Origin of the sequence: Arthrobacter sp. Leaf141 (genome assembly GCF_001424565.1) — a bacterium.
Lineage (GTDB): Bacteria > Actinomycetota > Actinomycetes > Actinomycetales > Micrococcaceae > Arthrobacter.
Map to the genome: position 1 here is coordinate 702 of NZ_LMOL01000018.1, position 56,222 is coordinate 56,923.

Below are 56,222 nucleotides of genomic sequence, written 5' to 3' on the forward strand. Positions count from 1 at the left end.
ATCCTTTCTGCCAGCGAAAGCAGCACCTGCCCGTTCGTTGGGTGTTGGGCTGCCGGACGGGTCAATGGGTGCGGGAGCCGCAACATCGGTCCACTGGTTCTCAGTCATGATCGCTCTCTTTCGGAAGTTGCAGCGGGTGCAGAACACACTGCCCACCGCGTTTAGTAAGCATGGTTACTAATCAGATACTAAGCACACTTGCTATCAAGTCCGCAAGACTTTTCTTTAGGGACGTCGTGGGGTGGAGAGGTTCGGAGCGGCGGCGCTGGAAGCGCAGAATGTGCTGCCTGCCGCACCTACCCGGCCGCCCTGATCCGCGTTCGCTGATCTCCTGGGCGGCACGTCCTGCGAGGTTGTGGATCAGTTGTGGAGATTCACGTTTGGGTGCCGTAGATGAATCTCTTTGCGTGGTCGACTGCTTTGCGGAATGCGTCGTTGCGGAGGGTGATCTGTTCTTCGGAGTTTGTTGCGCCGGCCTCGGTGTAGGCAGTGTGTCCGGGGCGCAAGACCCAGATGTCGCCGGTGGGAGGCAGGTAGAAGACGCCGAAGGATCGGTGCTGGGGGTTCTCGGTCCAGACAGGGACGACCGCGACTGCCGCGCCGGTGTCGGGGTTAATCCACTGGGCGCGGGGGAGCGGTTCTTCGTGGACTTCCGGGTCCAGGAACGGGGCTGTTCCCTTACCCCAGCGTTGTTCAAAGCGTTCGTAGAAGGCTGGGAGCAGGTTCTCGTTATAGGGATGCCAGGCGCTCATTGGTGCCCTTTCGCCTTGTTGCAGACCAGGCCGGCATTAATCCAGCATCGTGCCACCCGGTTCAGTAAGAGGAGTGATGATCCCCGGTGTTTGGCGCCGGGGATCATCACGGGGAGTTGGCCTCGGGACCGCGCATGCAGCGCATTCCGTGGTCCCCTCACGGTGGGGTTAAGCGCTGATTTCCTGGCGCTGATTGGACTCGGAGGCGATTTCGATGCGGCGGGGCTTGGCTTTCTCGGCCACGGGGATCCGCAACGTAAGTACCCCGGCGTCATAGGCTGCTTTTACGGCATCGGTGTCCAGCGCCTCACCGAGGATCAGTTGGCGGCTGAACACGCCGCGGGGACGTTCGGCCGCTATCAGCTCGGTTTTCGCATCGGCAGGGTCTGTCCGCTCCGCCCGGACTGTCAGGACGTTGCGTTCGATGTCGATGTCCACCGAATCGACGGCTACTCCAGGAAGGTCGAAGGCGACGACGAATTCTTCCCCGTCCTGCCAGGCGTCCATCGGCATCGGTGTGGGCCGGGCAGTGGTACCTAGGACCTGCTGGGCAAGCCGGTCGAGCTCGCGGAACGGGTCGGTACGCATCAGCATTGTTTTCTCACTCCTTGCAATCGTTTTTTGATCTCAGCTACCAGTCCAACTATCTGTCGTGGCTGGTATAGATTTTTTATACCACTGGGTGAGAAACTGGATCAAGGTCATTTTGGGATTTTTTGGAGGTTTTTGGTGGCAGTGGGTCCAGCGAAGAGCGCCCCGGTCTATGCGATCTCAGTTGCGGCTGAGTTGGTGGGAACGGGGCAGCAGAACCTTCGGTTGTATGAGCGCAAGGGCCTGCTCGAGCCGGGCCGCACCCGCGGTGGTACGCGCCGTTACAGCGAGAATGACCTTGAGACCCTGCGCCGGATCGGCGTACTACTCGAAGAGGGGCTCAACCTGGCCGGCATCCGACTGGTCCTTGAACTCGAGGCCATGAACAGGCATCTGGAGCATAAGTTGGCCGCCGCACGGTCCGCCGGGTACCGCCGCGACTGACCGGGTGAAGTAGCTCTTTTGGCCCCTTCAGTTGCCACGTTTATCCAGAGGTGTCGGAGTACTACAGTTAGTGCATGGCTACCAGCCGCAATCCGCTTGAAGACCTGCGTGGGACCATCGGCCACCTGGCCGATCAGCTCAGGCTGTCCGGTTCAGAGCGCGTCGACGACTTGGTCGGCGACTTAATGGGTTCGAGGCCTGGCCCGGCCCGGCCACTGGCCGAGGTGCAGGCCGAGCTCGATTTACTCGTGGGCCTGGAGACCGTCAAGGAACAAGTTCGCGCCCTCGTCGCGCTGCTCCGGGTCCAGGCCCGCCGCAAAGCACATGGCCTCCCGGAGGTGGCCACATCACAGCATCTGGTTTTTCTGGGAAATCCGGGCACGGGCAAAACCACCGTGGCGCGGCTCCTTGCCGAGATGTACCGCGCGGTCGGTCTGCTGCAGAAAGGCCACCTGGTCGAAGTCGACCGTTCGGGCCTGGTGGGGCAATACGTTGGCGAAACCGCTGTGAAGACCGATCGGGTGATCCGGCGTGCGTTAGATGGAGTGCTGTTCATTGACGAGGCCTATGCGCTGGCCCCGGAGGACGGCAGGATGGACTTCGGCCCCGAAGCGATCGAGGTCCTGCTCAAGCGGATGGAGGACCACCGGCACCGACTGGTGGTCATCGTGGCCGGGTACCCGCGGCTCATGGAGTCTTTCCTGCTCTCGAACCCCGGACTACGCTCCCGGTTCGCCCGCGAGATCACATTCCCCGACTACTCGGTGGAAGCACTCCAGACGATCTTCCACCAGATGCTGGCCCAGCACGAGTACATGCTGGAGCCCGGTGCCGAGCAGATGCTGCGCCGCATCCTCACCGGGCTTCACGCGGGCGAAGACTCCGGTAACGCACGGTTTGCCCGCACGCTGTTCGAGCAGGCGCTTAACCGCCAGGCGCTCCGGCTCTCGCTCGACGAGGAACGAAGTCTCGACGCGCTCGATCGTGAGGCCGTCATGACGCTGACCGCGGACGACATCGTGGGCGCCGCGGTGGCGTTGGGCGAAGTGCCGGAGCCGGAAACGCCGCCGGAACCGGAGCCGGAGCAGTCGCGCTGGTGGCGCTGGCTGGTCTGAGGTTGAACCGGATATCCGGCTGACATTTTTCGGGCAGCACGTCGCGTCTGGACCCGCCGGCTGGCCGACTCTCCTTCCGCCAACCAGGGAGAACATACGTTTGAGCATCAGGACAGGCGCACATGACCGGCCTGGCGCAACAGTTTGCAAGGGAACTTACTCTTCCTTTCCGGCCGAAAGCTTCTGTCCCGGGAGCCCGGTCGCGCGGGCAAGGTGCCCCACGACAAAGGCAGCATCGCGGTCAACTCCGCCGATGAGTCCCGAGGTCAGTGCGTACTGGAACGGCATGCCCGCGAAGTACAGTCCGGGTAGTTCCGGCACGACGCCGCGGCGCGTGACCGGCCAGCCCCCCTCCGTCACCGGGAGTCCCTCGATCCAACCCAGCGACGCCCGGTAACCAGTGGCCCAGATAAGGGTTCTCACGCCCACCGTTTCGGCGCTGGCCGATGTGTCGCCGTCGAACGTGGGCTGCCCGTCCATGGTGCCCGAGAGGCGCGGCAGCCGCACTACGCCAGCGCGGTCCAGGTCTTTAACGGAGATCCGGATGAGGGGTGCCCCGCGCTTGTGGAAGTTGGCGGCCACCTTGCGGCCGGCGGGAGACCCGGTGGTGAGCGCCGAATGGATGAACCGCCAGTAAGCGTCTCCGGCGTATCGCAGCACGGGGTCAGGAATATGCGGGGTGGGCCGGCCGGCGATGAAAGTCCGGTGGGTGGCTGCCAACTCCCTGGCAATTTCAGCTCCCGAAGTTCCGGCACCCACGACCAGGACGTCGCCTTCGGGCAGATCGGTTGGGCGGCGGTACTGCGAACTGTGCAACTGGCTGATGCCGGGGTTGATGTCTTTAGACGCAGCAGGGATCCGGGGGAGGGTGTTGGCGCCGGCAGCGACAATAATGTTACGTGCCCGCAGTGTGCCCGAGTCGGTGGCAACGTCGAAACCGTCGTCCATCCGACGGACAGTGGTGACGTGAGTGTCTGTCCGCACGGGCAGGTTGAAGTGTTCGGCGTAGCCTTCGAGATAGGCGGCGACTTCCTCTTTGGCCGGGAAGGTGTTCCTGCCGGCGGGGAAGGGAAGCCCTGGCAAACCGTCATGCTGTGCTGGCGTGAAAAGCCGCAGCGAGTCCCACCGGCTCCGCCACTGGTCGCCCACCCGGCCCGCGCTTTCCAGAATGGCGAAGCGGAGTTTCCTGCCAGTCAGGTGGTATCCGGCCGCAAGCCCGGCTTGACCGGCTCCGATGACTAATGCATCGAACACATGATCTTCCTCGCTCATGAGAACTTCCTCAACCCTGATCACGGATCATCCTTATTAGACTAGAGTACCGTTCCAATGAGTAGAGCGATAGTCTAATGAGATGTCGAATGCAGCAAAAGCAACAGCGTCCGGGGCGCCCGCTCCCAAAGCTTCAACCGTGCGTTCTGCGCAGCCCAAACCGACCCGGCGGGCGACCCAGGCTGCCGAGACCCGCGCCCATATCGTTGCCACGGCCGGTTGGCTCTTCGATGCAAACGGCTATGTCCGCACCACCATAGAATCCGTTGCCATTGAAGCTGGCGTTGCGCTGCAGACGGTCTACAACTCGGTGGGAAACAAGGCGGCCCTGCTCTCTGCGGTGTTGGATGCAGCAGCTGCGGGGCCCGGCACCAGGCAAGTGCTGGAGCTGATGCAGGAACGCACACAGAGCGCACCCGACTTGGAGTCGTTGACAGGCGTGCTGGCGGACTGGTTCGTCGAAGTGAACCAGCGCACTGGCCGCATAGTGGATGTGATCTCCCAGGCGGCCGCCGTCGACCCGGAAGTTGCCAATCTGGAGGAACGCCGCGCCCTTCAGCGGTTGGAGCGGTACAACATGGCGGCCGCCGCTGCCCGCGAGCGGGGCGGCCTCACCTCCGGCATGACCAACGGCGAGGCAGCTGCCGCCATCTGGTCATTGGGACATCCACGCACGTTCCAGGCACTGGTGGAATCCTCGGGGTGGACCGTTGGGGCCTATCGCAGCTGGATTCTGCGGGCGTTGTCCGCTGCCCTCGCCTAGCTGGGCGGGCTTCACCCGTCATGCGATTCATCTGATTGCTCGCAGCAGTCCTTGCCCGTCCTTCCACCCGAACACGTCGGCGTTTAACCAGTCCACTGGTCCGGGATGGCACCCAAGGCGTATATTCCGTCCATGGCAGAAGATCCTGTGGAGACGAATCCGGGGAACTACCGGGTGGCCTTTGAAAACGAACGCGTCCGTGTGCTTGAGTACACCGACGCTCCCGGGCATGTGACGACTGAGCATGGCCACCCCGACAGCGTGATGATTACAGCCAGCGCCTTCAACCGCCGCATCTCCGCCAACGGAAACTCCGTTGATGTGGAGCTGCCCGCCGGCGTGGCGCGCTGGTTACCGGCGCAGCACCATTACGGGGAAAACATCGGAGGATCAGACACTCATGTGTTCTTTGTTGAGCTAAAGGACGCCGCGCCGCCGTCGACCGACGAAGTTGCGGATCAATTGGGACCAGCCCACTCCTAGCTGCGGCGCTTCCGCGCAGGCCCCTCGACGCCGGGACAGGAATCCGTCTGTAAGGATGGACCCATGAAACAAACCGTTCGGCAGCACCAGGAGTCCGTCATGGTCCAGGCGTCAACGGTGACGCTCTACGACCTGGTCTCAGACATCACCCGCACCGGCCAGTGGAGCCCGGTCTGCACGTCGTGTTGGTGGGATGATGACGTCAGCGCCGCCACGGTCGGTGCCTGGTTCACTGGGCGTAACGAGCTCCCGCACCGAACCTGGGAGACCCGCTCGCAGGTGGTGGCCGCCGATCGCGGCCACGAATTTGCCTGGATTGTGGGTGGCAAGTTTGTCCGCTGGGGGTTCACCCTGACACCAACGGGAACCGGGACAACCCTGACCGAGTCGTGGGAGTTCCTGCCAGCCGGGATCGCCATGTTTGAAGAGAAGTTCGGTGCCGGGGCGCCGGCCCAAATTGCTGACCGCACGAAGCAGGCCCTCGACGGCATTCCGATAACACTCAGAGAGATCAAGCGGATCGCCGAGTCCATCCGGCGATAGTCCGGATGACCGGCATAGCCGGAGGTTACCCGAGGCTTACCGTCCTGGCAGGAGTGAAAGCCGGTATGTACACGCTGGAGCCAATGTACTTGGCCTGCAGGACGTGCTTGCCGTCTTTCAGGGATGCATATGTGTAGGCCGCCTGGCCGTTGACCGACTTCACCGGCGAGCCCACCTTGGTGTTCCAGTCATAAAATTGCACCCACCCCGCCGGGGTGGCCCCGCCAACAGCACATGATTCGATCACAGCCTGGACCGCAACAGCAGTACCGGCCGGGATGTCACCGTGACGCGAAGAATGGAACTCAGCCTTCACCGCCCTTGGAACCGGCAACACACCGTAGGCCACTGGGGCGGATGTTGAGGAATGGTAGTTGGCGTAAGTGTCAACGAACTCGGCGGTGATGACGTGATTGCCTACGGCGAGGTCGCTGACGGTGAAGACCTGTTGCCAATTCGTCGTGATTGCCGGCGCGTCAACCTCAACGCCGTCGATCAGCAGACGGAAGCCAGCGGCTGAGTCGCCTGTTAGCGGTCCTGACGTCAGCGCCGTCGCCTTCGCTGTCACGAGGATTGGCTGGCCAAATACGGATGTTCCCGCTGATGCGTGGCGCTCACTGTGGAACTGGTGGACTTTACAGGGGCGCAGTCGCACAGGTGCCGCTCATGGCGCGGGCCCATGGCTTGTCGATGGCCGCGAGGCCCAGGGTTGTGACGACGTTTTGGAGCATCCCCGCACCAAACCACTGACGGATTGCCTCGTCGTTGTTGTCCAGGAGGTGCCCGACAAGTTCCACCTGCTTTGCATGGCAGCGACGAACCGCGTCGCCGACGAGTCGTTCGTCAGCGGCGCAGTTCGCGTGCATGAGGAAGAGGTCAGCGAGCGGCAGCGCCCGCATCCGACCGAAGCCCGGCGCCGACGCCGTCGAGGGCGTGCTGTTCGACGAGGTCTGGGAAAGGAAGGGGGACAGAAGCCTGATCAGGGCGGCCGGGGGATTCCGACGGCCAGTGGCCTACTACGCTGCAAACGCTCTCTATCGACAGACTGATACATCAGTAATATACTAGTCCGGGATCTTACGTGGACCCGTGTCCAGCTCGACGAGGAGTGAAACAGCACATGCAGAAACTCGCCCAACGGCTTGAACGCCTTGGCACCGAAACCGCCTTCAGCGTCGCGCAGGCGGCCGCCGCCTGGAAGGCGAAGGGAAACCTGGTGTACCCCTTCCACCTCGGCGACATCAACATCCCGACCGCCCCGAACATTGTCGAAGCCATGAACCGGGCGATCGCCGATGGGTACACGGGATACTGCCCCGGTCCGGGCATCCCGCAGCTCCGCCAGGCCCTCGCCGAGGACCTGGGAGCGCGGCGCGGGATGGAGTTCTCCCCCGAAAATGTGGTGGTGATGACCGGCGGCAAGCCTGTCATCACCAAGTTCCTGCAGGCGGTCATGAACCCCGGCCAGGAAGTGCTGTACCCGAACCCCGGTTTCCCGATCTACGAATCGCAGATCGAATACCTCGGTGGCACGGCCGTGCCCTACCGCTATGTGCCCACCAGCGACGGGTTTGCGATTGACCTCGACCAGGTCCGCGCTTCGATCACGCCCAACACTGCCGCGATCATCTACAACGACCTGCAGAACCCCATCTCAGCCGAGTCGACCGTAGCCGAACGCGAGGCCATCGCGCAGATCGCCCAGGAGCACGATCTGTGGGTCCTCTCCGATGAGGCCTACTTCGAGACGCGCTACGAGGGCGTCTCCGGCTCCATCGCATCGCTGCCCGGCATGGCGGAGCGTACGGTCATCCTCTACACGTTCAGCAAGAAGTTCGCGATGACCGGCTCACGCCTGGGTTGCGCCGTCGCCCCGCTCGAGATCGCCAAGGTATTGAGCACCCTGAACACCAACGACGAATCGTGCACCACGCATTACGTGCAGTGGGCCGGCATCGAAGCCCTTCGTGGCCCCCAGGACTCGGTCCAGGAAATGCTGGACATCCTGCGGGACCGGCGGGACGCCGCGTGCGGGATCGTCAACGCCATCCCCGGCATGCACGTTGCCGTGCCGCAGTCGACGTTCTACCTGTTCCCCGACGTCACCGAGGCCATGCAGCGCATGGGGTACACGGCTGTGGGCGACTTCGCCGCCGACGCCCTGTACAAGACCGGCGTGTCCTTCTGTACACGTGAACACTTCGGCCGGCGCCTGCCCGGCGAGGAGCGCCAGTACATCCGGCTTGCCTACTCGGGCATTGACGTCGCAGACATTCGAGACGGCCTTGGCCGCCTGCACCAGTGGATCGAGACAGCATGAGCCGGGTCGTCGTCACGGGGCGTATCCCCGAACCTGCGCTTGAGAAACTGCGCGCCGAACACGACGTCGACGCCTGGGCGGGTCCGGAATCGATCGGTCGCGAGGAGCTCCTCCGCCGTGTCGCAGGGGCCGAAGCCATCGTCAGCCTGCTCACCGAGCGCATCGACGGCGAACTGCTCGACGCCGCCGGACCGCAGCTCAAGGTGGTCGCCAACGTTGCCGTTGGCTATGACAACATCGATGTCCCGGCCTGCGCGGCGCGCGGTATCGTCGCCACCAATACCCCCGGCGTGCTCACTGACGCCACTGCCGACATCGCGTTTGGACTGATCCTCATGGCGACCCGCCGGCTCGGCGAAGGGGAACGGCTCATCCGTTCCGGCCAGCCCTGGAAATGGGGAATGTTCTTCCTCCTCGGCAGCAGCCTGCAGGGCAAGACCCTCGGCATTGTTGGTATGGGCGGCATCGGCCAAGCTACAGCCCGCCGGGCCAAGGCCTTCGGCATGGAGATCGTTTACCAGTCGCGCAGCGAAATCGATTCCACGATCGCCGCCGAGTTGGGCGCCCGCCGCATGGACCTTGAGGAGTTGCTGGCCGTTTCAGATATCGTTTCCGTGCACTGCCCCTATGGGCCTGCAACGCATCATCTGATCGGTCCCCGGCAACTCGCCACGATGAAGAGCTCCGCGTTCCTGATCAACACCGCCCGCGGACCGATCGTCGACGAGGCAGCACTTGCACTTGCGCTTCGCGAGGGGCAGATCGCCGGTGCCGGCCTGGACGTCTTCGAAGAGGAGCCCAAGGTCCATCCCGAGTTGCTTGGGCTCGAAAACGTGGCACTCGTGCCGCACCTCGGCTCCGCCACTGTTGAGACACGGACCGCAATGGCCGTACTCGCCGCCAATAACGCACTCGCCGTGCTCCAGGGCGCGGAGCCGCCCACGCCAATCGGCTAGGGGAGGCAGGGACATCCGGGTACTGGCCCCCAAACGGGGGCCAGTACCCGGTTTTTTGAGTCCCGGGCCGGGTCAGTCCAGGTCGAACCGGTCCAGCTCCATAACCTTTACCCACGCTGCCACGAAGTCGTGAACGAACTTCTCCTTGGCATCGTCGCTCGCGTAGACCTCGGCCAGCGCCCGAAGCTGTGAATTCGAGCCGAAGACCAGATCCACCGGCGTGGCAGTCCATTTCACCTCGCCGGTGGCGACGTCGCTGATCTCGTAAATGTTCTCCCCGGCCTCGGAAGCCTTCCACCGTGTCCCCGCTGCGAGCAGGTTAACGAAGAAGTCGTTGGTCAGCACCTGCGGCCTGTCAGTGAGGACGCCGTGGGGCGTGCCGCCCACGTTTGTGCCTAAAGCACGCATGCCTCCGAGCAGTGCGGTCATCTCCGGTGCGGAGAGGCCCAGCAGGTACGCTTTGTCCAGCAGGAGAGTCTCTGGCTGGAGCTTCACTCCGGGGCGTACATAGTTGCGGAACCCGTCCGCCCGCGGCTGCAGGTACTGGAATGACTCGACGTCGGTCTGGTCCTGGGCTGCGTCGGTGCGCCCCGGCCGGAACGGTACGGTGACAGGGAAGCCGGCATCCTGGGCAGCTTTCTCCACGGCCGCACAGCCGCCAAGGATGATCAGGTCTGCGAGGGAGACCTTCCTGCCCCCGGTCTGCCCCGAGTCGAACTTTTCTTTTACAGCTTCGAGGGCCTGCAGTGCCGCTGCCAGCTCGCCGGGTTCGTTGGCCTCCCAGCCGCGCTGGGGTTCCAGCCGGATCCGTGCGCCGTTGGCGCCGCCGCGTTTGTCGGTTTTGCGGAAGGTGGCAGCCGCTGACCAGGCCGTGCCGGCGAGCTGCGCAACGGACAGCCCGGCGTCCAGAAGCTGGGCCTTAAGGGCGCCGATCTCCGGTTCGCCGATCAGCTCATGGTCAACCGCCGGCACCGGGTCCTGCCAGAGCTGCGCTTCCGGAACCCAGGGCCCGAGCAGCCGCGGGCTGACGGGCCCCATGTCACGGTGCAGCAGCTTGTACCAGGCCTTGGCGAATGCGAGTGCGAACTCGTCAGGGTTCGCGAGGAACCGGCGGGAGATCTTCTCGTAGGTCGGGTCGACGCGCAGGGACAGGTCGGTGGTGAGCATTGTTGGCAGGTGCTTCTTCTGCGGGTCGTGGGCATCCGGGATGATTTGTTCCGCATCTTTGGCCACCCATTGGTTGGCTCCGGCGGGACTCTTGACGAGTTCCCACTCGTGGCCGAACAGGATCTCGAAAAACCGGTTGCTCCACTGGGTGGGTTTGTCCGTCCAGGTAACTTCCAGGCCCGAGGTGATCGTGTCGGAGCCCTTGCCTGACCCGTAGGTGCTGAGCCAGCCCAGGCCCTGGGCTTCGAGGTTGGCAGCCTCGGGTTCGGCGCCAACGTTGGCGTCCGCGTCCCCGGCCCCATGGGTCTTTCCGAACGTGTGGCCGCCAGCGATCAAGGCGACAGTCTCCTCGTCGTTCATCGCCATCCGCTTGAATGTCTCGCGGATAAACGCCGCGGCCGCAGCCGGGTCCGGGTTACCCTTGGGCCCTTCAGGGTTGACGTAGATCAGGCCCATTTCCGTGGCTCCCACATCGTCGGCCATCCGGCTTTCGTCGATGTAGCGTTCGTCGCCCAGCCAGGCGTCTTCCGGTCCCCAGAAAATCTCCTCCGGTTCCCAGACGTCCTGCCGCCCGAACGCGAAACCGAACGTCTTGAAGCCCATCGACTCAAGGGCAACGTTGCCTGCCAGGACCAGCAGGTCGGCCCACGAGATCTTTTGGCCGTACTTCTGCTTCACCGGCCACAGAAGCCGCCGGGCTTTGTCGAGATTCGCGTTGTCAGGCCAGCTGTTGAGGGGCGCGAACCGTTGACTGCCATCGCCTGCGCCGCCGCGGCCGTCCTGGATGCGGTATGTGCCCGCGGCGTGCCAGCTCAGCCGGATCATCAGGCCACCGTAGTGGCCGAAGTCGGCAGGCCACCACTCCTGGGAAGTGGTCAGAACCTGGATGATGTCTGTTTTGAGGGCTTCGACGTCGAGTTTTTGGAACTCCTCACGGTAGCTGAAAGACGGGCCGAGCGGGTTGCTGACAGGGGAGTGGGCGTGGAGCACTGTGAGGTCCAGCTGGTTGGGCCACCAGTCTGCAACCGTCCGCGGCCGGTGCGCTTTGGGCTGCGGCGCATCGATCGCAGGGTTCTCGCTCTCGCTGCCGGACGACGTTGCGTTGCCATGGATAACGGGGCACCCACCCTCGGCCTTGGGGTCCATGCCCGGGGCGCTTTCCGGGGTGGGGGCCTGGGGCTGGTCCTGATGATCCGTCATGTGCTTCCTTCCATATGGCCGAGGCCAAGGTCGGACTCGGGCAGCCGGTCTAACCTTCCTATTGGACCACAGCAGGGCGTTCCGGGAGACCGCTATTTTTGGCGCCGTGCTGTCTCAGGCAGGGTAGACGGTCACGGCGGCGGCTTTGATGACGAAGTAGACGGTGCTTCCCGGCGTGAGGCCAAGGTCGGCCGAAGCAGCGGGGGTGACGTCGGCGGAGAGGTTCCCGGCCCGGGCCCGGATCAGGTCGCCGTGGGGTTCGAGGTCCGTAATGGTCACTTGGAAGGCGTTCCGGGGGCTGCCGTGTTCCGCCGTCGGATAGATGGAGACCGCAGCGGGCGGGAAAGCCGCAACCCCCGGGCTGCCGGGGGTGCTGTTGCCGTCCAGGTGCCCGGCGATGTGGCGGCCGTCGTCGCTGGCGAGGCCGTCATCGGTGATGGTCCCCGTCAGGAGGTTCAGGCCGGCCAGGCCCGCGGCGAACCGGCTGCGGGGTTTTGCCAGGACGTCCCGGGTGGGCCCCTGTTCGGTGATGTGGCCGTTTTCGATGACAATGACGCGGTCGGCGAGCATCAGGGCGTCCAGTACATCGTGGGTGATGATGATGGCTTTCCGGCCGGCAAGTACGCGTTTGAGGAGTCGGCGCAGCAGCGGGGCGGCGTGGATGTCGAGTGCGGACATGGGCTCGTCGAGGAGCAGCAGGTCCGGGTTGGTGGCCAGGGCGCGGGCCACGGCGATCCGCTGTGCCTGGCCGCCGGAGAGTTGCCCGGGTCGCCGCTGACCGAACTCCGTGGCGTCGACTTCGGCCAGCCAGTGGTCTGCGGTGTGGTGGGCTTCCCTGCGGGACGCGCCTGTTGCCCGCGGGCCAAAGGCCACATTCTCCAGGACGCTCAGATGCGGGAAGAGCAGCGGCTCCTGGGCCAGGAGGGCGGTGCCGCGCTGGTGCGGAGGGGTGAACACGCCGGCATCGGTGTCGAACAGTGTTGTGTCGCCGAGTGCGGATCTGCCCGTGTCTGGGCGGAGCAGCCCGGCGATGATCCCCAGGAGCGTTGACTTCCCGGCGCCGTTGGGCCCAAGGATCGCGACGGTCTCAGTCGCTCCAAGGGCGAGGGAGACATCGAAATTGCGGGCAGGCAGCGTCGCGTTCAGCTCGAAGGTCATGGGCTGGTTGCCTCCTTGGCCGGTAGCGGACGGGAACGCCGATAGGAAAGCCCGACGACGGCCACCGCCACGGCGACCAGGACAAGGGAGAGCGCAACGGCGGCGTCGGCGTCGGTTTCGCGTTGCAGGTAAATTTCGAGCGGGAGGGTCCTGGTGACCCCCTGCAGGCTTCCCGCGAAGGTCAGGGTTGCGCCGAATTCGCCGAGGCAGCGGGCGAAGGACAGTACGGCACCTGACGCGAGTCCTGGCAGAACGAGGGGGATACTGACCCGGCGCAGGACCGTGGTGGGCCGGGCGCCGAGGGTGGCGGCGACCGCTTCGTATCTGGTCCCGGCAGTACGAAGGGCTCCTTCGAGGCTGACCACCAGGAAGGGGAGGGCCACAAAGGTCTGGGCCAGGACAACGGCCGTGGTGGAGAAGGCAATCTGGATGCCGGCCACTTCGAGGGATTTTCCCAGGAGCCCTTGGCGGCCGAAGGTGTAGAGCAGGGCGATGCCGCCCACAACAGGTGGCAGCACCAGCGGCAGCAGCACAAAAGCGCGCAGCAGGCGTTGCCCCGGGAAGGTTCCGCGGGCCAGCACAAGCGCGAGTGGAACGCCGAGGACAACGCACAGCGCGGTGCTGGTTGCCGAGGTGCGCAGGCTCAGGCCCAAGGCCGTGAGCGAGGACTGGGACGTAATGAGTGGGATGAACTGGTTCCAGTTGACCTTTGCAACCATGGCTGCCAGCGGCAGCAGGACAAAGAGCGCGCCTGCTGCCGCGATGGCGTAAATCCACGGCGGGACCCCTGTGTAGCCGTTCCGGCTGCGTGATGGCATCCGCTGGGTTACGGCGTTCCGAAACCGGCGTCGGTGAGGACCTTTTTGCCTTCAGCGCCGATCACTGCGTCGATGAACGCCTGGGCCAGTTGCTTGTTTTTGCTCCCCCCGACGGTGGCGATCGGGTAGGTGTTGACGGCCTTGTCCGATTCTGTGAACGGGATGCCCTTAACCTTGTCGCCCGCGGTTTTGACGTCCGTGACGTAGACCAGTCCGGCGTCGGCTTCCTGGGAAGTGACCTTCCCGAGGACATCGGTGACGGAGGATTCCTCGCTGACCGGGGCCAGGCTGGTGCCGGTCGCCTTTTCGATGGTTTCGGTGGCGGAGCCACAGGGTACCTGCGGGGCGCAGACAACAACCTTGATGTCTGGCTTGGCCAGGTCTGCGAAGGAGGTGATGTTGGCTGGGTTTGATGGCGGGACGGCAATTTCGAGGACGTTGGTGGCGAAGTTGGCCGCTGCGCCGTCGATGAGCTTCGCGTCGGACAACTTGGACATGTTTTTGGTGTCCGCCGAAGCGAAGACGTCAGCCGGGGCGCCCTGGGTGATCTGGGTGACCAGGTCCGAGGAGCCCGCGAAGTTCAGGGTGACTTTGGTGCCGGGGTTCGCTGCTTCGAATCCGGCGGCGATTTTGGTGAAGGTTGCCTTCAGAGACGCTGCTGCGAACACGGTGACGGTGCCCGAAAGCTTGGCCGTTTCGGTGGTGCCGGGAGTGCTGGTGGTTGACGGTGGGGCGTTGCCGCCACCGCACGCCGCCAGGCCGGCGGCGAGGGTCCCGGCAGCCAGGAGGGCCGGGATGGTCCCGCGGGTGATCCTCATATGATGCTCTTTCCTTGGGGTGTTTCGACGATGACTGTGGTGGCCTTGACCACGGCCGTTGCCACTGAACCAAGTTCCAGCCCGAGTTCACGGACGGCTTCGCTGCTCATCAGGGATACAACCCGGAAGGGCCCGCACTGCAGTTCCACCTGCGCCATGACCTTGTCGGCCGTGATTCCGGTGACCAACCCAACGAACCGGTTGCGGGCGGAACGGCCGATGTTGGTGGGGTCATCCGGAAGCTGGGCCTGCTCCCGGGCCAGCTGGGCGAGTTCGAGTCCGTCCACGGCCAGGCGGCCGGAATCGTCCTTGTGGGGCGAAAGGGTTCCGTTGTCCGTCCAACGCCGCACGGTGTCGTCGCTGACACCCAGGAACCGTGCTGCTTCAGCGATGCGTATTCTGGTCACAAGGCCACAGTAGTACCTCATCTGCGGATCAAAGCAACGCAGCGGGACGCATATTCAATTGTGACTACTGCACCGGCGCCTGGATACGCGGCCTCGGTGCAGTGCCGGCCGGTACACCCGTTCCTGCGCGCGCCTACGCGGGGACGGACTGGTGCAGCGGAACGCTGAAGGTGCGCTGGCCGGCTCCGATGTCCAGGACGGCGCCGTCCGGCAGTTCAATGCGCGCACGGGTGCCGGGAGGTATCTCGATGTCGAGGATGAAGGTGCTGTCAACGATGCGCCAGGCAGATGACAACGGGCCACGCGTTGTGGCCAGGGAGGCCCGGGCCCAGCCGAGCCCGCCGCCTGGTACCGGCGCGATGGTGACGTGGCGGTACGCTGCCTCGGCCTCGGTGGGCTGCTCCCCAAGCCGGATTCCGGCCACATGGGTGTAGAGGAAGGACAGGACGGCGGCCTTGCTGTAGTGGTTAAGGGAGCCACGGACGTCGCCGTCGCTGACGCCGTTCCACCACTCCCACACAGTGGTTGCGCCATTTTCCAGCATGCCCAGCCAGGAGGGGAATCCCGTGGACTGCAGGAGGGAGTATGCCTGCTCCGCCCTGCCATGGTCGGCAAGGGCGGGCAGCAGTTGCCCGGTGCTGAGGAACCCGGTGCCCAAGCGGCCGTTGTTCTGCGAGACCAGCTCACCGAGGCGCGCCGCAGCGTTGTCACGGAGAGGAACGGGAAAAAGCCCGAATGCCAGGCCCCGGGCATAGTTTGCCTGTGATTCCAGCGAGAGCAGGCCGATGTCCGTGAGGAACTCGCGCCGCCAGGCCGTCAGGGCCCCTGCTGCAATGGCCGCGTATTTGGCTTCGATCTCCGGTTCGCCCAGTACTTTTGCCGAGGCGGCAAGGAGGAAGGCAGAGCGGTGCAGAAAGGCCGTGGCGACGATGCTGTGGTCCGCGCTGGGGTCCGGCGCGGGGCGGATGCCAGGTTCCAACCATTCGCCGAAGTGGAATCCGGTGTCCCAGAGGAAGGCCTCCCAGGACTCAGGGGTAGGCCGGAGCTCAGCCCGGGCGGGATGCCGGGAGGCCGCTGCGGCGCGGGACGCGTAGTCCACCCAGGCCTGCATCGATGGCAATTGGCGGCGCAGGATGCCCTTGTCGCCGTAGGCCCGCCAGAGTTCCCAAGGGACCAGGACTGCGGCGTCACCCCAGCCGGCTGACCCGGCTGACAGATCCTCAAAGACCACGCCGGAAGGCTGGTCGCCGGCCGGGTTGGGTGTGATGGTGGGAACCCGTCCGTCCGCCCACTGATCGGCGGCGAGGTCTGCGAGCCATTTGTCCGAGAAGGCCCGGACGTCGTAGAGGAGGGCTGCAGTGCTGACGAATACCTGCCAGTCGCCGGTGAAACCGGAGCGTTCCCGTTGTGGGCAGTCAGTGGGTATTTCGCAGGCGTTTCCCCTGAAGCTCCACACCCCGGCCGTGTGCAGTGCGTTAAGGGACCTGTCGCTGCAGGAGAAGGAGCCAGCGGGAGCCAGATCAGAATGGACAACAACGGCGCAGATGTCACCGGGGGAGAGGAGGCCCGGCAGGCCTTCGACCTGGACGTAGCGGAATCCGTGGGTGGTGTGCCGCGGCTCGAAGACGTCACCGGGCCGGCCGGCGGAAATGACCTCGTCAACCTGGCCTGCCGGCAGGAGGTCGCCGGTGGCGAAATTGAAGGCCCGGAGGTTTTCGGTGCTGACCATGCCCTCGCCGTCGAGGGCTTCCCCATGCGTCAGAACCAGGCGGGTGTCCTTGGGGCCAAGGGCGGACAGCCGCACCCAGCCGTTGAGGTTCTGGCCGAAGTCGACGACGGCGGTACCCGGCTTCGGCGAGGTAACCGCCACAGCGGCAAGCGTCTCGATCCGGCGTACCGGTTGCGCAGCCGCCGGAATTAACCGCGACCGGTCGTCGTAGAGGCCGCCGGTTGCCGGAAGCGCCGGTGACCAGGGTCCGGCGAAGCAGCCCCCGTCGTCGAGCCGGCGGAAGTCAACGCTTTGGCCGTCCATGAGGTCGGCACGAACAATGTGGCTCGGGGCCGAACGCCAAGCGGCGTCTGAGACGACTCGGATCGGCGTTCCTGTCCGGGACATTCCATGCAGTCCGAGCAGGAGGGCCGTTTCGGCGCCAAATCCGTTGGCGCGGCGTTCAAAGCCGTGCCGGCCACGGAACCAGCCGTCGCTCAGGAGCACCTCTATGCTGTTGGTTCCGCCGTGAAGGTAGCCGGCAACGTCCCACTCAAAAACCTGCAGCCGCTTGCGGTAGGCCGTGAAGCCAGGGACCAGCTCTTCGTCCCCAATCCTGTGACCGTTCAGGAAAACCTCGATGATGCCGTGGGCCGTTGCGGCGAGGGTTGCCGTGTCCACGTCGTCGGGCAGCTCAACATCGAGCCGGAGGACGTAGGCGGGGCGGGCGCCCGGGCCGGGGTCGGCGGGGTCGTTGGGGCGGATCCACCCCGCGCCTTCCAGCACCGCGGCGAAGGGCACTTCCGCCCCCATCAGGTTAGTCACAGGAACTCCTTTGTCTGTGTGCTGCCCGCCCGGATGCTTCGCACACAAGGCCTGTGGGAGTGATGAGCGGGTGTTGTACCGACATTATGGCATAAAAAAGTGGAACCACTGTTTTTTCTCTTTGGCCCGTGGGTTAGCGTAAAGAGCATGGGACTGAAGGCCAGTGGCGGCAGCTATCCAACCGGACTCCGGCGCCGCGAGAAGATCATCGACACCGCAATGCGGCTGTTCGGTGCGGGCGGCTATCACGCCACGCCGATGTCAGCGGTCGCCGAGGCCGTGGGCATCAGCGAGGGCGGCCTGGCGCACCACTTTCCCAGTAAGAAGGTGCTGCTCCAGGCCGTCGCTGAGCGGCGCCTCATCGAAACGGCGTCCTGGTGGGAGGCGCAACCGGGCTCGGAATCAGGACTGGCCGTGCTGGACCAGATGGTGGAGGCAACGCGGCGTTTCACCGACCAGCCGGGCCTGATCGAGCTTTTTGTGCTGTCCATCTCTGAGGCGGCGGACGCGAGCAGCCCCGCACACGCGCGCCTTGCCGGGCAATACAACGGCGTGGTGGAGTCGCTGGTTGCCCGCTGGCAGGCGGCCGTGGACAAAGGGGAAATCCGGCCGGATGTTGACCTGGAATTGGTTGCCCGCGAATGCATAGCTGTCAGCGACGGCCTGCAGATCCAGTGGGTGCTGTCCAACGGGACAGTCGACATTGTGGCCGGAGTTGCGGAATTTTCAGAAAGCCTGAAGGCGCGTCTCCGGGTTCCCTGATTACGGGGACAGGAGGTCCGCGCTGCTGGGAATCGCTTTGGACGCTGCCAACTACCCAAATCACTGATCTCGGCCGCCGTCGTCACCGCTGTTCTTTGGGCAGGTTTCGTCGTCCTGGTGTTGATGGGCAGGCCGGTGGTTCCGGTTTTGCCCATCGTCACTACGGTTTGGTTGGTGTACCAACGGCGGCGCCTGCGGGCACGAATGCAGGAGATGGGTGCCGGTCAGGAGTAGTCCGCGCGTAGTCCACTCTGCGGTCCCGGCATGGTGCGCGGGATCAGTCAGGCGATTCCGGTGGTGCCCAGCAACAGCCCGACGCAGTACGTGAAGGCCATGGCGACGGCGCCTCCCACCACAAGCCGCAGGGTTGCGCGGCGTTTTGAGCTGCCACCGATCCGGGCGCTGACGGATCCGGTGATCGCCAGGGCGACAACGACGGCGAAGAACGTCAGGGGTACGCGCACCCCTGCCGGGGTAAGGAGGATCGCCAACAATGGAAGAATGGCCCCGGCCGTAAAGGCGACTGCAGAGGCGAGGGCCGCGTTCCAGGCACTGGCAACCTCACCTTCCTCAATCCGAAGCTCCACCTCCAGGTGGGCACGCAAAGCGTCATGGTCGGTCAGTTCCCGCGCCACGGTCTGCGCGGTGGCATCGGACAGGCCTTTGGCCCTGTACATCGCGGCGAGCTCAGCCAGTTCCCCTTGCGGGTCGTCGCGGAGTTCCTTGCGTTCTTTTTCAATAAGTGAGCGTTGGCTGTCGCTCTGGCTGCTGACGGAGACGTACTCTCCGAGTGCCATGGAAACGGCGCCGCCCACCACGGCAGCCGCGCCGGCCACAAGGATGGGGGTTGCCTCGTTGGTCACCCCGGCCACGCCCACCACCGTTGCCGCAACGGACACGATGCCGTCATTGGCGCCCAGGACACCTGCCCTGAGCCAGTTCAGCCGGGCGGCAAAGGTCTGCTCGTGCGGTTCGTTGGGGTGCTGTTCCACCATCTCAGCCATTGTCGAAGTAAATCACCGTGCGGCGGCAGAATCCACGCAGGCCTGCATCGCCTAAGTGGAAAAGCAGGCGGAGCCCGCACGGCCTGTCAGGCCTGGTTTGCTGCGGCCGCCGTCGTTGCTTGCTCGAAAGGGTAGCGGAGACCAATCGCAGCGCGCCAGCAGTCCATGGCCTCGACTGTTCCGAGGGAGTCCGCCCAGTTCATCTGGGGTGCCTGGCCGGTGCCGTGGAAGGCAGCGACGGCGTCGGCCTGCAGGGCGTACTGCTTGGCAGCGGGAATGGCGATGTGGTTTGTTGCGGAGTCTGTCCGGTGCACCTCGATGATGGTGTCGGCGTCCGGATTGGGGAGCCACGGCTGGGCCAGGACGATCCGGCCGGCTGAACCAGAGACCACCACGCGGTTGTCGTCCTGGACTCGGATGCCGGCGGTCAGGTGAGCGGTGATGCCGGAGGCGAAGGTGAGCGACGCGGTGGCCCATTCGTCGACGCCGGTGGGCCCGATGGTTCCCGCTGCCGTGATGTGGGTGGGCTCGGCGAAGGGCTCGCCGTTGGCGGCGCCGGCGATGAGCCGGGCCATGGAGACGGTGTAGCCGCCAACGTCCAGAATGCCGCCGCCGGCGAGATCGGGGTTCATGAGCCGGTGTTCGGGCGGGGCGTCGGCGGCAAAGGCGAAGGAAGCCTCGATGTGCTGGACCTGGCCGATTGCGCCAGTGCGGACAAGATCGACCAGCCGCTCGGTCTGCGGGTGGAACCGGTACATGTACGCCTCCGCCAGGTAAACGCCGCCGCGTTGTGCGGCGTCGATGGCAGTGAGGGCTCCGGCTTTGTCGACGGACAGGGGCTTCTCGCAAACGATGTGCTTGCCCGCCTCAGCGGCCTCGACAACGAGCCTTACGTGCTCGGTGTGGGGGACTGCGATGTAGACAGCGTCAATGCCCGGGTCCGCGAAAAGTTCGGTGTAGGAGCCGAACGTCCGAACCGGCGCCTGGCCGGTGCTGAACCGGTCGGCAAACGACCGGGCGCGCTCAAGGCTACGGCTTGCGACGGCGGACAGGGTCCCCGTGGCGCTGGCTGCCAGTTGCTCCGCGAACCGCGCTGCAATGTTTCCCGGGCCAATAATGCCCCAAGTGATGCGTTGCATAAGAAGATTCCCTAACGGCTGATGCTGGGTGGGTACGCGGCGGTCCGTGCCGCTGTGCAGTGGGTTGTCCGCCACCTTACGGCAAGGCCTTTCCCGCCGGCAGGGAGGACCATGTGGTGAACAAACCTGCAGGTGTCGCCGGCTGCGGCTGCTTGATTCGGGGATGATAAAGCATGACCTTAACCGATGTGGATGCGTGGTTCGAGGCCTTGGACCATCCGATGAAGGCCGGGGCTCAGCAGCTGCGGCGGGTCCTCGCCTCGCTGTCGCCGGAAGTTCAGGAATCCGTGAAGTGGAAGGCCCCGAACTTCGCCCTCAAGGATGATTTTGCGACGATGAACCTCCGCCGGGCCGCCGTTGTCCAGGTCATTTTCCATACCGGCGCGAAGCCCAAACCGGGGCATCCGGAGATCATGATCGAAGATCCATCAGGATTGCTCCGGCGCGCGGACCGGAACCGGTTTGTGGTAACTTTTTCCGATGAGCCGGCGCTCCTGGCTGCGCTTCCAGCGTTCACCGCCATCGCCACGGCCTGGGTGGGGCAGTTGCAGTAGGGATGGTCAGTCTCCGCACGTTTGGTGTGGCCAACCGTCACGGGATAAATTTCCGTCGGTACGGATGCAACGGAGGCGGCAGTGCCGGTTCAGGCCGGTGATGGAAGCCCGTGTGCCACGGCCTGGGACAACAGCGCCGCGGCGGTCCACCGCATCGAGGCGATGGCCTGTTCCCGGCTCAAACCCGCGACGTCAGTAAGCCAGACCAGTGACTCGATGCCGGTGGCGCTTCGAATTGCCATGACCAGTCGATGGATGTCCTGGTCCGGCATTGTCCCTTGGAGCGGTGCAAGCGCCTCGGTGATCCAGGCAATCGCCCGGCCCTTCCTCAGCGGCAGGTCACGTGGTGCAGCATCCGCCGGCTCAAGCGAAAGCCGAAGCATGGTGCGTTGCTGGGATTCAGTTTCAACAATCAGCCTGGTGAACTCAGCTATCACCGCGTCCAGCCGTTCTGCGACGGACTCGGGTGGAGACGCAGGCAACAGCGTTGTCCGTCCGGTTTCCGGATGAGCTGCCGCAAGCAACTCCCGCTGGCCGGTGAAATACCGATAGGCGGTGCTCCTTGAGATCCCGGCAGCGGACGCGGCATCGTCGACGGTCGGCGATGTGCCGGCCGCAACCAGTTCGCGTGCGGCCGCGACCAGGGCTTCCCTGGTACGGCGCTTCTGGCCCGTCCTGCCGGCCTCGGCATAAGGTCTTGACATAGCCTTTATGGTACACGAGTCTTGTTATGGGATATCAGTCCCATAAGTCTTCCAACCACGTATCGAGGCGACCACCATGGAGACGACAAAAGCTGCACCAGCGATCATCCGGCAGCCGGGAGAAGGGCCCCGGCGATGGTTCTTCGGTGGCGGGGTGCACACATGGAAGGCGACGGCGGAAGAAACAGCGGGAGCGTTCCTCCTGTTTGAAGACGAAATGACGGCAGGCAAGGCCACGCCCCTGCACACGCACCCGGAGTCAGACGAGACCATGTACATCCTGGCCGGCGAGATTCTGATGAACGTGGACGGGGCAGAACACCGGGTTGCCGCCGGTGGGGTGACAATCGCGCCCCGCGGCGTCCCGCATGCCTTCAAAGTCCTCCAGGACGGGACCCGTGTTTTGTGTCTCCACACCCCCGGCAGCGCCCAGGCGTTCTACGACGGTGCCAGCGAACCTCTCGACTCCGCGAGCGGGTCTGGCGTGGTTGACTTTGACCGCATCCGCGAATCCGGGCGCCTGAACGGCGGCATCGAAATTCTTGGGCCACCCCCATTCCCCCAGGACTGACGCCGCCGGTGGCAGAAACAGCCCGGGCGACGGGGACGATCCTTCGGACTGCTCCGGGATCCGGGCGGGCGCCTCAACACTGGCGACGAGCAACAGCGGCAGGACCAGCAGAGCATCGCCGGTGGGACATACGGAAAGCCCACTCTCGCTGAGCGTGGGCTTTCCGTATGTCCAGGCAGTTCCGGGCTAGTCCGTTCTAGTCGCCGCTGCTGAACGCGGCGTCGAAGGAGGTCTGTGAGGCGGGGAAGTCGAACTTCTTGAGCGCGGCGAGGGCTTCGGGGGCGCCGTGGAGGCGGTCCATGCCGGCGTCTTCCCATTCAACGCTGATGGGGCCGGTGTAGCCGATGGCGGTGAGGGCGCGGAAGGAGGATTCCCAGGGCACGTCGCCGCGTCCGGCGGAGACGAAGTCCCAGCCTCGGCGGGGGTCGCCCCAGGGGAGGTGGGAGCCCATGACGGTGTTCCGGCCGGTGGGGCGGAGCTTGGTGTCCTTGCAGTCCACGTGGTAGATCCGGTCTTTGAAGTCCCAGATGAAGGAGACGGGGTCGATGCCCTGCCACATGAAGTGGGACGGGTCCCAGTTCAGGCCGAAGGCTTCACGGTGTCCGATCGCCTCGAGGGTGCGCACGGTGGTCCAGTAGTCGTAGGCGATCTCGGACGGGTGGACTTCGTGGGCGAAGCGGACACCGCACTCATCAAACACGTCCAGGATGGGGTTCCACCGGTCGGCGAAGTCCTGGTAACCGGCGTCGATGACCTTTTCCGGGACGGGCGGGAACATTGCGACGTACTGCCAGATGGAGGATCCGGTGAAGCCGACGACGGTGTCCACGCCCAGTGCCTTGGCGAGCCGGGCGGTGTGCTTCATTTCCTCGGCGGCGCGCTGGCGGACGCCTTCGGGGTCGCCGTCGCCCCAGACCTTTGACCCAACGATCGCCTCGTGGCGGAAGTCGATGGGGTCATCACACACGGCCTGGCCCTTGAGGTGGTTGGAGATGGCCCAGACCTTCAGGTTGTACTTCGCCAGGATGGCAAGTTTTGACTCGACGTAGCCCGGTTCGTCCCAGCGCCAGGCGTCCAGGTGGTCTCCGGAGACGGCGATTTCCAGGCCGTCGTAGCCCCAGCCTGATGCCAGGCGGGCCACTTCCTCGAAGGGCAGGTCGGCCCACTGGCCGGTGAACAGGGTATAGGGGCGGGGCATGGTCAGGCTCCTTCGGGGACGGTATCGGCGACGCTGGTGCTGCGGCCGTCGATGTGGATGCTGGTGCTGTTTGCCGCGGCGGATTCCGCCACTGCGTCAAGGATGTACTGGACGTTGAGCCCGTCCTGGAACGACGGGGACGGTGCGTGCCCGCCCTGGACCGCCAGGAGGAAATCGCGGATCTGGTGGGTGAAGGTGTGCTCCCAGCCGATGATGTGGCCCTGCGGCCACCACGCGGCCAGGTAGGGGTGTTCCGGTTCGTTGACCAGGATCCGGCGGAAACCCTGCTCCCGGGCAGGGGCTGTGGCATCGAGGAATTCGAGTTCGTTCAGGTTCTCAAGGTCAAAGCGGAGCGCGCCCTTGTCTCCATAGATTTCCACCGTCAGGGCGTTCTTCCTTCCGGTGGCAACCCGGGAGACCTCCACCGACGCGATGGCGCCGGAGGCGAGGGTGAGGGTGGCCCACGCGGCGTCGTCGACAGTGACGGGTTCCAGTCCGTCCGGGCCGGGCCTCTGGTCCACGAACGTGTGGAGGCGGCCCGAAACCCCGGTGACCGAATCGCCCAGCAGGAACAGCACCTGGTCGATGGCGTGCGAGGCGATGTCCCCCAGTGCCCCTGATCCGGCGGTTTCCTTGCGCAGCCGCCAGGTCATGGGCGCCTGGACATCAGCCAGCCAGTCCTGCAGGTAGGCTGCCCGGACCTGCCGCACGCTCCCTACCCTTCCTTCCGCAATGAGCTCCCGGGCCAGTGCCAGGGCAGGCACCCGGCGGTAGTTGAACCCCACCATCGACTGCACGTTCCGTGCCCGGGCGGCCGCCGCGGCGGTGGTCATGGTTTCCGCCTCGGCGAGGGTGTTGGCCAGGGGCTTCTCCAGCAGGACATGCTTGTTGGCTGCGAGCGCCGCGATGGCGATTTCGGCATGCATCCACCCGGGCGCGCAGATGTCCACGATGTCGATATCGTCCCGCGCGATGACCTCACGCCAGTCGGTGGCTGACTCCGCCCACCCGTACCGGGCTGCGGCCTCGGCCACCGCACCAGCGTCCCGGCCCACCAGCACCTTCTGCTCGATGGCGGGTACGTCGAAGAAGCTGGCCACATTCCGCCACGCGTTCGAATGGGCCTTGCCCATAAAGGCGTAGCCGATCATGGCCACGCCCAATGGCCGGTCCGCTGCTGCGGGTGGCTGTGCGGTAGGGGTTTCGGGAGTGCGCATAAAGGTGTGCCTGCTTCGCTTCGGTTAGAGGGTTGCGGTTTCCGGCGCCCAGTCCTCGGGGAGGGCGGGTGCGGTGCCGGCCGTGCTGGCTACGTCCACGAACGTGCCGGTTTCCACGGATTCCGCGATGGAGACCATGCTGTCCAGCACGTGGTAGGCCAGTTCGCCGGTGGCGCGGTGCTGGACCCCGGCGCGGAGGGACCTGGCCATGTCCAGGACCCCCATGCCGCGGCCGTTGGCCGGACCGGTCGCGGGGATAACGGTCCACTCGTCGTCTCCCGCGCGCCAGAGCCGGATGTCGCCGTCGAAATTATTGGGGTCCGGGAGGGAAATGGTTGCTTCGGTGCCGGTGATTTCCACAAAGCCCATCCGGACGCGGGGGGATTCGAAGGAGAAGACGCTGTGCGAGGATGCGCCGGAGTCGAAGAGCGCCATCGCGGAGACGTGGGTGGGGACCTCGACGGTGAATTCCTCGCCTGCCTTGGGACCGGAACCGATCACGCGCACCTCCTTGGCCTTCGAGCCGACGGCGGCCACCTTGTTGATGGACCCGAAGGCCTGGACCAGTGTGGTGAGGTAGTACGGCCCCATGTCGAACAGGGGACCGGCGCCGTACTGGAAAAGGAAGGCCGGGTTGGGGTGCCACGATTCCGGGCCAGGAGTCTGGAACGTGGTCATTGCGGTCAGCGGCGTGCCGATATCCCCGCGCTGGATCAGCCGCAGGGCGGTCTGCAGGCCTGCGCCCAGGAACGTGTCCGGAGCACAACCGAGCCGGATGCCGGCGGCGTCCGCAACCTTCAGCAGACCCAGGCCCGATTCCCGATCCAGGCTGAACGGCTTTTCGGTCCAGACATGTTTTCCGGCTTTGACCGCCGCGGTGGCAACCTCCACGTGGGCGGCGGGGATGGTCAGGTTAACGATGATTTCGACGTCGGGATGGTTCAGGGCGGCGTCCGGGCCGCCCCATTCGGGGACGCCGTATTCCTTGGCGCGGGCCTCGGCTGCCTCAACGAAGAGGTCTGCGATGACCAGGACTTTCAGGTCGGGGAAGGTAGTGAGGTTGTCCAGGTAGGCCTTGGAGATGTTGCCGGCGCCGATGACGGCGACGCCCACGGGTCCGCGGCGGGTTGTTGCTGAAGGGGTGCTCATGCGCTGGCTCCTGCGGGGGTGTTGGCGGTGAGGAAGGCCAGGGAAGCGGCGATGCCCGCAAAAATGTCGCCGTCATAGTCGTCGAATTCCACCACGCCTACCTCCAGGGACTTCACGGCGGCAATGACGTCAAGGACCGGGACCAGGCCCTGGCCGGCCGGCTGCTGGGCTTTGGTGTCGGTGGTGAGCGGACCGTCCTTGATGTGGATCAGCTTCACCCGGTCGCCAAGCCTTTCAAGCACCGCCACCGGATCCTGGCCGCCCACCCCAACCCAGTACGTGTCCACTTCCAGGACAACCTCCGGATCCAGCAGGCCGGCAAAGTATTCCAGCGCCGTCTGGTCCCCGATGGTGGACTCCAGCTCCCACTGGTGGTTGTGGTAGCCCACCCGGATGCCGTAGTCCGCACCCTTTTTGGCGGCGTCGTTCAACTTCGCTGCCGTCGCCTCGATGTCGGCGGCTTCCTGCCAGTGCTCTGCGCCGATGAACGGATCAATCACCGTGGTGATGCCAAGTTCCCTGGCTGCCGCGAAAATCTGGTCCTGGTCCTGGCTGAGCAGCGGAGCGTGGCCGGACGGGGCCGTCAGGCCGTTTTCCTTCAACGCCGCACCGAGCTCCTGGGCTGTGGCCACAAAGTTGTACGGCTCCACCTGGGTAAAGCCGATTTCCGCTACCTTGCGGATGGTTCCGGGCAGGTCCGCGGACATGGCATCACGCAGGGTGTAGAGCTGGATTGAATACGGCATGTTTTCCTGGCTTCCTTGGCATGGGGGATGTGTTGTGCAGTACATTTCGGGTCTCCTGCAAACCTAAGGCCACTTCTGTCGAAGGTCAAGCAAAAGTTGCTGGCGTGACATATATAAGTGGGCGTGCTATCCATGTCGTATGCCCACATCCGGAGACCTGCTGCCCCCGCCCGCTGAAGCCGCGGGCAGCCACAGCCGTGCGGGGGACCTGTTCCAGCTGTTGCGCGACGGGAAGGCCAGGACCCGGGCCGAACTTGCCCTCAGCACAGGACTTGCCCGGTCCACGGTCGCTGCACGGGTTGATGCGCTCATGCTGTCCGGACTGGTGGGACCGGCCGGGGAGGCGGTCTCCAGCGGCGGCAGGCCGCCGTCGCGCTTTGCCTTCAACCCGGCCGCGCGGGTGGTGCTGGCGGTCGACGTCGGCGCGACGCACGTGATCGTTGCTGTGACCGACCTGGGCGGAAAGGTCCTGGGCCAGCGCCGCGCCGTCCTGGATATTGCCGACGGCCCCAAAGTGGTGCTGGACCGCGTTGTCACGTTGGGCAGGGAGGTGCTGGCAGGTGCCGGCCGCAGCCTGCAGGAACTCGCCGGAGTCGGCATGGGCCTGCCGGGACCCGTGGAGCACAGCACCGGTACTCCCGTTAAGCCGCCCATCATGCCCGGATGGGACGGTTTTGACGTGGTCCAGTACATCCGGAAGTCACTGCCCGTCCCGGTCCTGGTGGATAACGACGTCAACATCATGGCGCTGGGGGAACGTGCGGCCCACTGGGCCGGGCACAACAACTTCTTTTTTGTGAAGGTGGCTACCGGGATTGGCGCGGGCATCATCAGCAGCGGTGCGCTCCAGCGCGGGGCGGATGGCACCGCCGGAGACCTTGGCCATGTCCGGGTGCCGCGGGGAAGCGGGGTGCTGTGCCGTTGCGGCAACCATGGCTGCCTCGAAGCGCTCGCTTCGGGCCCCGCGCTGGCCGCGGAATTGCGCGGTCAGGGACTGGACGTTGCAACGGGGGCGGATGTGCTCCGGCTCGCCGCTGAGGGGGAGGTCCGTGCAGTCCAGGCTCTCCGCCAGGCCGGACGGGACGTGGGTGACGTGCTGGCCACGGTTGTGAACCTGCTCAATCCGTCCGTCATTGTGATCGGCGGCAGCCTGGGCGAAGCCGGCGACCACCTGGTGGCGGGCATCCGGGAGGTCGTCTACCAGCGGTCGCTGCCCCTTGCCACGTCACGGCTGCACATCGGTGTGGCCCTGGCCGGCGCGAGTGCCGCCATCCTGGGCGCCAGCCAGATGGTGGCCCAGCATGTTTTGTCGCCGGCAGTCATCGATGCGACGCTGGCAGCTGCGGCCGGCGGCGTGTGAGGACGGATCCTCCCACGCGCACCACGGCGCCGCTGGCATTACCGCCGGCAAGGCTGTGCTCGACTTCCATCACCCGAGCCTAGCGCCGGGTCTTCCTGCCTGCTCTTGTATACAAGTAGACTTGTATGCGGAGGTGGCGCAATGCCAGAACAAATTGCCCGGAACACCGGTGCCCACGTCGTTTACGCAGAGCTGAAGCGCCGGATCCTGACGCTCGAGCTGAAGCCGGGGGAGCGGATCTACGAACCGGCGATGGCCGCCGAACTCCAGATCAGCCGGACGCCCCTGCGGGAGGCGATCCGGCGGCTCATTTCCGAAAGCCTCCTGGAGCAGCAACCAACGGGCGGCGTGCTGGTGCCGGACCTGGACGAAGTGGTGATTTCGGAGCTGTACGAGGTGCGCGCGGCCCTGGAATCCCTGATGGCGCGCAACGCCTGCCTCAAAGCGACGGCTGCAGACATCGAAGCCTTGGAGCGGATCCTGGCGCGTAACGCTGCCCTGGTGGAGTTTGCCGATGACGCAATGCAGCAGGGGATGGCCCTGCACGCCCAAATCGCCGGCATTGCCGGAAACTCGTGGGCCCATCGCGTCCATAGCCAGGTTTCCAGCCAGATGGAGCGGTACCGGCACTTCACCAACAGCACCCAGGACCGGCGCGATGCTGCCCTGGCCCAGCATCGGATCCTGGTGGCGGCCGTGGCGGCCGGGAATCCGGACGAGGCCGCTGCCATCGCGTTCGAGCATGTGATCGCCGCCCGGGACGCGTCCCTGCGGGCCATCACACGCAACGGCCCGGTCACCCCGTGATCGGTGAACTCGGCCGCCGCTCGGCCACGGCCCTGCTGGTGCACTCCGCGCTGATCCAGGCCGTCACCTTCCTGGTCCGGCCGGCCGCGACCTACCGTGCCCTCGAACTGGACGTGCCCGGCTACGCCCTCGGACTCCTGGCCGCCAGCTACGCCGTCTTCCCGCTCCTGCTTGCCGTGCCAACGGGCGCACTGGTGGACCGCCTGGGCGAGCGCCGGCTGATGGCCATCGGATCCGCCGTTGTGCTGGCCAGTTCCGCCTTCCTTCTGGTGGCTGGCTCGTCCATTGTCACCCTGGTGATCGGCACTGCCGTGCTGGGCGCGGGCCAACTGGCGTGTGTGGTGGGACAGCAGGCTGTGGTGGCCAACAACGCCGTCGCAGCCAGGCTGGACTCGGCGTTCGGATACCTGACCTTCGCCGCATCGCTGGGCCAGGCCCTGGGGCCGCTTGCGATTGCACTGGTGGGCGGGGCCGTTATCCGCCCGGACACGCAGGCCATTTTCCTGCTGGCCGTGTGCATGGCCCTGGTGCTCTTCCTGACAACGTTTGCGGTGTCAGGAAGCGTCAGCAGCGGCATAAAGGGGACCGCCGCGCCGGGGAGTGGCGGTGGTTCCCTGGCACTGCTCAAGACCCCTGGCGTTGCCCGGGCCCTGGCCACCAGTGCCACCGTCCTGGCTGTGGTGGACCTGACGATGGTCTATCTTCCCGCACTGGGAACCGAACGGGGGCTGACGGCGGCCACCGTGGGTGCCATGCTGACCGTCCGGGCCGTTTTCTCAATGCTTTCCCGCATCCTGTTGGGCCGGGCTGCCAGGGCCATGGGGCGCATGCCGCTGCTGGTTGTCAGCCTTGTCCTGTCCACGGTGGCGCTGGCTGTTGCGGCGATCCCCATGCCGGCCTGGCTGCTGTTTGTTGTGATGGGTGCGCTGGGACTGGGGCTGGGGATCGGCCAGCCGCTCACCATGTCCTGGCTGTCATCCCGTGCCCCGGCGGGACAGCGGGGCCGGGCGCTGGCCTTGCGGCTTGCCGGCAACCGGGTGGGACAGGTGGTGCTGCCCGCCGCGATCGGCACCGTCGCTGCAGGACTTGGCGCCGCGGGGGTGTTCCTCGTCTCCGCTGTTGTGGTGGGCGGAACGCTGGTGCTGCTCCGGGGCGTCAAGCTCGACTGACGTGCCAGCAGGCTGGTTCAAGACTGGGCAGGCAGCAGCCGGGAACGCGCGCCTCGGTGAAATGGTGCAGACTGATGGCGTGAGCGGAATTCCGTGGGTGCTGCACGTCGATCTGGACCAGTTCATAGCTGCCGTCGAAGTCCTGCGGCGGCCGGAGCTTGCGGGCCGGCCGGTCATTGTCGGCGGCCGGGGCGACCCTACGGAGCGGGCCGTGGTGTCCACGGCTTCCTACGAGGCCAGGGCCTTCGGAGTGGGATCCGGGATGCCACTTCGGATCGCGGCCCGAAAAGTCCCCGACGCCGTGATCCTGCCTGTTGACCAGGAGGCGTACCTTGAGGCGTCCGAGGCGGTTATGGCCACGCTGCGGGCGCAGCCGGCCGCCGTCGTCCAGGTCCTGGGCTGGGACGAGGCCTTTGTCGGCATCACCACGGCGGACCCGGAGTCGTACGCCCGTCAGTTGCAGGCGGCTGTGCTGGCCCGGACGCAGCTGCAGTGCAGCGTTGGCATCGGAGACACGCTGGTCCGGGCCAAGGTGGCCACCGGGTTCGGCAAACCGGCCGGCGTCTTCCGCCTCACGGCCTCGAACTGGCTGGACGTTATGGGGAACCGGCCCACCAAGGACCTGTGGGGGGTGGGGTCCAAGGTATCGGCCCGGCTGGCGAAACTTGGCGTCCGCACCGTGGCCGGGCTCGCCGCCTGCGATCCTGCGGCCCTGGTGCCGGAATTCGGCCCGAAGATGGGTCCCTGGTATGCCAGCCTGGGACGCGGGGACGGTGCCAACGAGGTGGACGACACCCCCTGGGTGGCCCGCGGGCACAGCCGCGAAACCACCTTCCAGCAGGACCTCACCGTTCCTGCCCAGGTGGCGGACGCCGTCAGGGAGCTGGTGGCGCGGGTCCTGACGGATGTGGCGGCCGAAGGCAGGCCCGTGGTGGGGCTGACATTAAAGGTCCGTTACGCCCCGTTCCGCACCACAACACACGCGAAGAAGATCCCGGAAACCTTCGACCGGGACGAAATCCTGGCCAGGGCGGTGGAGCTGTCAGCCGCGATCGAGGAGGGGCAACCCATCCGCCTGCTGGGCCTGCGCGCCGAAATGGCCATGCCGGACGACGCGCGGACCGGACACACACCAACGCGCGGCGGCTGGTGAAGCGCCGGCCTCAACCGGTATGCCGCAACACGTCAGGGAGTTCATCCACGTACACCGTTTGCGGCGGGTCGAAGTAGATCACCAGCACCTCATCACCCACGGCGAAGCCGCTCACCCCGTCGAACGGGTGGGCGTGGAAGGCAGCAGTGCCACCCCGGTAGGAAAGCATCACCTCGCCGATGGTGCCCGGCCCGATCCGCCCGGAAACCCTTCCGATCCGGCCGGTCAGGCTCCGGTCGGCTTCCCTGTGCATCAGCTGTTCCTCAGGCGCCGGGAGCTGCCGGCGGCTGCTGGCCCGCCTGGCCCTTTTTCAGCGCCGACGCAAGGACCGGCAGGTAGTCGCCGGCCTGCGCGAGAATGCCGCCCAGCATCTTGTTCACACCTTCGCCGCCGTTCAGGACCGTCATATGGCCCACGTGCGAAAACGGCTCGGCCGCTGCCGCGATGATGGCGGGCATGTTCTCCGCGAGCTGCTGGGAGATCACCGCGTCCTGGTTGGTTCCCAACGCTTCGGCCCGCGCTTTGATGCCATCCGCTTCAGCCAGTGCCTTGGCCTTGATCGCCGAGGCCGCGGCATCACCCCTGGCCCGCGTGGCTGCGGCTTCTGCCTCGCCGGTGACCTTGGTGGCGCCTGCAGCGGCAGCTGCGGCGGTGGCATTTGCCTGCGCCTGAAGTTCCGTTCGGCGGGCATTGGCCTGGGCTTCGAGTTCGGTGCGCCGCGCCAGGGCCTCGGCCGCGCTGATGTCCGCGGCCTTTTGGCCTTCGGCGTCGGTGCGTTTGGCGTAGGCCTTGGCATCGGCGGGTTTCCGGACTGTGGTTTGGAGCTTCTGTTCCTCCCGGTCCGCCTCCAGTTTGGCCACCTCGGTTTCCTGGACCACCACCTGCTGCCGCGCCGTGGCGTCGGCCAAGGGTCCGGCCTGGGCGGCGTTGGCCCTGGCCCGCTCGGCGTTAGCCTGCGCCACAGACTGCCTGATGGCTGAAATGCTCTGCGCATCCGCGATCAGCGCGGCGGCCTCCGCTTCCTTTTCGGCTGCTTCACGGTTCCGGGTGGCCTCCGCGATGCGGGCTTCCATTTTCACCTGCGCGATGTGTGGCTTGGCGATGTTCTGGATGTAGCCCGTGGGGTCCTGCAGGTCCTTGATCTGCAGGGAATCAACCACAAGACCCAGCTTTTCCATTTCCACGCCGCTGGCGCTGCGGACCTGCGAGCCGAGTTTGTCCCGTTCGCGGATGATCTCCTCCACCGTCATGCTGCCGATGATGGAGCGCAGGTGGCCCTCGAAAACGTTGTAGACCTGGCTCTGCATTTTGGGCTGTTGGCCCAGGAACCGCCGGGCCGCGTTGGCGATGAAGGGCGGCGCATCCCCGATCTTGTAAATGACCACGCCCTCCACGATGACCTGGATGCCCTGGGAGGTGACGCAGGAGACTTTCAGTTCGGTCTCGTTCAACGTCAGCGATAAGGCCCGCACTGTCTGAAGCCCCGGAAGCACCAGCGCACCCTTACCGGTGACAATTTTGAAGTCCATCCCGGCCCGGGTTTCCGGCGTTCCCCGGGTCAGCCCGGAAATGATGAGGGCCTCGTTGGGTTCGGCCACCTTCCACATCAGCCGGGTGGCCCCCCAGATGAATCCGACCGCAACAAGTACTCCAAGAATGATGGCGATCAGGGGAAAGAATGCTGACAGGTCCGGCATGACCAGGTCCTTTCAAAGGGTATGGAACAGGCACCTCGGTAAAAATTCCACCCCATGCAGCCAGTGTGGGTGCGCCTTGCCGGAGAGTCCAGAGCCGGACCGGTATTTGCCTGCAGCACCAACAGACGGCCGACGGCGGCACTTGGCGGCCGCCGTCGGGCAGCCGATCCGCCCCGTCGCCCCAGCTGCCCTGGTGCGAAGCAAACTTAGTGATCTTGCTCCATCTTGGCGGCCCAACAGCGTGGTTAATGTGCAGATTCGGGCGCGCACCAGCATAGTTAAGCTTCTGGACTTGCGCTTTTTGGGTAAAGTCCCCGCAGGAACGCAGGACGGAAACGAACAGAGGCTTGAATTGGCAGGTAACGCAACCTTCCGGCATCACAACTCGGCGCTGCTTTCGGTAAGCAGTGTCGAGGCTCCCATGATCGTCAGCTCCACGGAGTTCGACCGCAGGCTGGCGTCCACGCTGCAGCGGCTGAAGTTCCCGCCGCGGCTGCTGGAACGCGTGGCAGGCATCACGCACCGGCGCTGGTGGGCGGCCGGGACCTCCTTCGATGATGCAGCCATTGAGGCCGGCGCCAAGGCCCTGGCTGAGGCCGGCATCAATGCCTCGCAGGTGGGGCTGTTGATCAACACGTCGGTGACCCGGCGCAACCTTGAGCCATCCGTTGCGGTGAAGATCCATCACGGCCTGGGCCTGCCGTCGTCGGCCATGAACTTTGACCTGGCCAACGCCTGCCTGGGATTCGTCAACGGCATGACCCTGGCGGCCAACATGATCGACTCGGGCCAGATCGACTACGCAATGATCGTCAACGCCGAGGATGCCCAGGGTACGCAGGAGGCCACACTGGCCCGGCTGCAACGGCCGGAAACCACCCGGGAGGACTTCAACCGGGAGTTCGCCACCCTGACGCTGGGCTCCGGTGCAGCGGCAGCAGTGCTTGGCCCCGCGGACCGGCACCCCGGTGCCCATCGGATTGTGGGCGGCGTGATGCGTGCCGGCACCGAACATCACGAATTGTGTGTGGGCGGCATTGACGGCATGTCCACTGACACCAAAGGCCTGCTCGACGGCGGCCTGCAGCTTGTGGTGGACGCCTGGCACGAGGCGCACCCCGAGTGGGACTGGGGCTCCATGGACAGGTACGTCACCCACCAGGTGAGCAACGCCTATACGCAGGCCATCATCGACGCCATCGACCTGGATCCTGACAAGGTCCCCATCACCTTCCCGCACTGGGGCAATGTGGGTCCGGCGTCCCTGCCCATGACCCTGGCCGCCGAAGCGCAGTCCCTGGAAGCCGGGGACCGGGTGCTGTGCATGGGTGTGGGCTCCGGCCTGAACACCGCAATGCTGGAACTCGTTTGGTAGCCGCCGGCTGGCCCGGGGTCCACCCGGAGTGGCCGCGGGAAGTTGATGTGCCATCCACCTCCGCAGCCGATGGGCCGGGAACGGTCCGCCGCTGGCACCTGCTGGACAACAGCGCCCAGCTGCAACGCCTGGGCCTGGAACCTGCCGGCACCCTACTCTGCGTCCACGGCAACCCCACTTGGTCCTACCTGTGGCGGACCCTGCTGGCAGCAGGGTCCAATCCCGCCCATCCCTGGCGCGTGGTGGCCGTGGACCAGCTGGACATGGGCTTCTCGGAACGGACGGGAACGTTCCGCCGGCTGGCCGACCGGATCAACGATCTGGGCGACCTGACTGATGCCCTGGGCCTGTCCGGCCCTGTGGTCACCGTGGGCCACGACTGGGGCGGTGTGATCAGCCTGGGCTGGGCCCTGGCGCATCCGGACGATCTTGCCGGGGTGGTGCTCACCAACACGGCCGTGCATCAGCCGCCGGAATCGGACATCCCGGCGGCGCTGCGGCTTGCCCTCCACCCGGCCGTGCATGGCTGGGGCACCACAACCTCTGATGCGTTCCTGCGGGTGACCCATGCGCTGGCCCACCCGCCGCTCTCCCCGGATATCCGGGCCGCCTACATGGCCCCGTACCGCGGCGCGGACCGGCGGGCCGGCGTCGGAAATTTTGTGGCGGACATCCCCGTGGACGCCGGGCATCCCAGCTTTGCTGCGCTGTCCGGCGTCGCGGAACGCCTGCGCGGGTTGGAAGTACCGGCCCTGATGCTGTGGGGCCCCCGGGATCCGATCTTCTCCGACAAATACCTCAAGGACCTCGCCGGCCGGCTGCCGAACGCCACTATCCACCGCTTCGAAGGCGCCGGCCACCTGGTGGCCGAAGACCGCGACATTGCCACGCCGGTGTTCCAATGGCTCGCTGACCAGGGGACTCCGGCGCTGCCGGAACCTGCCGCGCCGGAACCGGTAGCTTTCACGCCGCTGTGGGACCAACTCGGGAAACTGGCCGCAGGGCCCGCCGCAACGGGGACCGCCGTCGCCGAAATGGCCGCGGATGGCACAGTGGACCGCTCGCTCAGCTGGCAGGACCTGGAACGCAACATCCTGGACCTCGCTGCGGGACTGCACGACGCCGGCGTGGAACGCGGCAGCCGGGTCAGCCTGATGGTTCCGCCCGGTGTGGACCTGACCGTCACGCTGTATGCCTGCCTCCGGCTGGGAGCCGTGGTGGTAGTGGCAGACGCAGGACTGGGAACCAAGGGCATGAGCCGCGCCGTCAAGGGAGCCACCGCCGATTTCCTCATCGGCATCGACAAGGCGCTGGCCGCCGCCTCGGTCCTTGGCTGGCCTGGCCGGCGGATCAGCGTCCAGGACCTTCCGGCCGCACGCCGGCGGCTCCTCGGGGTGGAAACGTCGCTGCAGGCGCTGGCGCGGGCAGGTGCCCCCGCCAGCGCGACCCACGTGATCGGAGCAGCAGATCCGGATGCCCCCGCAGCGGTGCTGTTCACTTCAGGGTCAACCGGGCCCGCGAAGGGCGTCCTCTACACACACCGGCAGCTGGCAGCGATGCGCGACACTGTGGCCGGCACGTTCGGGATCCGACCCGGCGCACGGCTGGTGGCGGGATTCGCCCCCTTCGCCTTGCTGGGACCAGCCCTCGGTGCGGTGTCCGTCACCCCGGACATGGACGTCACTGCGCCCCGGACCCTGACAGCACGCGCGTTGGGGGACGCCGCCGCGGCCATCGGCGCCACGGTGGTCTTCGCCTCGCCGGCGGCCCTGCGGAACGTTATCGACACCGAGACCGGCATGGGCGGCTCCGGCCGGGAGGCCCTGGCACGGATCGGCTTGCTGCTCTCCGCCGGCGCACCGGTCCCCGAACCGTTGCTGGCACAGGTGCAGCGCCTGCTGCCCCTCGCTTCCCTGCACACGCCCTACGGCATGACCGAAGCGTTGCCCGTCACGGACATCAGCCTCGGGCAGATCCGGCAGGCCGCCGCTGACGCAGCCGCCGGCACCGTGGCAGGAGCAGGCAACGGCGTCTGCGTGGGCTGGCCCGTCCAAGGCGCCCGCGTAGCCGTCATCCCGCTTGCCGCGGATGGTTCCGCGCCCGGCTCCGGACCCAGCACCGCGCCTGGCGTGACCGGGGAAATCCTGGTCAGTGCTCCACACGTCAAAGAGGCGTACGACAGGCTGTGGTTGGTCCAGCGCGGAAGCGTCTCCGTCCCGGGCTGGCACCGCACCGGTGACGTGGGCCATTTCGACGCCGCAGGCCGGCTCTGGGTGGAAGGCCGCCTCGCCCACATCGTCACGGCCCCCGACGCCACCGTGACGCCGGTGGGCGCCGAACAGGCCATCGAACGGCTCCCCGGCATCAGGTTGGCTGCCATCACCGGCGTCGGCCCGGCCGGCACCCAGGCCGTGGTGGCCGTCGTCGAGACCCTCCCACCGGTCCGCAAAGCGGGTCCAGCCACGCCTGAACTGGCCGGCCGCGTCCGCGGCGCTGCACGGGATGCGGGGGTTGACGTCGCGGCGGTGCTCGCGGTGCCTGCGCAGCCCACCGACATCAGGCACAACGCCAAGATCGACAGGACCAGGCTGGCGCGGTGGGCAGAACGCGTGCTGGCCGGCGGCCGGCCGGGGAAGCCGTGAGGGTCCTGGTAACGGGTGCCAGCGGACTGCTCGGCGGAGCGGTGGCGCGCCTTTTGGTCCACCAGGGCCACACGGTCGCCACCTTCCAGCGCCGCCCCTCAGGAGTCGACGGCGCCACGGACTTCCGCGGTTCCGTCACCAACGCGGGCGAACTTGACGCAGCGGTCCGCGGCGCGGAAGGGATCATCCACCTCGCGGCGAAGGTTTCCTTCACCGGCCGTGCCGCGGAATTTGACGAGGTGAACGTTGCGGGCACCCGCCGGGTATTGGACGCAGCCCGCGGGGCCGGCGTACGGGACGTGGTGTTTGTTTCCTCACCGTCGGTGGCCAATTCCGGCGCCGCCATCACCGGCCTGGCCGCGGAGCCTGCCGATCCCGTGCGGGCTCACGGCGATTACTCCCGCACCAAGGCGGAAGCAGAACTGCTGGCGCTGGCGGCGAACAGCCCGGAGCTGCGGGTGGCGGCGGTGCGCCCCCACATCGTCTGGGGCCCCGGCGACACCCAGCTGGTGGAACGGGTCCTGGCCCGCGCCAGGCACGGTCGGCTGCCCCTGCTCGACGCCGGCGCCGCCTTGATCGACACCACGTACGTGGACAACGCCGCCGCGGCCATCGTGGCAGCACTGCACCGCATGGACCACGTCAGCGGCCAGGCTTTGGTGGTCAGCAACGGTGAGCCCAGGCCAGTGGGCGAGCTGCTCGCGGGCATCTGCGCCGCCGGCGGCGTCAAGGCGCCCTCCTGGGCGGTGCCGGGTGTGCTGGCACGGGCCGGCGGAGCAGTGGTGGAGCGGCTCTGGACCTGGGCCGGCCGGAACGAGGAGCCGCCCATGACCCGGTTCCTGGCCGAGCAGCTGTCCACCGCCCACTGGTTCGACCAGCGGCGCACCCGCGAACTCCTCGACTGGACGCCCGCTGTGTCGCTGGACGACGGATTGGCGAAACTGGCCGCGCACTACGGGCCGGCCGGCCGCTGAGGGTTCCCGGGCGACACCCAAGGCCGCGCCGGCTGCGTCAGCTCAGCCGCACGGCGAATCGAGCGGGGGGAGCAGCACGTCATCGGCGCGCTGGATGGTGGGGGTAACAGCGAGTTCGGGTTCGGTGTCCTGAAGAATTTTTCCGAAGCTGAAATCGATGGTTTTGCTTTCCCCTGGCTTGAGGACGATCGTATGGACCGCCACGGGACGGCCCTGGTGCAGGTGTGGCGACAGGTCCACCGCCCGGCCGTCCTCGGTGACCGCCTCCACGTTCGCCTGCAGCGGACCGTAGGCCACAACATTCGTCCGGACTGAACCCGGTTCCACAGTGCGCCCGCCTCCGGTGACGTAGGCAGGCAGTGAGGTTGCTGCGTCCACGGGAGCGGTGTTGGTGCTTTTGACCCGCACGGTGGTTTGTTCGAAGCCCCCCCTGGGACAGGCTTTGACCAGCTGGACGGTGCGCCGCACGTAGTAGTCCATTTTGGCGCCGGTGTCATCGTTGAGGTAGATGCCGAACTGCGCGGGCGCAAGGCTGGGGCCGGAGATCGATCCGCCGAGGTCGTACCTGCCCAGGACATCCTGTTCGCCCGTTGCCGCGGACCACACCCGGACCCGGCCTTCGGCTGTACCCTGGGTCAGCGCGGTCATGAGCCCGGCGGCTTCCGGCTTGCCGCTGGACAGCGCGCCGAAGATCTGCCGGGCGGCTCCCGCGAAGTACTCGTCCTGGCTTTTGGGCTGCGCTATTTTGGCGTAAACGTCCGAGAGCAGGGTGGGGACCACGTTTTGTTCGGTCAGCTCGGTTGGCAGGCCAACGGCGGCCGCCGCCACCAGTTCCAGGCCCGTGAATTTGACCGGGCCGGTCGCTGCGAGGATGTAGCTCAGGGCCACGGGATCGATGGAGATGACACCGTCCACCCCCTGCCCGGTTTTCCGTTCCCACATGGCCCTGGCCGTTGCGGCGGCGGAGGGGAAATCAGGCGTCAGGTTTACATCCTGCATGGCGGTGCCCAGCCGGGCCGTGTACAGGGCCAGCTGCTCCGGGTCGCTCCCGAGGGCCGGGGTCATGGTGCCGAGGTCCGCGGCGCTCCGTTGGGCGGACAGGGTCAGTTTTCCCCGGTCCAGGGTAATGACGGCCAAAGCGCCGGGGATTCCGCCTGATGCGCGGGATTCAGCGTTGTTTTGGATCATCAGGAGATAGTTGCGCGGTGCGTCCGCGCCCAGCATCGCCGGGGCCACCCTGGCTGCGTCGGCGGCTGCACTGAGGGCTCCGGTGACCTCCCGGAGTTGCCCGCGCGCCAGGTTCAGCTGATCGGCCACCTGCGGCCATACCCTTCGGTCATCAATGGCTGCGAGCCGGTCCGAGGAAGCCCGCACGGCGTCGGCGGCCGCAGCCACACTGGGTGCAGCGGCTTTCATGGGTTCCAGGTCGGTGCCGGATTCACGCGGGACCAGGGTGTCCCAATCCAGGGACGCCAGGACGTTAATCAGGGGCAGGAGCCCCAGCCTGGTGATTTCGTCGGCGGACCGCGCCACTTCCGTGACGGTGCTGAAGTTCGGTCCAGCCCAGGGGAGGCCGGACGCGGCCTCCCAGAGCGGGTCATGGGCGGCCCTGCTGGCCGCTGCAGTATGCAGCCGGATGCTTTCCGCCGTTCCCCGGGCGCCCGCAATGTCCGTTCCGGCCACCTGTTGCCGCATTTCAGGCATCAGCCGCGCGACGGCCTTCAGATCGGTTTCGATGGACGACGCCAGGTCTGCCACCCGGATCCAGGCGGCCAGGACCAGGATGAGCAACGCGGCCGCTGCGAGGATGAGCCACGTGCGGGGCGGGATCCGCCTGATGTGCGCACGGGCCCGGTGCCGCTCGCCAAGATGCCGGTGATGTAAGGGTTCCTGCGCTTCGGTGCTCATTGTCCAGCGGACCTGGCCCTTCGTCTTGCGGCGTCGCGGAGTCCCCCTTGGTGGATGACTCTAACGTGCTGACAGCGCGGCGTGTCAATGCTCAGGCCCCTAATTACTTTTGCGGGACCGGCGTTCCGGGGTCGCCCGTTGCTGCTGGCGGAGGGCCAGCAGCGGGAATGCAAGGATCGAGAGCATGCCGGCACCAACCAGCGCCGAAGCCATTCCACTGGTTATCAGGCCCTGGTCTTTCCCGATCGCGGTGACGGCGACAATGATCGGCAGTCCCGTTGCGCCGAACAGCATGATGGCCCGCTTGTCCGCGAAAGTGGAATGGGCGGGAGCGGCCAGCAGCGCCGGAAACCCGCGGATCACCAGCAGCAGGAGCAGAAACAGGGGGACCAGTGCCAGGGCAGCGGGGCTCCCGGTGAGTGCACCCAGGTCAAAATCGATGCCCGTATCGATGAAAAATACCGGCACCAGGAAGCCGAACGCAATCGCGTCGGTTTTGGCCTCGATGACTGTCCTGTCCTTTTCCGGCGCCCGCGCCATGGCAACCTTCCACAGGACACCGGCCGCGAAGGCTCCCAGCAGCATGTCCAGGCCCAGCACCATGCTCAGCACCACCAGGACGGTGAGGATGAACATGATGGCGCGGACGGCGAACTGGCCGCTGGTGTGAAGGGTCCTGGTGACCTGGGAATGGAGCAGCGTGTGCCTGGACCGGGACGCCAGGACAATGGCCAGGCCCGTCAGGAGGACAAAGCCCAGCAGCACGGCGGTTGCCGGGCCCAGCTGCCGGCCGCTGAAGAACACGGAGATGGCGATCAGCGGGCCGAACTCACCCGCCGCGCCGAGTGCGGTCACTGCTACGCCGAGTGGCGACCGGGACCGGCCCTCGTCGCGGAGGATGGGCAGCAGGGCGCCCAGGGCCGTGGAGGACAACGCCACGCCGATGATCACTGCCGCGCCCGCTGCCGGGACAAGGATGAAACCGGCGGCGATTCCAAGGGCCAGCGAGATGATCCACCCGGTGGCCGCGCGGTTGGCCGGCCTGCCGCGGATCAGCGCGAAATCGATCTCGTTGCCCGCAACAAAGAAGAGCATGGCCAACCCGAAGTCCGCCAGCGTGTCGGTGAACGCCGTGGATTGGATCCACCCCAGCAGGCTGGGACCCAGCAGGATGCCGAGGACAATTTCGAAGACCACAATGGGCACCTTGACTACCCGCTCAAGGAACCGGGCGGCCAGGGGTGCCAGGATGGCCAGCAAGGCGATCAGCACCAATGACGTGGAAAGGCCCTGCATCAGCGGCACCTCCGGCACCTTGGCTGCCCAGCGGAAGAAAGTAGTCCAAAGCTACCGCCGCCTGGTCCGGCGGCGCTACTGGTGTGGACGCCGGATCAGGGAATGATGCCGTCGCCGCGGTATCGGTCAAACAGCCTCCGGAAGGAATCATCAGTCCGGCGGTAGCCCTTGAAGCCTGCCTGCCGGCTCTTGCCCATGTCCGCGAGGACTTCCATGGTGCGTCCCAGGTCAGCGTCCGTATGCCACCACGAAGCGACCCTGCCCAGGTCGGATTCGACCAGTCCGTGGTTGGCTGCGATCCTCGACCACTCTTTTTCCATGCCCCGCATCTGCTCTTCGAGCGGCCGTGGGGCGTCCTTGAAGCCTTCGGCTGTGACGCCGAAGCAGGCCGCCAGCTTTGGCCACATCCAGCGCCACCGGAACACGTCCCCGTTCACCACGTTGTAGGCCTCGTTGCCTGCCTGCTCCGTCGTGGCTGCCCAGACCATATGTTCCGCCAGCAGGTCCCCGTCGGTCATGTCGGTGAGGCTGTTCCACTGGGTTTCCGAGCCGGGGAAGATGAACGGTTGGCCCAGTTCCTTGCACAGGGTTGCCTGCGCCGCCAACGTGAGGCCCATGTTCATGGCGTTACCCACGGCGTGGCCGATCACCGTGTGCGAACGGTGCACGGACCAGCGGAACCCCTGCCGCGCTGCTGCCGCCCACAACTCATCTTCCTGGGCGTAGTAGAAATTCGGAACCGGCAGCCGGGGTTCCTCCTCGCGGAACGGTGTATCCGGAACCGGTCCCGCACCGTAGGACTCGAAAGGCCCAAGGTAGTGCTTCAGCCCGGTCATCAGGGCTACGTGCTCCACCGGGGCATGGGCCAGGGCCCGGAGCAGGTTGCGGAGCATCGCGGCGTTGACGCGGATGTTCTCCTCTTCCGAATCCTGCCTGGCCCATGCCGTAAAGAAGACGTGCGTGGGTTCGGCCCCGGCCAGTGCCCCGGCAAGGCTGGCCGGTGACATCAGGTCCGCGGCGATGTGCCTCGCGGTTGAGCCGGCGACCGGGGTCCGTGAGAGTGCCAGGACCGTCCAGCCGCCCTCCCGCTCCAACTGCTCAATGATGGCCGAGCCGGCGATTCCGCTGGCCCCCACCACCAGTGCTGTCCGGGTGGGCGTGTCCGTTGGGCGGGTGTCCGGAGTAGTCATTGGGGTTCCTGGCTGTCGTTGGGTTGCGCCGGTCCGGTCTTTGGTGGGACCTGGCGCCGGCGGTGGGCGCTTTGTGGGGCGCCCGTCCGATTCTCTCCCATCCGGCGGCCGCGGTGGGGGATGCCGTGCCCAGGGCTGGCGCGGGCACTATGCTGTGCACAACAGCGTCCTGACCGGCTCCCCGGGTCCGGCCTGCACGGACACCCGAACTCCAGCACCAGCTGCACGAAGGAAGTTGCCATGGGAACAGAACAAGCCAACGACGGCTTCGGTACCATCTCCGTCGCCGCCATCCTTGCCGAGTCAGCTGCCCGCAGGGCCGACGCAGTCGCATTGATCGTGGGTGACGAAAGTGTTACCTATGCCGCTCTCTGGGACCAGGCCAAGGCCTACGCCGGGGCACTGCGGGACCGCGGCGTGGGCCCGGGCGTGCCCGTGGCCATCCTGGTCCCCAACGTGGCCGACTTTGCCCGCGTTTACTTCGCGGTCCTGGCCCTGGGCGGCATCGTGGTGCCTGTCCATGCGCTGCTGAAGGCACGGGAAATCGAGTACGTGATCCGGGACAGCGGCGCGGAGCTGCTGGTCTGCGCGGCGCCGCTGCTGCCGGAAGGCGAACCGGGCGCCCGGGCCGCGGGAACCCCGGTCCTGACCGTCCTGGCGGCCGAGGCAACGGACGGACTGCCACGCCTCGAAGACGCGGCGGCGGATACCGAACCTATCCGGACGTACGTGCCGCGCCGGCCGGAGGACACGGCAACCATCCTGTACACCTCGGGCACCACCGGGAAGCCAAAGGGGGCGCTGGGAACGCATTTTGCGCTTGTGGAGCAGGTGAACGTGCTGCTCACCAGTACATTCGACCTCCGCGCCGGAGACAAAATATTCGGCGGGCTTCCGCTGTTCCACACGTTCGGCCAGACGTGTGTGCTCAACGCCGGCCTGCGCGCCGGGGCCACCGTGGTGATGCTGCCGAGGTTCACCGGCGCGGCAGCGTTGGACCTGGTGCGCCGCCACAACATTGACATCTTCTTCGGCGTCCCCACGATGTACATGGCCCTCCTGGAAGCGATCAGGGCCAGTCCGGGCCGCCCCGAGGGACTGAGGTATGGCATCTCGGGTGGCTCCTCCCTTCCCGTGGCCGTGATCGATCGCTTCCGCGAACTTTTCGGCGTGGAGATCTACGAGGGCTACGGGCTGACGGAGACGTCCCCGGTGGCGAGTTTCAACCATGTGGGCACCACACCGCGTCCCGGAACCATCGGTACTGCAATCTGGGGAGTGGAGGTGGCCATTGCCCGGCCGGAGGTGGCCGATGCCATCGAACTGCTTCCGGCAGGTGAGCTGGGCGAACTGGTGGTCCGGGGCCACAACCTGTTCAAGGGGTACCTGAACCGGCCCGATGCCACCGCCGAAGCCCTGGTGGACGGCTGGTTCCGGACGGGGGACCTCGGTACCAAGGACGGGGACGGCTACCTGCGCATCATGGACCGCAAGGGCGACATGATCATCCGGAACGGCTACAACGTCTACCCGCGGGAGGTCGAGGAGGTCCTCAGCCAGCATCCGGACGTGGCCTCGGTGGCGGTTTTCGGGGTACCGCATGAGGTCCATGGCCAGGAGATCGCCGCGGCTGTGATCGCCGTGCCCGGCAGCACCGTGACGGCGGGGGAACTGGCGGAATTTGCGCAGGCCCGGCTAGCGGCCCACAAGTACCCCCGCCTCATCGAGCTGCGGACCGAGCTGCCCCTGGGCCCCAGCGGGAAAATCCTGAAGCGGACCCTGCAGGCGTCGTTCGGCGACGACGCCGAAGCCTCCCGGACCGGGGGTCAGTAGCTGCCGGGGGTCCCGCCGTCGTCAGTCCGGGCAAATTCCGCCGCCAGCGTCTCGCTGCCCCGGGCCAGGAGGGCGACGTCGGCGCCCACCAGGATGAAGGCGGCCCCAACGTCGAGGTAGTGCCGGGCGGTGGCGGGGTTGAAGGCGTTGACGCCGGCGGGTTTGCCGGCAGCCTTCGCGGCGGCGAGACAGTGTTCGACGGCGGCCATCACCGTGGGGTGTTCCTGCTGTCCGAGAAGTCCCATGGACGCGGCGAGGTCGGAGGGGCCAAGGAAGATGGCGTCCACGCCGTCCACCGCGAGGATTTCCGCGACGGCGTCGACTGCGGCGGCTGATTCGATCTGCACGGTGAGGCTGATGGTGTCGTTGGCCCGGGACAGGTAGTCCGGGACGCGGTTCCAGCGGGCGGCCCGGGCCAGGGCGGATCCGACGCCCCGGACGCCGTGGGGCGGGTAGCGGGTGGCCGCGACCGCCGCTTCGGCGTCCTGGACCGAATGGACCATGGGGATCAGCAGGTTCTGCACGCCGAGGTCGAGGTACTGCTTGATGAGTACGGTGTCGTTGACCGGCGGCCGGACCAGCGTGTGGACGGGGTAGCCGTGGATGGCCTGGAGCTGGGCGAGGATGGATTCGAGTCCGTTGGGGCTGTGCTCGGCGTCCACCAGCAGCCAGTCCAGGCCGGAGCCGGCGCAGAGCTCCGCGATGAGCGGGCTGCCGGAGCACACCCACATCCCGGCCAATGGCCTGCCGGCGTTTTCTTTTTGATGGCGCAGGGTGTCCCGGAAGGTGTCTTCTAGTCGAACCGGCATGTGACACTCCCGAGGGGTCCGTAGTCTGCGTGCACCGTATCGCCTTTGGCTACCCAGAGGGGACGGGTGAAGGAGCCTGCCAGGATGATGTCGCCGGCTTTGAGCGTGTCCCCGTGGGCGGCGATTTTGTTGGCGAGCCAGTGCACTCCGTTGGCCGGGTGGTCCAGGACTCCTGCCGCGACTCCCGTTTCTTCGACGGTCTGGTTTTTGTAGACGATGGCGGAGACCCAGCGGAGGTCCACGGCGTCCGGTTTCACCGGGCGCCCGCCCACCACCATGGCTCCCATCGCGGCGTTGTCCGCGATGGTGTCCACGATGGTCCGGCCCTCCATTTCGATCCGGGAGTCCAGGATCTCCAGGGCCGGAACCACGTAGTCGGTAGCGTTCAGGACATCGAAAATGGTGCAGTTCGGGCCCTTGAGCGCTGACTTCAACACAAACGCGAGCTCCACCTCCACCCGCGGGTGCGTGTACTTGTCCCAGGCCACGGAGCAGCCGGTGTCGAGGACCATGTCATCGAAGATGGCGCCGTAATCCGGCTCGGTGATGCCCGTGGCGGCCTGCATGGCCCTGGACGTGAGGCCGATCTTCCGGCCCACCAGGGTGCGGCCGGCTTCCTCGTTCCGCCGCCGCCACAGCTGCTGCACGGCGTAGGAATCGGCCACCGTCATGCCCGGGTAGCGGGCAGTGAGCCGGGGGACCGGCGTCCGGGAGCGGCCGGCCGCCACCAACTCATCCGCGATGGCCTCAATTGTGGATTGGTCCAGGGTCACAGCTGGGCCCCGAGCTTGAACCCTTCGGCGGCGCCGTCGCCGGTGGGCCGGGTGTAGGAGAAGCCGTCAGCCCCGACGGTGACAGCCATTTCGCTTTTTTCCTCCCGGACGATCACCGGTTGCGGGTTCCCGTCCAGGTCCAGGACCAAGGAAGCTTCCGTGTACCAGGAGGGGACCACCGGGTTGCCCCACCAGTCGCGGCGCTGGTTGTCGTGCACGTCCCAGGTGATGGTGGGGTTGTCGGGGTCGCCGGTGTAGTAATCCTGGGTGTAGATCTCGATCCGGTGGTTGTCCGGGTCCAGGATGTAGAGGTAGAAGGCGTTGGAGACGCCGTGCCGGCCGGGGCCGCGTTCGATCCTGTCGCTGATGCGCAGGGCGCCCATCTTGTCGCAGATCTGGATGATGTTGTGCTTTTCGTGGGTGGCGAACGCGACGTGGTGCATCCGGGGCCCGTTGCCGCCGGTCAGGGCGGTGTCGTGGACTGTTTGCTTGCGGTGCATCCACGCGGCGTACGTGACGCCGTCGGAATCCTTGATGTCTTCGGAGACGCGGAAGCCGAGGTCTTCGAGGTAGGCGCGGCCGCGGGGAACGTCCGGGGTGACCTGGTTGAAGTGGTCCAGCCGGACCAGTTCGCCGGCGGAGTAGAGGTCATAGCGCTGGGTGAGGCGTTCGACGTGTTCCACGTCGTAGAAGAACTCGTAGGGGAAGCCCAGCGGGTCCTCTACGCGGACGGAGTCCCCAACGCCTTTGGTGAAGCCTTCCTTGCGGCGCTCAACCCGGCAGCCCAGTTCGCGGTAGTAGGCTTCGGCGGCGTCCACTTCGGCGGCGGACTTGACCCGGTAGGCGAAGGCGGCCACCGCGGCGACGGGGCCCTGGCGGAGCACCAGATTGTGGTGGATGAACTCCTCCAGGGACCGCAGATAGATGGTGCTGCCGTCTTCCTCGGTGACGTGCAGGCCCAGGACATCCACATAGAACTCGCGGGACTTGGCGAGGTCGGTGACCACAATTTCCATGTAGGCGCAGCGGACAATGTCCGGAGCCGGGGCGGTGGGGGTGGGAACAAAATTCGTCATGGTGCGCTCTCTTCGTTGAAAGGGTCTCGAGGCCCAACTAGGTCGCAGTTGTTGTCGTTTTGGGGGCCCATAACGACAACAACTGCGAGTCAGTTGGGCGGGGTGGTGCTTATGCGCCGAACTTGGGGGTGTGTACCGCGCCGAGGCTGATGTGGACCGCCTGCTGGTCGGTGTAGAAGTCGATGGAGCGGTAGCCGCCTTCATGGCCCAGCCCGGAGGACTTGACGCCACCGAACGGGGTGCGGAGGTCCCGGACGTTGTGGCTGTTGAGCCACACCATGCCGGCTTCAACGTTCTGGGAGAACGTGTGCGCCCGGGTCAGGTTCTGGGTCCAGATGTACGCGGCCAACCCGTACTTGGTGTTGTTGGCCAGGGCGAGTGCTTCGTAGTCGTCCTCAAACGGCGTAATGGCAACAACGGGGCCGAAGATTTCCTCCTGGAAGATCCGGGCGCCGGGCCCGACGTCGGCAAACACCGTGGGTGCGATGTAGTTGCCTTCGGGGAGGTGGTCGGGGCGGCCGCCGCCGGCCAGGAGCCGGCCCTCGGATTTGCCGATCTCCACGTAGGAAGCCACTTTTGCGTAATGCTCCGGGTGGACCAGTGCGCCCACCTGGGTCCGGGGATCGTGGGGATCGCCCACCACGATGTTCCTGGCCCGGGCGGCGTACTTTTCGCAGAATTCGTCGTAGATGGGTCGTTCCACGAGGATGCGGGAACCGGCGGTACAGCGCTCGCCGTTGAGGGAAAACACCCCGAACAGGGCGGAGTCGATCGCGGCGTCCAGGTCCGCGTCGGCGAACACCACGCAGGGTGACTTGCCGCCGAGCTCCATGGACAGGCCCTTGAGGTGGGTGGCGGCGTTGCGGAAAATGGTCTGGCCGGTGGTGGTTTCACCGGTGAAGGAGATCAGCGGGACGTCCGGATGTTTCACCAGCGCGTCGCCTGCTTCCTCGCCGAGGCCGTTGACCAGGTTGAAGACGCCGTCCGGGAGTCCAGCATCCTTGAAGATCTGCGCCCACAGCGACGCCGAGAGCGGGGTGAACTCAGCCGGTTTAAGGACCACGGTGTTGCCGGTGGCCAGGGCGGGCGCGAGCTTCCAGGACTCCAGCATAAAAGGGGTGTTCCACGGCGTGATCAGGCCGGCCACACCAATGGGCTTGCGGTTCACATAGTTGATCTGGGCACCCGGGACCTTCATGGCGTCATCGAACTGGGCCACAATCAGGTCAGCGAAGAACCGGAAGTTCTCCGCCGCGCGCAGGGCCTGGCCTTTTGCCTGGGTGATGGGCAGGCCGGTGTCAAACGTCTCAAGTTCCGCCAGGCGGGACTCCTGGGCCTCGACGGCGTCGGCGATCCTGTTGAGGATGCGGGCGCGTTCGCGTGGCTTCATCCTGGGCCACGGGCCGTTCACAAAGGCGTCACGGGCGGCGGCCACGGCCAGGTCGATGTCTTCCTTCTGCCCGGCCGCTGCGGTGGCGTAGTTGGTGTTGGACACCGGGTCCAGGACATCGAAGGATGCCCCACCTACGGAATCAACAAACCGGCCATTGATGTAGTGCTGGATGTGGCCGGGCAGGTCCTGGGGGACGTAATGCGTGGCTGTGGTTTGTGCAGGAGTCGTCATCGTTGAGGTCCTTGTCCGTTGGTCAGTGGTTTGTTTGGGCCAGGTAGGCATCAAGGGTGGTGGAGCGGTGCAGGCGCGCGGCCCTCTCGATGGTGTCAGCACCGGCGCCGGATGCAATCAGCTGCAGGAGGGCCTCGTGTTCAGCCACGGAGTCGTGGGCGCGGCCGGGGACGAAGCGGAACGTGGAGGACCGGAGGGAGGCCAGCCGGTTCCAGCCGCGGTGCACCAGGTCCAACAGGTGCGGGTTGGGGCAGGATTCGAACAGGATGCTGTGGAACGTCTGGTTGAGGGCGGTGAACCGTAGGGGATCAAAATGGTCCAGGCAGTCGCGCATCTCCGCGTTGACGGCCCGGGCCCGGTCAATGGCGGCCGGTCCGATCAGCGGGGCTGACAGCGCCGTGGCCGCGCCTTCAACGATGCTCAGCGTCTGCATGGTGTAGAGGTATTCGGTGGGGTCGATGCCGGCAACCGTTGCCCCGACGTTCCGAACAAATGTCACCAGGCCCTCTGCTTCAAGCCTGCGGATGGCCTCGCGGACAGGAACCACACTGACGCCCAGGTCTTCGGCGATCTTGGCCAGCACCAGGCGGTAGCCGGGGGAATAGGTGCCGTCCACGATCCGGGCTTTGACGGCCTGGTAGGCCTGTTCGGATTTGCTGGCCGTGGCCACGCCGTCAGGCATGGGGCGCGCCCGCTTCCCGTTCCTCGAAGCGGGACTGCCAGGCGGCGTTCATCGGGTAGAGCCCGTCAACGCTGTGTCCCTGCCCCACCATCTCGAAAATAAAGGCTTCCTCCCGTTCCTGCCGGATGCAGTCGTCCGCGAGCTCCGCGGCGATGGCAGGCGGGATCACCAGGATGCCGTCCGCGTCCGCCACAATGATGTCGCCGGGCTGGACGGTGGCGCCGCCGCAGGCGATCGTGATGTCCGTATCCCAGGGGACGTGCCGCCTGCCCAGGACTGCCGGGTGCGGGTTGGCGAAGTAGGTGGGCATCTCCAGGCCGGCCACGGCTGTAAAGTCGCGGACGCCGCCGTCGGTAATGATCGCGGCCGCGCCCCGCACCTGGGCGCGGAGGGCCAGGATATCGCCGACGGTGCCGGTGCCCTTTTCGCCGCGGGCTTCCATCACGAGGATCTCGCCTTCGTTCACGGAGTCGATGGCCTGCTTCTGGGCGTTGAACCCGCCGCCGTGGGCCTTGAAGAGGTCCTCGCGGTTGGGCACAAAACGGAGGGTCCGGGCCAGGCCCACCACCTTGCGGTCCGGGCGGGTGGCCTGGAGCCCGTCAATGCTCACGTTGTTGAGCCCGCGTTTGCGCAGCTGCGAGGACAGGGTGGCGGTGGCCACCTGTTCCAGCTTCGCCTTCAATCCCGGGGTCAATACGGTTGCCGGAGCCGGGATTCCGGCCGCTTCGCGGGAACCATACGCTTCCTCGCGCTGCCGGTCGTCGGTTTTTGGCCCCGCACCAAAGTCGGCGAACGGCTCAGTGCCTTCCACAACGCGGGTGGCCAGCCGGCCGGTGGTGAGGGCGACGCCGGCAGCACCCGCCGCCGTCGTACTGACCTCAACCTCGAGGACGTCCCCCGGTACGGCGACGGAGGCGCCGGCAGGCGTGCCGGTGAGGATGATGTCGCCCGCCTCAAGGGTCAGCAGCTGGGACAGGTCCGCCACAAGCCGGGCGAAAGGGAAGAGCAGATCCTCCGTGGTGTCGTCCTGGACGGGGTTGCCGTTATGCCAGGTGCGGACGCGGAGTCCGGCGGGGTCGACGGCGGCCGCTGGGAGCAGTGCCGGGCCCACGGGGGTGAAGCCGTCCCCGCCTTTGGAACGGAGGTTCGAGCCTTTGTCGGCGTACCGGAGGTCGTAGACACCGAGGTCGTTGCCTGCCGTGACCCATTTGACGTGGCTCCAGGCGTCCTCGAGGCCGACGCGGCGTGCGGGCGTGCCGATGATAAGCGCGATTTCGCCTTCGAAGCCGAGGAGTTCGCAGCCGGCGGGTCGTTCCACGCTGCTGCCGGACAGCGCCAGCGAGCTGGCTGGTTTGAGGAAATATGAGGGCTGGGCGGGGGTCCGGCCCCGCTGGGCCGCGCGGCTGGGGTAGTTGATGTGCACCGCGATGACCTTGCGGGCGCCGGCCAGCGTGTGGTCCGTGACCTGTTCCAAAAGCTGCTCCTCATCGAGTACGAAATCGTATACGAAAGAGTATTGCGCCGGGAGGGGTCGCCGTCAAGGCCTATTTTGCAGTGCTTGAAACCGCCTCGGCGCGTGGCGTACAGTTCTGGAGCAACATAGGATTTTCGATTATGGAATTTCTTGTTCGATTATCGAACAGCCCCGGTTAACCGCCGGCCACACAACGGAGTGAGGAAAGTACATGCAGTTCCACCACCACGGCTACGTTTCCGGTGACCCGCGGATCCAACCAGCGGCGGGCGTGGGCCTCGACCGGCCTGCGGGGCTTCCTGACCACGTGGATGTCCTGATTGTCGGCACCGGCCCGGCGGGAATGCTCGCCGCCGCACAACTTTCGCAGTTCCCGGGCATCACCACCCGCATCGTTGAGCGCAGGACCGGCCGACTGGCAATCGGCCAGGCGGACGGCATCCAGGCGCGGAGCGTGGAAACCTTCCAGGCGTTCGGCTTCGCGGAGCGCATCATCGCCGAGGCCTACCGGATCACGGAGATGGCGTTCTGGAAGCCGGACCCTGCGGACCACTCCCGGATTGTCCGCGCCGCCAGGGCGGTGGACGACGGGATGGGCATCAGCGAATTCCCGCACCTGATCGTCAACCAGGCCAGGGTGCTGGACTACTTCGCCGAGGTCATGGCCTTTTCGCCGGCCCGGATGAGCCCCGACTACGGCTACGAATTCCGTTCGCTGGACGTGGCGGACGACGGCGAGTACCCGGTGAGCGTGACCCTGCTCTGTACGGCCGGCCCGGAGGAGGGGAAGGAGCGCACGGTCCACGCCAAATACGTGGTGGGCGCGGACGGTGCAAGGAGCAAGGTCCGTGAAGCGATCGGCTGCAGCCTGGCCGGCGACCAGGCGAACCATGCCTGGGGCGTGATGGACGTCCTGGCCGTCACCGATTTCCCCGATATCCGCACCAAGTGCGCCATCCAGTCCGGCTCAGGCGGCAGCATCCTGTTGATCCCACGCGAGGGTGGCCACCTGTTCCGGATGTACGTTGACCTGGGCGAGGTGGACCCGGCCACGCACGGCAGCGTCCGGAGCACCACCATCGAGCAGATCATTGCCAAGGCCAACGGGATCCTCCACCCGTATACTCTCGACGTCCGCAACGTTGCGTGGCACAGCGTCTACGAGGTGGGGCACCGGCTCACGGACAGGTTCGACGACGTCCGGCCTGAAGACCTCGGCAGCCGCACCCCCCGCGTATTTATCACCGGGGACGCGTGCCATACCCACAGTGCCAAGGCCGGCCAGGGCATGAACGTGTCCATGCAGGACGGTTTTAACATCGCCTGGAAACTGGGCCACGTCCTGGAGGGTCGCAGCCCGGAAAGCCTCCTGTCCACCTATTCGGCCGAACGCCAGGTGGTGGCCAGGGACCTCATCGACTTCGACAGGAAATGGTCCACCCTGATGGCCAAAAAGCCCGAAGACTTCGAGGACCCGACGGAACTGGAAGATTTCTACGTCAGCACCGCGGAGTTTCCGGCAGGGTTCATGACCCAGTACGCACCGTCCATGCTGGTGGCCGCGCCGGAACACCAGGACCTCGCCACCGGTTTCCCCATCGGCAAGCGCTTCAAGTCCGCGCCCGTGGTCCGCGTCTGCGACACCAACCCCCTGCACCTCGGGCATCACGCCAGGGCGGACGGCCGCTGGCGGATCTATGTCTTCGCGGATGCCGCGACGCCGGGTGCCGACTCACCGTTGGCGGACTTTGCCGCGTGGCTGGAATCCGCAGCCGACTCGCCGCTGGCCGCGACGCCGTCGGGCGCTGACGCCGACGCCTGGTTCGACGTGAAGGTGATCTACCAACTGGCGCACCCTGACATCAACATCTCCGCGGTCCCCGCCGTGTTCAAACCCACGGTGGGGCCATTCCGGCTGACCTACCTGGAGAAGGTCTTCGCTGTGGACCCCCAGGCTGATATTTTCGACCTGCGCGGCATCAGCCGCAGTGGCGCCGTGGTGGTGGTCCGGCCCGACCAGTACGTGGCGGATGTCCTGCCACTCGAGGCGACGGCCCGGCTTGCCGCCTTCTTTGCGCCCCTTCGGCCGGCCCGGCAGGAGTTGGCGGGCCGGGGCTAGCCCGGTACTGCTAGCTGGCGGCCGTGGGGGCCTGCACCAGGCCCGAGCCCACGTCCACCGGATCCGTGCCGGCCTTGAGTGGCTTGAACGTTCCCGAGGCAATGAGTTTGGCCTGCAGCAGGACCGGGCTCAGCGGTCCCTGGGCGAGGAGCCGTTCGGCCCAAAGCGCCGCCACGCCGGCCACATGCGGGGTGGCCATGCTGGTGCCGCTGATGGTGTTGGTTCCCCCGTTCAGCCAGGAACTGAAGACCCCCACGCCGGGGCCGGCAACCGTTGCCATGGTGTTGGAGAACGGTGCGACGGTGAGCCCGCCGGCGCCGTCCGCCAGGGCTGCCACGGACGTGATCCCGTAGGCCGCTGCGGGCGGGGCAACGTTGATTTCATAAGCCGGCTGGCCCAGCCGTTCACTTTCGTTGCCGGCCGCTGCCACCACGATGGTGGTTTGTGCCACCGACGCGCGGGCGTTGAGGAGGTTGGCGATCTGTTCAAAGAGCCGCACGTTGGCGCGGTAGCCTTCGAGGGCGATCGAGGTGGCTGCCGGGATTGAGAGGCCGTTGTTGTTGACGAGTTCGTCCACCCATCCGGGGAAGTCCATGCCCAGCGACATGGAGATCACATTGGCGCCGTTGTCCGCAGCCCACAGCATGGCTGAGGCCAGGATGTCGCTGGTGCCACCGTTGGGGCCGCCCAGGACCTTGCCGATCAATGCCTTCTGGACGCCAGGGGCCACTCCGATCCGCTGGCCGCCGAGGTCACGGCCGAAGATGGTTCCGGCGCAGTGCGTGCCGTGGCCGTTGTCGTCTTCCGCGCTGCCGGCGCCGGTGAAGTCCTTGGTGACCAGGTCCACTCCCGTAAACGCGGGATGGTCGGCATCGATGCCTGTATCAATGACGGAGACCACCACGCCGGCTCCGGTGAAGGGCGAGGTGTCTGCGCCGACGGCCTTGACGCCCCACGTCGCGGCGGCGGCCGTTGCAGCATCGGCGGCGAGAGGTTCGATGAGCTTCATGGGCATCGCCGGAGCAAACCCCAGGACGGTAGGGTCCTTTTGCAGCGCACTGATGGTGGCGCCGGAAGGATACCCGGCCGTTTCCACGCTCATGCCGGCGGCCCGTTCGGCCACGTTCTGGGCCGCGGATTCCAGCCCCCGCGCCCCTGGTCCGTCGAAAGGGTCGCGGGTGGCACGCAGGGCGGGCGCCCGCAGGATAATGATTTTCCGGGACAGTGATTCTGGCATCGTAATCTCCTTTTGCCGCGGCTTCCGGCAGCGGCCAAATGGCGCCCGTTGAGTGGGGCCGTAAATGCAGGGGCCGGCGATAATGGCCGGAGCAAGGAGCGGGATAATTCCCGGACATGGGGCTGCGCAGGTATATCAATGTAAATGCAATAAATATTATCCGGGGGCCACTTTGCTGTCAATGAATTTGCAGCCCACGGGAGCGCGGCGTTATTGCGGCAGTTTCATCGATTCTGGTTTCGGAGTTCCGGTAACGGCCCAGTAACGCTGGCTGGATAAAGTTCGGCCAAATGCCCCGGAAGGGCGGCTGGAATGTCTGAAGCCCAGGAAAAGCAAATACGTGTTGCCAATGGCTGGCAAAGCCAGATTCTCACCAGGATCACGTCCATGGCCGCCCTGGCGGAATGGGTGAAGTCCGCCGGCGGTGTTGCCGGGCAGGAGGCACCGGCGCCACCCGGCGCAGCTGCCCTGGACGAAGGCATCAGCCGGCACCTGAACGCAGCCAGGCGCATTGCCCAGGCCGGCCGGCGAGGTGGTGCGCGGCGGGCAGCGCAGGTGGAGTCCGCGCTGGCAAACCTGCAGGCTGCCGATGAACTGCTCCTCCGGAGGGCCCCGATCGACTACGTCAAAGGCCGCCTGCCGGACATCCACTCGGACGTATGCAAGTACCTTGACGAGCACGATCCGCGCCGGATCCGGGTGGAAACCCTGGTCCGGTTCCGGGCGTCCGGGGATCCGCCCCTGACGGAAGAGCACCGTGAACTGGTGATCGTGGCCGTGGCTGCCGCTCATTCCCACTCACGGCAGGTCTACGCCCAGGCCAGGAGCTTCCAGTCCCTGATCCTGGCCTCTGCTGCAGCCTTGACGCTGTTGGCGCTGCTGCTGGGGCTCTGGGGTGTCAGGTCTCCCACGGACCTTGCGCTGTGTTTCAGCCCGGACCAGAAAATCGTCTGCCCCACCAACGAAACCCGGTTCGAAGCGGCCAATCCGGTCCCGCCGGGCACGGACGTGGACGAGGTGGTCAGTGCCCAGGCCGGTGCAGGCGATATCTTCCTGGTGGAGTTTGTGGGCCTCCTGGCCGCTGCCGTCTCGGGCTCAGCCTCGCTGCGGAAGGTTTCCGGCACCTCGACCCCTTACCACCTGCCGCTGTGGCTGGCGCTGATCAAACTGCCCACGGGTGCCTTGACCGCTGTCCTGGGGCTGATGCTGATGCGGGGTGGTTTTGTTCCCGGCCTGACGGCCCTGGACAATTCACCGCAGATCCTTGCGTGGGCTGTGATTTTTGGTGCCGGCCAGCAGTTGGTCACAGGAATTGTTGACCGGCAGGCGCACAGCGTCCTGAATAATGTCAGTGGAAAACCCCATGGTGAGGCGCAACGCCCGGCTGTTGAATAACGCGATGTGGACGCTTTGTTCGAATTGGCGGCAATTTTCGGGTGCGCTACTCGCTTTCCCGAATGCTTTTCCTTAGGCGGAGAGAACCTCGCCGTTTATTCGGGCGGGTCATCCGCAGTTTGCTGGTGGCCCGTTCGGGTGACGGGGACGGCACCCGCCTGCTGGACATTAACGGTTTGGACGTCGGAGGCGGCTGCTCCCGAAGCGCCGGGACTGTCGAGTGCTGTAAAGGGCCGGAACGTTGTCCTGGTGGTGACGGCAGATGTTCCCAGGATCTGCAGCAGCACCGAGGTCATGGTGAACATGTCCTCGTCCAGTCCGCCGTGGGTGGTGGCGCTGGTCCGTCCGCTCACCGGGTTCTGGCTGGGTGACCAGAAGAACTTCGCAAGGCGGTCCCTGGCCAGTGCGGTGAGGGATGCCGATTCGCTGACGTGGCGCTGCAGCCCCACCAACGGCGTTTCACCGCCGCTTTCCAGTCCTCGGGAAACCAGGTAAAGCAGGGACTTCTGGTAGATGTTCAGGGGACCGGCGCCCACCACATCGTCCAGTTCGGAAGCCTCGCTCAGCCCAAAAGAGGTGAACTTTTCCACCTGATGGGTCTGCAGCGCCGGCATCACCAGCCTTTCGAAGTCATCGATCCGGATGGCAGGTCCCAGCCAGCACAGGGATGCCACCGGTATCTGCTCCGCCTGGAGCCGGGCCAGCATATGGGCCGTGAAGATGGCGCCGGCACTGTGGGCCACCAGATGCACCTCCACGGGCACCGGGGCCACTTCGTCAAGGTAGGCCCGGAGCCTGCTGACCACCAGCGAAGCCCCCGGCAGGTTCTCCATGGCGGCACTGTCCACCGGATTCCAGGAGACGGGACCAGGCAGGTTCCCGGATGACCTGGTGGCGTTTTCCTTCATTTCGGCCCACATCCAGGCGAGCCGGGAGTGCGCGATTTTTTCGACCAGCCGGTCCACCTGTTCCACCAGGTCGAAGCCAAGCCCGCCGAAGGGAATCAGGCCGCCGGTGACGTCCCGGAGGTGGTTAGTGAGGGTTTCGATCGGGCCGCTTTGCCAGGCGAAGCTCACTGGGTAGACCCTGTTGTTCAGCCACCAGTTGAGCTGGGCCTGCGCCACCCGCAGTCCGCCTTCCTCGTCCACGAGTCCGCCGTGCGCGTAGAAAACGATCCGCCGTGGCACCGCGTCGGCGCCGCCGGCAGCGGCCTGCTGCCAGGCTGAATGGCTGGCGGCCATTGCC

Annotated in this window: 51 protein-coding genes (1 of these 51 only partly in view); 20 read left to right on the forward strand and 31 right to left on the reverse strand. The window is 66.1% G+C overall.

Features of this window, described 5'->3' with window-relative positions:
* Positions 1-374 precede the first annotated feature (374 nt).
* Both ASF72_RS13765 and ASF72_RS13770 read right to left on the reverse strand, forming a co-directional pair.
* Positions 375-752, reverse strand: a complete 378-nt coding sequence (locus tag ASF72_RS13765; protein WP_050685218.1) for a hypothetical protein — start codon at positions 750-752, stop codon at positions 375-377.
* 168 nt (positions 753-920) lie between these two features.
* Positions 921-1,346, reverse strand: a complete 426-nt coding sequence (locus ASF72_RS13770; RefSeq protein ID WP_050685217.1) for an Hsp20/alpha crystallin family protein — start codon at positions 1,344-1,346, stop codon at positions 921-923.
* Between the two features lie 135 nt (positions 1,347-1,481).
* Between ASF72_RS13770 and ASF72_RS13775 the strand changes: the two genes are divergently transcribed.
* Complete coding sequence (locus tag ASF72_RS13775) at positions 1,482-1,787, forward strand: MerR family transcriptional regulator (RefSeq protein ID WP_082484277.1); 306 nt, start codon at positions 1,482-1,484, stop codon at positions 1,785-1,787.
* A gap of 74 nt (positions 1,788-1,861) precedes the next feature.
* On the forward strand, positions 1,862-2,902 hold the full coding sequence (locus ASF72_RS13780; protein ID WP_056599800.1) for an AAA family ATPase: 1,041 nt from the start codon (positions 1,862-1,864) through the stop codon (positions 2,900-2,902).
* 156 nt (positions 2,903-3,058) lie between these two features.
* Here ASF72_RS13780 and ASF72_RS13785 read toward each other — a convergent pair whose 3' ends face one another.
* Positions 3,059-4,174: a flavin-containing monooxygenase gene (locus ASF72_RS13785; RefSeq protein ID WP_056599803.1), complete on the reverse strand. Its 1,116-nt coding sequence runs from the start codon at positions 4,172-4,174 to the stop codon at positions 3,059-3,061.
* A gap of 139 nt (positions 4,175-4,313) precedes the next feature.
* Between ASF72_RS13785 and ASF72_RS13790 the strand changes: the two genes are divergently transcribed.
* The 3 genes from ASF72_RS13790 to ASF72_RS13800 all read left to right on the forward strand — a co-directional run bounded on the left by ASF72_RS13790 (position 4,314) and on the right by ASF72_RS13800 (position 5,963).
* Positions 4,314-4,937, forward strand: a complete 624-nt coding sequence (locus ASF72_RS13790) for a TetR/AcrR family transcriptional regulator (RefSeq protein WP_235504734.1) — start codon at positions 4,314-4,316, stop codon at positions 4,935-4,937.
* Between the two features lie 132 nt (positions 4,938-5,069).
* Complete coding sequence (locus ASF72_RS13795; RefSeq protein WP_056599894.1) at positions 5,070-5,420, forward strand: hypothetical protein; 351 nt, start codon at positions 5,070-5,072, stop codon at positions 5,418-5,420.
* Positions 5,421-5,483: 63 nt separating this feature from the next.
* Positions 5,484-5,963, forward strand: coding sequence for an SRPBCC family protein (locus tag ASF72_RS13800; RefSeq protein ID WP_082484279.1), 480 nt, complete (start codon positions 5,484-5,486; stop codon positions 5,961-5,963).
* A 25-nt stretch (positions 5,964-5,988) separates the two neighbouring features.
* On the opposite strand, the gene ASF72_RS13805 is transcribed toward ASF72_RS13800, so the two are convergent.
* Positions 5,989-6,618, reverse strand: a complete 630-nt coding sequence (locus ASF72_RS13805) for an Ig-like domain-containing protein (protein WP_082484280.1) — start codon at positions 6,616-6,618, stop codon at positions 5,989-5,991.
* Entirely contained in the window at positions 6,599-6,829 is a 231-nt protein-coding gene (locus tag ASF72_RS13810; protein ID WP_235504735.1) for a hypothetical protein, read from the reverse strand. Before ASF72_RS13810 ends, ASF72_RS13805 begins: the two co-directional genes overlap by 20 nt.
* A gap of 254 nt (positions 6,830-7,083) precedes the next feature.
* Between ASF72_RS13810 and ASF72_RS13815 the strand changes: the two genes are divergently transcribed.
* The gene (locus ASF72_RS13815) at positions 7,084-8,283 is read left to right on the forward strand and encodes a pyridoxal phosphate-dependent aminotransferase (RefSeq protein ID WP_050685214.1); all 1,200 of its coding nucleotides are present in this window, start codon (positions 7,084-7,086) and stop codon (positions 8,281-8,283) included.
* Positions 8,280-9,239 carry a 2-hydroxyacid dehydrogenase gene (locus ASF72_RS13820; protein WP_056599812.1) on the forward strand — a complete coding sequence of 320 codons (960 nt, stop codon included), beginning with the start codon at positions 8,280-8,282 and terminating at the stop codon, positions 9,237-9,239. The genes ASF72_RS13815 and ASF72_RS13820 overlap by 4 nt, the downstream gene beginning before the upstream one ends.
* A 72-nt stretch (positions 9,240-9,311) precedes the next feature.
* Here ASF72_RS13820 and katG read toward each other — a convergent pair whose 3' ends face one another.
* The 6 genes from katG to ASF72_RS13850 form a co-directional block, all read right to left on the reverse strand.
* A complete protein-coding gene (gene katG, locus ASF72_RS13825; protein WP_056599815.1) occupies positions 9,312-11,606 on the reverse strand; it encodes a catalase/peroxidase HPI in 2,295 nt (764 codons plus the stop codon).
* Between the two features lie 114 nt (positions 11,607-11,720).
* Positions 11,721-12,764 carry a sulfate/molybdate ABC transporter ATP-binding protein gene (locus ASF72_RS13830; RefSeq protein ID WP_056599819.1) on the reverse strand — a complete coding sequence of 348 codons (1,044 nt, stop codon included), beginning with the start codon at positions 12,762-12,764 and terminating at the stop codon, positions 11,721-11,723.
* Positions 12,761-13,582: an ABC transporter permease gene (locus ASF72_RS13835; protein WP_056599823.1), complete on the reverse strand. Its 822-nt coding sequence runs from the start codon at positions 13,580-13,582 to the stop codon at positions 12,761-12,763. Before ASF72_RS13835 ends, ASF72_RS13830 begins: the two co-directional genes overlap by 4 nt.
* Before the next feature lie 8 nt (positions 13,583-13,590).
* A complete protein-coding gene (gene modA / locus ASF72_RS13840; protein ID WP_056599824.1) occupies positions 13,591-14,400 on the reverse strand; it encodes a molybdate ABC transporter substrate-binding protein in 810 nt (269 codons plus the stop codon).
* Positions 14,397-14,807 (reverse strand): TOBE domain-containing protein, encoded by a 411-nt coding sequence (locus tag ASF72_RS13845; RefSeq protein ID WP_050685229.1) that lies wholly within the window; start codon positions 14,805-14,807, stop codon positions 14,397-14,399. Before ASF72_RS13845 ends, modA begins: the two co-directional genes overlap by 4 nt.
* Positions 14,808-14,940: 133 nt before the next feature.
* Positions 14,941-17,340: an alpha-L-rhamnosidase gene (locus ASF72_RS13850; RefSeq protein WP_235504736.1), complete on the reverse strand. Its 2,400-nt coding sequence runs from the start codon at positions 17,338-17,340 to the stop codon at positions 14,941-14,943.
* Positions 17,341-17,487: 147 nt separating this feature from the next.
* Between ASF72_RS13850 and ASF72_RS13855 the strand changes: the two genes are divergently transcribed.
* Positions 17,488-18,102 carry a TetR/AcrR family transcriptional regulator gene (locus tag ASF72_RS13855; protein ID WP_056599827.1) on the forward strand — a complete coding sequence of 205 codons (615 nt, stop codon included), beginning with the start codon at positions 17,488-17,490 and terminating at the stop codon, positions 18,100-18,102.
* Between the two features lie 281 nt (positions 18,103-18,383).
* Here the strand turns inward: ASF72_RS13855 and ASF72_RS13860 are convergent, their stop codons facing one another.
* The gene (locus ASF72_RS13860) at positions 18,384-19,106 is read right to left on the reverse strand and encodes a VIT1/CCC1 transporter family protein (protein WP_050685208.1); all 723 of its coding nucleotides are present in this window, start codon (positions 19,104-19,106) and stop codon (positions 18,384-18,386) included.
* An 86-nt stretch (positions 19,107-19,192) separates the two neighbouring features.
* Positions 19,193-20,245: a Gfo/Idh/MocA family protein gene (locus ASF72_RS13865; protein ID WP_056599830.1), complete on the reverse strand. Its 1,053-nt coding sequence runs from the start codon at positions 20,243-20,245 to the stop codon at positions 19,193-19,195.
* A gap of 173 nt (positions 20,246-20,418) precedes the next feature.
* Here ASF72_RS13865 and ASF72_RS13870 point away from each other — a divergent pair, with 173 nt between their 5' ends.
* Complete coding sequence (locus ASF72_RS13870; protein WP_050685206.1) at positions 20,419-20,799, forward strand: DUF1801 domain-containing protein; 381 nt, start codon at positions 20,419-20,421, stop codon at positions 20,797-20,799.
* Positions 20,800-20,888: 89 nt separating this feature from the next.
* On the opposite strand, the gene ASF72_RS13875 is transcribed toward ASF72_RS13870, so the two are convergent.
* Complete coding sequence (locus ASF72_RS13875) at positions 20,889-21,503, reverse strand: TetR/AcrR family transcriptional regulator (protein ID WP_050685205.1); 615 nt, start codon at positions 21,501-21,503, stop codon at positions 20,889-20,891.
* 76 nt (positions 21,504-21,579) lie between these two features.
* Here ASF72_RS13875 and ASF72_RS13880 point away from each other — a divergent pair, with 76 nt between their 5' ends.
* A complete protein-coding gene (locus tag ASF72_RS13880) occupies positions 21,580-22,074 on the forward strand; it encodes a cupin domain-containing protein (protein WP_050685204.1) in 495 nt (164 codons plus the stop codon).
* A gap of 196 nt (positions 22,075-22,270) precedes the next feature.
* On the opposite strand, the gene ASF72_RS13885 is transcribed toward ASF72_RS13880, so the two are convergent.
* Genes ASF72_RS13885 through ASF72_RS13900 form a run of 4 tightly spaced genes read right to left on the reverse strand, consistent with a single transcriptional unit; the run spans position 22,271 to position 26,384 of the window.
* On the reverse strand, positions 22,271-23,272 hold the full coding sequence (locus ASF72_RS13885) for a sugar phosphate isomerase/epimerase family protein (protein ID WP_056599833.1): 1,002 nt from the start codon (positions 23,270-23,272) through the stop codon (positions 22,271-22,273).
* 2 nt (positions 23,273-23,274) lie between these two features.
* Positions 23,275-24,489 (reverse strand): Gfo/Idh/MocA family protein, encoded by a 1,215-nt coding sequence (locus ASF72_RS13890; protein ID WP_050685202.1) that lies wholly within the window; start codon positions 24,487-24,489, stop codon positions 23,275-23,277.
* 24 nt (positions 24,490-24,513) lie between these two features.
* Positions 24,514-25,638 (reverse strand): Gfo/Idh/MocA family protein, encoded by a 1,125-nt coding sequence (locus ASF72_RS13895; protein ID WP_050685201.1) that lies wholly within the window; start codon positions 25,636-25,638, stop codon positions 24,514-24,516.
* Complete coding sequence (locus ASF72_RS13900; RefSeq protein ID WP_056599835.1) at positions 25,635-26,384, reverse strand: sugar phosphate isomerase/epimerase family protein; 750 nt, start codon at positions 26,382-26,384, stop codon at positions 25,635-25,637. Before ASF72_RS13900 ends, ASF72_RS13895 begins: the two co-directional genes overlap by 4 nt.
* A gap of 139 nt (positions 26,385-26,523) precedes the next feature.
* Between ASF72_RS13900 and ASF72_RS13905 the strand changes: the two genes are divergently transcribed.
* The 4 genes from ASF72_RS13905 (at position 26,524) to ASF72_RS13920 (ending at position 30,873) form a co-directional block, all read left to right on the forward strand.
* Positions 26,524-27,744 (forward strand): ROK family transcriptional regulator, encoded by a 1,221-nt coding sequence (locus ASF72_RS13905; RefSeq protein ID WP_056599838.1) that lies wholly within the window; start codon positions 26,524-26,526, stop codon positions 27,742-27,744.
* A 141-nt stretch (positions 27,745-27,885) separates the two neighbouring features.
* Entirely contained in the window at positions 27,886-28,551 is a 666-nt protein-coding gene (locus tag ASF72_RS13910; protein WP_056599841.1) for a GntR family transcriptional regulator, read from the forward strand.
* The gene (locus ASF72_RS13915) at positions 28,548-29,720 is read left to right on the forward strand and encodes an MFS transporter (protein WP_056599844.1); all 1,173 of its coding nucleotides are present in this window, start codon (positions 28,548-28,550) and stop codon (positions 29,718-29,720) included. Before ASF72_RS13910 ends, ASF72_RS13915 begins: the two co-directional genes overlap by 4 nt.
* 61 nt (positions 29,721-29,781) lie before the next feature.
* Positions 29,782-30,873, forward strand: a complete 1,092-nt coding sequence (locus ASF72_RS13920) for a DNA polymerase IV (protein WP_200933658.1) — start codon at positions 29,782-29,784, stop codon at positions 30,871-30,873.
* A gap of 10 nt (positions 30,874-30,883) precedes the next feature.
* On the opposite strand, the gene ASF72_RS13925 is transcribed toward ASF72_RS13920, so the two are convergent.
* Positions 30,884-31,126: a hypothetical protein gene (locus ASF72_RS13925; protein WP_157370990.1), complete on the reverse strand. Its 243-nt coding sequence runs from the start codon at positions 31,124-31,126 to the stop codon at positions 30,884-30,886.
* A gap of 10 nt (positions 31,127-31,136) precedes the next feature.
* Positions 31,137-32,570, reverse strand: coding sequence for an SPFH domain-containing protein (locus ASF72_RS13930; protein ID WP_050685196.1), 1,434 nt, complete (start codon positions 32,568-32,570; stop codon positions 31,137-31,139).
* A gap of 352 nt (positions 32,571-32,922) precedes the next feature.
* On the opposite strand from ASF72_RS13930, the gene ASF72_RS13935 reads away from it, so the two are divergent.
* From ASF72_RS13935 to ASF72_RS13945, 3 genes are read left to right on the forward strand one after another with little or no spacing between them, the layout of a single operon-like run.
* Positions 32,923-33,945, forward strand: coding sequence for a 3-oxoacyl-ACP synthase III (locus ASF72_RS13935; RefSeq protein ID WP_050685225.1), 1,023 nt, complete (start codon positions 32,923-32,925; stop codon positions 33,943-33,945).
* Positions 33,939-36,587, forward strand: coding sequence for an alpha/beta fold hydrolase (locus tag ASF72_RS13940; RefSeq protein WP_056599847.1), 2,649 nt, complete (start codon positions 33,939-33,941; stop codon positions 36,585-36,587). Before ASF72_RS13935 ends, ASF72_RS13940 begins: the two co-directional genes overlap by 7 nt.
* Positions 36,584-37,561, forward strand: coding sequence for an NAD-dependent epimerase/dehydratase family protein (locus ASF72_RS13945; protein WP_050685224.1), 978 nt, complete (start codon positions 36,584-36,586; stop codon positions 37,559-37,561). Before ASF72_RS13940 ends, ASF72_RS13945 begins: the two co-directional genes overlap by 4 nt.
* Positions 37,562-37,603: 42 nt before the next feature.
* Here ASF72_RS13945 and ASF72_RS13950 read toward each other — a convergent pair whose 3' ends face one another.
* From ASF72_RS13950 to ASF72_RS13960, 3 genes are all read right to left on the reverse strand, one after another.
* Complete coding sequence (locus tag ASF72_RS13950; protein ID WP_082484283.1) at positions 37,604-39,469, reverse strand: DUF4012 domain-containing protein; 1,866 nt, start codon at positions 39,467-39,469, stop codon at positions 37,604-37,606.
* Between the two features lie 99 nt (positions 39,470-39,568).
* Positions 39,569-40,765: a cation:proton antiporter gene (locus tag ASF72_RS13955; RefSeq protein WP_056599848.1), complete on the reverse strand. Its 1,197-nt coding sequence runs from the start codon at positions 40,763-40,765 to the stop codon at positions 39,569-39,571.
* A 95-nt stretch (positions 40,766-40,860) separates the two neighbouring features.
* A complete protein-coding gene (locus ASF72_RS13960; protein ID WP_056599851.1) occupies positions 40,861-41,955 on the reverse strand; it encodes an SDR family oxidoreductase in 1,095 nt (364 codons plus the stop codon).
* 240 nt (positions 41,956-42,195) lie between these two features.
* On the opposite strand from ASF72_RS13960, the gene ASF72_RS13965 reads away from it, so the two are divergent.
* The gene (locus ASF72_RS13965) at positions 42,196-43,788 is read left to right on the forward strand and encodes a long-chain-fatty-acid--CoA ligase (RefSeq protein WP_056599853.1); all 1,593 of its coding nucleotides are present in this window, start codon (positions 42,196-42,198) and stop codon (positions 43,786-43,788) included.
* Here ASF72_RS13965 and ASF72_RS13970 read toward each other — a convergent pair.
* From ASF72_RS13970 to ASF72_RS13995, 6 genes are all read right to left on the reverse strand, one after another.
* Positions 43,782-44,597 (reverse strand): HpcH/HpaI aldolase family protein, encoded by an 816-nt coding sequence (locus ASF72_RS13970; protein WP_200933659.1) that lies wholly within the window; start codon positions 44,595-44,597, stop codon positions 43,782-43,784. The genes ASF72_RS13965 and ASF72_RS13970 overlap by 7 nt on opposite strands.
* Entirely contained in the window at positions 44,582-45,364 is a 783-nt protein-coding gene (gene hpaH, locus ASF72_RS13975; RefSeq protein WP_056599905.1) for a 2-oxo-hept-4-ene-1,7-dioate hydratase, read from the reverse strand. Before hpaH ends, ASF72_RS13970 begins: the two co-directional genes overlap by 16 nt.
* Positions 45,365-45,366: 2 nt before the next feature.
* Positions 45,367-46,446, reverse strand: coding sequence for a 3,4-dihydroxyphenylacetate 2,3-dioxygenase (gene hpaD / locus ASF72_RS13980; protein ID WP_056599859.1), 1,080 nt, complete (start codon positions 46,444-46,446; stop codon positions 45,367-45,369).
* A gap of 109 nt (positions 46,447-46,555) precedes the next feature.
* On the reverse strand, positions 46,556-48,070 hold the full coding sequence (hpaE, locus tag ASF72_RS13985) for a 5-carboxymethyl-2-hydroxymuconate semialdehyde dehydrogenase (RefSeq protein ID WP_056599862.1): 1,515 nt from the start codon (positions 48,068-48,070) through the stop codon (positions 46,556-46,558).
* A gap of 22 nt (positions 48,071-48,092) precedes the next feature.
* Positions 48,093-48,752 (reverse strand): GntR family transcriptional regulator, encoded by a 660-nt coding sequence (locus ASF72_RS13990; protein ID WP_050685188.1) that lies wholly within the window; start codon positions 48,750-48,752, stop codon positions 48,093-48,095.
* Complete coding sequence (locus ASF72_RS13995; RefSeq protein ID WP_056599865.1) at positions 48,745-50,226, reverse strand: fumarylacetoacetate hydrolase family protein; 1,482 nt, start codon at positions 50,224-50,226, stop codon at positions 48,745-48,747. The genes ASF72_RS13990 and ASF72_RS13995 overlap by 8 nt, the downstream gene beginning before the upstream one ends.
* 211 nt (positions 50,227-50,437) lie before the next feature.
* Here ASF72_RS13995 and ASF72_RS14000 point away from each other — a divergent pair, with 211 nt between their 5' ends.
* Positions 50,438-52,345, forward strand: a complete 1,908-nt coding sequence (locus tag ASF72_RS14000) for an FAD-binding monooxygenase (protein WP_056599868.1) — start codon at positions 50,438-50,440, stop codon at positions 52,343-52,345.
* A gap of 10 nt (positions 52,346-52,355) precedes the next feature.
* Here ASF72_RS14000 and ASF72_RS14005 read toward each other — a convergent pair whose 3' ends face one another.
* Positions 52,356-53,582 (reverse strand): S8 family peptidase, encoded by a 1,227-nt coding sequence (locus ASF72_RS14005; RefSeq protein WP_050685185.1) that lies wholly within the window; start codon positions 53,580-53,582, stop codon positions 52,356-52,358.
* A gap of 312 nt (positions 53,583-53,894) precedes the next feature.
* Between ASF72_RS14005 and ASF72_RS14010 the strand changes: the two genes are divergently transcribed.
* A complete protein-coding gene (locus ASF72_RS14010) occupies positions 53,895-54,977 on the forward strand; it encodes a hypothetical protein (RefSeq protein ID WP_056599871.1) in 1,083 nt (360 codons plus the stop codon).
* Between the two features lie 95 nt (positions 54,978-55,072).
* Here the strand turns inward: ASF72_RS14010 and ASF72_RS14015 are convergent, their stop codons facing one another.
* Positions 55,073-56,222, reverse strand: the 3' portion of a protein-coding gene (locus ASF72_RS14015; protein ID WP_056599874.1) for a C1 family peptidase. Its footprint extends 971 nt past the window's final position; the window shows 1,150 of its 2,121 coding nt (coding positions 972-2,121); its start codon lies beyond the right edge, outside the window; the stop codon is at positions 55,073-55,075.

Excerpts from the sequence above, each read along its gene's own strand:
- ASF72_RS13890 (WP_050685202.1), bottom strand. The coding sequence starts at position 24,489 with ATGCGCACTCCCGAAACCCCTACCGCACAGCCACCCGCAGCAGCGGAC.
- ASF72_RS13855 (WP_056599827.1), top strand. The coding sequence starts at position 17,488 with ATGGGACTGAAGGCCAGTGGCGGCAGCTATCCAACCGGACTCCGGCGC.
- ASF72_RS13765 (WP_050685218.1), bottom strand. The coding sequence starts at position 752 with ATGAGCGCCTGGCATCCCTATAACGAGAACCTGCTCCCAGCCTTCTAC.
- ASF72_RS13770 (WP_050685217.1), bottom strand. The coding sequence starts at position 1,346 with ATGCTGATGCGTACCGACCCGTTCCGCGAGCTCGACCGGCTTGCCCAG.
- ASF72_RS13930 (WP_050685196.1), bottom strand. The coding sequence starts at position 32,570 with ATGCCGGACCTGTCAGCATTCTTTCCCCTGATCGCCATCATTCTTGGA.
- ASF72_RS13780 (WP_056599800.1), top strand. The coding sequence starts at position 1,862 with ATGGCTACCAGCCGCAATCCGCTTGAAGACCTGCGTGGGACCATCGGC.
- ASF72_RS13820 (WP_056599812.1), top strand. The coding sequence starts at position 8,280 with ATGAGCCGGGTCGTCGTCACGGGGCGTATCCCCGAACCTGCGCTTGAG.
- ASF72_RS13950 (WP_082484283.1), bottom strand. The coding sequence starts at position 39,469 with ATGAGCACCGAAGCGCAGGAACCCTTACATCACCGGCATCTTGGCGAG.
- ASF72_RS13795 (WP_056599894.1), top strand. The coding sequence starts at position 5,070 with ATGGCAGAAGATCCTGTGGAGACGAATCCGGGGAACTACCGGGTGGCC.
- ASF72_RS13815 (WP_050685214.1), top strand. The coding sequence starts at position 7,084 with ATGCAGAAACTCGCCCAACGGCTTGAACGCCTTGGCACCGAAACCGCC.
- ASF72_RS13875 (WP_050685205.1), bottom strand. The coding sequence starts at position 21,503 with ATGTCAAGACCTTATGCCGAGGCCGGCAGGACGGGCCAGAAGCGCCGT.
- ASF72_RS13895 (WP_050685201.1), bottom strand. The coding sequence starts at position 25,638 with ATGAGCACCCCTTCAGCAACAACCCGCCGCGGACCCGTGGGCGTCGCC.
- ASF72_RS13880 (WP_050685204.1), top strand. The coding sequence starts at position 21,580 with ATGGAGACGACAAAAGCTGCACCAGCGATCATCCGGCAGCCGGGAGAA.
- ASF72_RS13990 (WP_050685188.1), bottom strand. The coding sequence starts at position 48,752 with ATGCCTGACGGCGTGGCCACGGCCAGCAAATCCGAACAGGCCTACCAG.
- ASF72_RS13800 (WP_082484279.1), top strand. The coding sequence starts at position 5,484 with ATGAAACAAACCGTTCGGCAGCACCAGGAGTCCGTCATGGTCCAGGCG.
- ASF72_RS13970 (WP_200933659.1), bottom strand. The coding sequence starts at position 44,597 with ATGCCGGTTCGACTAGAAGACACCTTCCGGGACACCCTGCGCCATCAA.
- ASF72_RS13830 (WP_056599819.1), bottom strand. The coding sequence starts at position 12,764 with ATGACCTTCGAGCTGAACGCGACGCTGCCTGCCCGCAATTTCGATGTC.
- ASF72_RS13860 (WP_050685208.1), bottom strand. The coding sequence starts at position 19,106 with ATGGCTGAGATGGTGGAACAGCACCCCAACGAACCGCACGAGCAGACC.
- hpaE (WP_056599862.1), bottom strand. The coding sequence starts at position 48,070 with ATGACGACTCCTGCACAAACCACAGCCACGCATTACGTCCCCCAGGAC.
- ASF72_RS13810 (WP_235504735.1), bottom strand. The coding sequence starts at position 6,829 with ATGCACGCGAACTGCGCCGCTGACGAACGACTCGTCGGCGACGCGGTT.
- ASF72_RS13900 (WP_056599835.1), bottom strand. The coding sequence starts at position 26,384 with ATGCCGTATTCAATCCAGCTCTACACCCTGCGTGATGCCATGTCCGCG.
- ASF72_RS13885 (WP_056599833.1), bottom strand. The coding sequence starts at position 23,272 with ATGCCCCGCCCCTATACCCTGTTCACCGGCCAGTGGGCCGACCTGCCC.
- ASF72_RS13960 (WP_056599851.1), bottom strand. The coding sequence starts at position 41,955 with ATGACTACTCCGGACACCCGCCCAACGGACACGCCCACCCGGACAGCA.
- ASF72_RS13870 (WP_050685206.1), top strand. The coding sequence starts at position 20,419 with ATGACCTTAACCGATGTGGATGCGTGGTTCGAGGCCTTGGACCATCCG.
- katG (WP_056599815.1), bottom strand. The coding sequence starts at position 11,606 with ATGACGGATCATCAGGACCAGCCCCAGGCCCCCACCCCGGAAAGCGCC.
- modA (WP_056599824.1), bottom strand. The coding sequence starts at position 14,400 with ATGAGGATCACCCGCGGGACCATCCCGGCCCTCCTGGCTGCCGGGACC.
- ASF72_RS13905 (WP_056599838.1), top strand. The coding sequence starts at position 26,524 with ATGCCCACATCCGGAGACCTGCTGCCCCCGCCCGCTGAAGCCGCGGGC.
- ASF72_RS14005 (WP_050685185.1), bottom strand. The coding sequence starts at position 53,582 with ATGCCAGAATCACTGTCCCGGAAAATCATTATCCTGCGGGCGCCCGCC.
- hpaD (WP_056599859.1), bottom strand. The coding sequence starts at position 46,446 with ATGACGAATTTTGTTCCCACCCCCACCGCCCCGGCTCCGGACATTGTC.
- ASF72_RS13965 (WP_056599853.1), top strand. The coding sequence starts at position 42,196 with ATGGGAACAGAACAAGCCAACGACGGCTTCGGTACCATCTCCGTCGCC.
- ASF72_RS13865 (WP_056599830.1), bottom strand. The coding sequence starts at position 20,245 with ATGCAACGCATCACTTGGGGCATTATTGGCCCGGGAAACATTGCAGCG.
- ASF72_RS14000 (WP_056599868.1), top strand. The coding sequence starts at position 50,438 with ATGCAGTTCCACCACCACGGCTACGTTTCCGGTGACCCGCGGATCCAA.
- ASF72_RS13785 (WP_056599803.1), bottom strand. The coding sequence starts at position 4,174 with ATGAGCGAGGAAGATCATGTGTTCGATGCATTAGTCATCGGAGCCGGT.
- ASF72_RS13910 (WP_056599841.1), top strand. The coding sequence starts at position 27,886 with ATGCCAGAACAAATTGCCCGGAACACCGGTGCCCACGTCGTTTACGCA.
- ASF72_RS13925 (WP_157370990.1), bottom strand. The coding sequence starts at position 31,126 with ATGCACAGGGAAGCCGACCGGAGCCTGACCGGCCGGATCGGAAGGGTT.
- ASF72_RS14010 (WP_056599871.1), top strand. The coding sequence starts at position 53,895 with ATGTCTGAAGCCCAGGAAAAGCAAATACGTGTTGCCAATGGCTGGCAA.
- ASF72_RS13920 (WP_200933658.1), top strand. The coding sequence starts at position 29,782 with ATGGTGCAGACTGATGGCGTGAGCGGAATTCCGTGGGTGCTGCACGTC.
- ASF72_RS13835 (WP_056599823.1), bottom strand. The coding sequence starts at position 13,582 with ATGCCATCACGCAGCCGGAACGGCTACACAGGGGTCCCGCCGTGGATT.
- ASF72_RS13955 (WP_056599848.1), bottom strand. The coding sequence starts at position 40,765 with ATGCAGGGCCTTTCCACGTCATTGGTGCTGATCGCCTTGCTGGCCATC.